The sequence below is a fragment of the Corynebacterium sp. 5QC2CO genome (genome assembly GCF_024580435.1).
In the GTDB taxonomy this organism is placed as follows: domain Bacteria; phylum Actinomycetota; class Actinomycetes; order Mycobacteriales; family Mycobacteriaceae; genus Corynebacterium; species Corynebacterium jeikeium_D.
Genome location: NZ_JANIKI010000002.1, coordinates 1 through 57,671, shown reverse-complemented (window position 1 = coordinate 57,671; position 57,671 = coordinate 1). Strand labels below are relative to the sequence as shown.

The 57,671-nt window shown below is 59.5% G+C and carries 48 protein-coding genes, 1 tRNA gene, 1 rRNA gene and 2 pseudogenes (1 of these 52 running past the window's edge); 15 read left to right on the top strand and 37 right to left on the bottom strand.

Going from position 1 to position 57,671, the window contains the following annotated elements; all coding sequences use genetic code 11:
* From NQ014_RS02245 to NQ014_RS02225, 5 genes are all read left to right on the top strand, one after another.
* Window positions 1-1,330 carry the 3' portion of a DEAD/DEAH box helicase gene (locus NQ014_RS02245; protein WP_257073461.1) on the top strand. 5 nt of this gene lie to the left of the window's left edge, so only the last 1,330 of its 1,335 coding nucleotides appear in the window; its start codon lies off the left edge, out of view; the stop codon is at window positions 1,328-1,330.
* A gap of 3 nt (window positions 1,331-1,333) precedes the next feature.
* A complete protein-coding gene (locus NQ014_RS02240; RefSeq protein ID WP_257073459.1) occupies window positions 1,334-2,719 on the top strand; it encodes a hemolysin family protein in 1,386 nt (461 codons plus the stop codon).
* Entirely contained in the window at window positions 2,716-3,930 is a 1,215-nt protein-coding gene (locus NQ014_RS02235) for a hemolysin family protein (RefSeq protein WP_257073457.1), read from the top strand. Before NQ014_RS02240 ends, NQ014_RS02235 begins: the two co-directional genes overlap by 4 nt.
* Window positions 3,931-3,935: 5 nt before the next feature.
* A complete protein-coding gene (locus NQ014_RS02230) occupies window positions 3,936-4,844 on the top strand; it encodes a 3-methyladenine DNA glycosylase (protein WP_257073455.1) in 909 nt (302 codons plus the stop codon).
* 97 nt (window positions 4,845-4,941) lie between these two features.
* Window positions 4,942-6,540, top strand: coding sequence for a hypothetical protein (locus NQ014_RS02225; RefSeq protein ID WP_257073453.1), 1,599 nt, complete (start codon window positions 4,942-4,944; stop codon window positions 6,538-6,540).
* 164 nt (window positions 6,541-6,704) lie between these two features.
* Here the strand turns inward: NQ014_RS02225 and NQ014_RS02220 are convergent, their stop codons facing one another.
* The 5 genes from NQ014_RS02220 to secA2 form a co-directional block, all read right to left on the bottom strand.
* Window positions 6,705-7,208: a MerR family transcriptional regulator gene (locus tag NQ014_RS02220; RefSeq protein ID WP_172620271.1), complete on the bottom strand. Its 504-nt coding sequence runs from the start codon at window positions 7,206-7,208 to the stop codon at window positions 6,705-6,707.
* A 388-nt stretch (window positions 7,209-7,596) separates the two neighbouring features.
* Window positions 7,597-8,196 (bottom strand): bifunctional nuclease family protein, encoded by a 600-nt coding sequence (locus NQ014_RS02215; RefSeq protein WP_257073450.1) that lies wholly within the window; start codon window positions 8,194-8,196, stop codon window positions 7,597-7,599.
* A 45-nt stretch (window positions 8,197-8,241) separates the two neighbouring features.
* The gene (locus tag NQ014_RS02210) at window positions 8,242-9,000 is read right to left on the bottom strand and encodes a MerR family transcriptional regulator (protein WP_257073446.1); all 759 of its coding nucleotides are present in this window, start codon (window positions 8,998-9,000) and stop codon (window positions 8,242-8,244) included.
* A gap of 70 nt (window positions 9,001-9,070) precedes the next feature.
* On the bottom strand, window positions 9,071-9,496 hold the full coding sequence (gene odhI, locus NQ014_RS02205; protein ID WP_005511304.1) for an oxoglutarate dehydrogenase inhibitor Odhl: 426 nt from the start codon (window positions 9,494-9,496) through the stop codon (window positions 9,071-9,073).
* A 239-nt stretch (window positions 9,497-9,735) separates the two neighbouring features.
* Window positions 9,736-12,015 (bottom strand): accessory Sec system translocase SecA2, encoded by a 2,280-nt coding sequence (secA2, locus tag NQ014_RS02200; RefSeq protein ID WP_257073441.1) that lies wholly within the window; start codon window positions 12,013-12,015, stop codon window positions 9,736-9,738.
* A 191-nt stretch (window positions 12,016-12,206) separates the two neighbouring features.
* On the opposite strand from secA2, the gene rraA reads away from it, so the two are divergent.
* Window positions 12,207-12,680, top strand: a complete 474-nt coding sequence (gene rraA / locus NQ014_RS02195; protein ID WP_016422839.1) for a ribonuclease E activity regulator RraA — start codon at window positions 12,207-12,209, stop codon at window positions 12,678-12,680.
* A gap of 96 nt (window positions 12,681-12,776) precedes the next feature.
* On the opposite strand, the gene NQ014_RS02190 is transcribed toward rraA, so the two are convergent.
* From NQ014_RS02190 to NQ014_RS02130, 13 genes are all read right to left on the bottom strand, one after another.
* A tRNA-Pro gene (locus NQ014_RS02190) sits at window positions 12,777-12,850 on the bottom strand.
* Window positions 12,851-12,936: 86 nt separating this feature from the next.
* Window positions 12,937-13,947: a PASTA domain-containing protein gene (locus tag NQ014_RS02185; RefSeq protein WP_257073435.1), complete on the bottom strand. Its 1,011-nt coding sequence runs from the start codon at window positions 13,945-13,947 to the stop codon at window positions 12,937-12,939.
* 133 nt (window positions 13,948-14,080) lie between these two features.
* The gene (gene der / locus NQ014_RS02180) at window positions 14,081-16,393 is read right to left on the bottom strand and encodes a bifunctional cytidylate kinase/GTPase Der (RefSeq protein WP_257073432.1); all 2,313 of its coding nucleotides are present in this window, start codon (window positions 16,391-16,393) and stop codon (window positions 14,081-14,083) included.
* Window positions 16,394-16,444: 51 nt separating this feature from the next.
* Window positions 16,445-17,296, bottom strand: a complete 852-nt coding sequence (locus tag NQ014_RS02175) for a pseudouridine synthase (RefSeq protein ID WP_257073767.1) — start codon at window positions 17,294-17,296, stop codon at window positions 16,445-16,447.
* A 341-nt stretch (window positions 17,297-17,637) separates the two neighbouring features.
* Window positions 17,638-18,327, bottom strand: a complete 690-nt coding sequence (gene bioD, locus NQ014_RS02170; protein WP_306438411.1) for a dethiobiotin synthase — start codon at window positions 18,325-18,327, stop codon at window positions 17,638-17,640.
* 26 nt (window positions 18,328-18,353) lie between these two features.
* On the bottom strand, window positions 18,354-19,700 hold the full coding sequence (locus tag NQ014_RS02165) for an adenosylmethionine--8-amino-7-oxononanoate transaminase (RefSeq protein ID WP_257073429.1): 1,347 nt from the start codon (window positions 19,698-19,700) through the stop codon (window positions 18,354-18,356).
* A 262-nt stretch (window positions 19,701-19,962) separates the two neighbouring features.
* Entirely contained in the window at window positions 19,963-21,123 is a 1,161-nt protein-coding gene (locus tag NQ014_RS02160) for an endonuclease domain-containing protein (protein WP_257073427.1), read from the bottom strand.
* Between the two features lie 385 nt (window positions 21,124-21,508).
* Window positions 21,509-22,123 (bottom strand): SMC-Scp complex subunit ScpB, encoded by a 615-nt coding sequence (gene scpB, locus NQ014_RS02155; RefSeq protein ID WP_005511298.1) that lies wholly within the window; start codon window positions 22,121-22,123, stop codon window positions 21,509-21,511.
* Window positions 22,124-22,197: 74 nt separating this feature from the next.
* On the bottom strand, window positions 22,198-23,040 hold the full coding sequence (locus NQ014_RS02150) for a ScpA family protein (RefSeq protein WP_257073424.1): 843 nt from the start codon (window positions 23,038-23,040) through the stop codon (window positions 22,198-22,200).
* Between the two features lie 3 nt (window positions 23,041-23,043).
* On the bottom strand, window positions 23,044-23,919 hold the full coding sequence (locus tag NQ014_RS02145) for a ParA family protein (protein WP_224433469.1): 876 nt from the start codon (window positions 23,917-23,919) through the stop codon (window positions 23,044-23,046).
* Window positions 23,920-23,983: 64 nt separating this feature from the next.
* The gene (locus tag NQ014_RS02140) at window positions 23,984-24,922 is read right to left on the bottom strand and encodes a site-specific tyrosine recombinase XerD (RefSeq protein WP_257073417.1); all 939 of its coding nucleotides are present in this window, start codon (window positions 24,920-24,922) and stop codon (window positions 23,984-23,986) included.
* Window positions 24,919-25,572 (bottom strand): NUDIX hydrolase, encoded by a 654-nt coding sequence (locus NQ014_RS02135; protein WP_257073414.1) that lies wholly within the window; start codon window positions 25,570-25,572, stop codon window positions 24,919-24,921. Before NQ014_RS02135 ends, NQ014_RS02140 begins: the two co-directional genes overlap by 4 nt.
* Window positions 25,573-25,620: 48 nt before the next feature.
* Window positions 25,621-27,252 (bottom strand): CTP synthase, encoded by a 1,632-nt coding sequence (locus tag NQ014_RS02130; RefSeq protein ID WP_257073411.1) that lies wholly within the window; start codon window positions 27,250-27,252, stop codon window positions 25,621-25,623.
* 203 nt (window positions 27,253-27,455) lie between these two features.
* Here NQ014_RS02130 and NQ014_RS02125 point away from each other — a divergent pair, with 203 nt between their 5' ends.
* A complete protein-coding gene (locus NQ014_RS02125) occupies window positions 27,456-27,974 on the top strand; it encodes a type 1 glutamine amidotransferase domain-containing protein (protein ID WP_257073410.1) in 519 nt (172 codons plus the stop codon).
* 39 nt (window positions 27,975-28,013) lie between these two features.
* Window positions 28,014-28,790 carry an LURP-one-related/scramblase family protein gene (locus tag NQ014_RS02120; protein ID WP_257073407.1) on the top strand — a complete coding sequence of 259 codons (777 nt, stop codon included), beginning with the start codon at window positions 28,014-28,016 and terminating at the stop codon, window positions 28,788-28,790.
* Window positions 28,791-28,860: 70 nt separating this feature from the next.
* On the opposite strand, the gene NQ014_RS02115 is transcribed toward NQ014_RS02120, so the two are convergent.
* Both NQ014_RS02115 and NQ014_RS02110 read right to left on the bottom strand, forming a co-directional pair.
* Window positions 28,861-29,982: a triacylglycerol lipase gene (locus tag NQ014_RS02115; protein WP_257073405.1), complete on the bottom strand. Its 1,122-nt coding sequence runs from the start codon at window positions 29,980-29,982 to the stop codon at window positions 28,861-28,863.
* Between the two features lie 1,018 nt (window positions 29,983-31,000).
* Complete coding sequence (locus NQ014_RS02110) at window positions 31,001-31,423, bottom strand: GntR family transcriptional regulator (RefSeq protein WP_373467694.1); 423 nt, start codon at window positions 31,421-31,423, stop codon at window positions 31,001-31,003.
* On the opposite strand from NQ014_RS02110, the pseudogene NQ014_RS02105 reads away from it, so the two are divergent.
* The 5 genes and pseudogenes from NQ014_RS02105 to NQ014_RS02090 form a co-directional block, all read left to right on the top strand.
* Window positions 31,389-31,628, top strand: a pseudogene (locus NQ014_RS02105) (PhnE/PtxC family ABC transporter permease); the annotation flags it as partial. The gene NQ014_RS02110 and the pseudogene NQ014_RS02105 sit on opposite strands and share 35 nt — an antisense overlap.
* 46 nt (window positions 31,629-31,674) lie before the next feature.
* Window positions 31,675-32,343 carry an HAD hydrolase-like protein gene (locus NQ014_RS02100; protein ID WP_257073399.1) on the top strand — a complete coding sequence of 223 codons (669 nt, stop codon included), beginning with the start codon at window positions 31,675-31,677 and terminating at the stop codon, window positions 32,341-32,343.
* A 41-nt stretch (window positions 32,344-32,384) separates the two neighbouring features.
* Complete coding sequence (locus NQ014_RS10880) at window positions 32,385-32,777, top strand: alcohol dehydrogenase catalytic domain-containing protein (protein ID WP_306438410.1); 393 nt, start codon at window positions 32,385-32,387, stop codon at window positions 32,775-32,777.
* Between the two features lie 76 nt (window positions 32,778-32,853).
* Complete coding sequence (locus NQ014_RS10875; RefSeq protein WP_306438409.1) at window positions 32,854-33,183, top strand: hypothetical protein; 330 nt, start codon at window positions 32,854-32,856, stop codon at window positions 33,181-33,183.
* Between the two features lie 438 nt (window positions 33,184-33,621).
* Window positions 33,622-35,676, top strand: a complete 2,055-nt coding sequence (locus tag NQ014_RS02090) for a DUF262 domain-containing protein (RefSeq protein ID WP_257073396.1) — start codon at window positions 33,622-33,624, stop codon at window positions 35,674-35,676.
* A gap of 191 nt (window positions 35,677-35,867) precedes the next feature.
* On the opposite strand, the gene NQ014_RS02085 is transcribed toward NQ014_RS02090, so the two are convergent.
* The gene (locus tag NQ014_RS02085) at window positions 35,868-40,202 is read right to left on the bottom strand and encodes a type ISP restriction/modification enzyme (RefSeq protein WP_373467702.1); all 4,335 of its coding nucleotides are present in this window, start codon (window positions 40,200-40,202) and stop codon (window positions 35,868-35,870) included.
* A gap of 217 nt (window positions 40,203-40,419) precedes the next feature.
* Here NQ014_RS02085 and NQ014_RS02080 point away from each other — a divergent pair, with 217 nt between their 5' ends.
* On the top strand, window positions 40,420-41,631 hold the full coding sequence (locus NQ014_RS02080; RefSeq protein ID WP_011273191.1) for an IS110 family transposase: 1,212 nt from the start codon (window positions 40,420-40,422) through the stop codon (window positions 41,629-41,631).
* 69 nt (window positions 41,632-41,700) lie between these two features.
* Here the strand turns inward: NQ014_RS02080 and NQ014_RS02075 are convergent.
* From NQ014_RS02075 to NQ014_RS02005, 15 genes and pseudogenes are all read right to left on the bottom strand, one after another.
* Window positions 41,701-42,423, bottom strand: a pseudogene (locus tag NQ014_RS02075) (DEAD/DEAH box helicase family protein); the annotation flags it as partial.
* 126 nt (window positions 42,424-42,549) lie between these two features.
* Window positions 42,550-42,747, bottom strand: coding sequence for a hypothetical protein (locus NQ014_RS02070; RefSeq protein ID WP_256890782.1), 198 nt, complete (start codon window positions 42,745-42,747; stop codon window positions 42,550-42,552).
* Window positions 42,748-42,757: 10 nt separating this feature from the next.
* Complete coding sequence (locus NQ014_RS02065; RefSeq protein ID WP_257073395.1) at window positions 42,758-43,666, bottom strand: copper transporter; 909 nt, start codon at window positions 43,664-43,666, stop codon at window positions 42,758-42,760.
* Window positions 43,667-43,755: 89 nt separating this feature from the next.
* Window positions 43,756-44,940: a putative cytokinetic ring protein SteA gene (steA, locus tag NQ014_RS02060; RefSeq protein ID WP_257073393.1), complete on the bottom strand. Its 1,185-nt coding sequence runs from the start codon at window positions 44,938-44,940 to the stop codon at window positions 43,756-43,758.
* Window positions 44,941-44,965: 25 nt separating this feature from the next.
* Window positions 44,966-46,705 carry a DNA repair protein RecN gene (recN, locus tag NQ014_RS02055; RefSeq protein ID WP_257073391.1) on the bottom strand — a complete coding sequence of 580 codons (1,740 nt, stop codon included), beginning with the start codon at window positions 46,703-46,705 and terminating at the stop codon, window positions 44,966-44,968.
* Between the two features lie 58 nt (window positions 46,706-46,763).
* Window positions 46,764-47,750 (bottom strand): NAD kinase, encoded by a 987-nt coding sequence (locus tag NQ014_RS02050; RefSeq protein ID WP_257073388.1) that lies wholly within the window; start codon window positions 47,748-47,750, stop codon window positions 46,764-46,766.
* A complete protein-coding gene (locus NQ014_RS02045; RefSeq protein WP_070601574.1) occupies window positions 47,743-48,582 on the bottom strand; it encodes a TlyA family RNA methyltransferase in 840 nt (279 codons plus the stop codon). The genes NQ014_RS02050 and NQ014_RS02045 overlap by 8 nt, the downstream gene beginning before the upstream one ends.
* Before the next feature lie 5 nt (window positions 48,583-48,587).
* On the bottom strand, window positions 48,588-48,839 hold the full coding sequence (locus tag NQ014_RS02040) for a hypothetical protein (RefSeq protein WP_042388740.1): 252 nt from the start codon (window positions 48,837-48,839) through the stop codon (window positions 48,588-48,590).
* A 6-nt stretch (window positions 48,840-48,845) separates the two neighbouring features.
* Window positions 48,846-49,886 carry an HAD-IIA family hydrolase gene (locus NQ014_RS02035; protein WP_257073386.1) on the bottom strand — a complete coding sequence of 347 codons (1,041 nt, stop codon included), beginning with the start codon at window positions 49,884-49,886 and terminating at the stop codon, window positions 48,846-48,848.
* A gap of 118 nt (window positions 49,887-50,004) precedes the next feature.
* Window positions 50,005-51,237 (bottom strand): tetratricopeptide repeat protein, encoded by a 1,233-nt coding sequence (locus tag NQ014_RS02030; protein WP_257073383.1) that lies wholly within the window; start codon window positions 51,235-51,237, stop codon window positions 50,005-50,007.
* Between the two features lie 112 nt (window positions 51,238-51,349).
* Complete coding sequence (locus tag NQ014_RS02025) at window positions 51,350-52,243, bottom strand: RNase H family protein (protein WP_257073381.1); 894 nt, start codon at window positions 52,241-52,243, stop codon at window positions 51,350-51,352.
* Window positions 52,244-52,287: 44 nt separating this feature from the next.
* On the bottom strand, window positions 52,288-53,046 hold the full coding sequence (locus NQ014_RS02020) for an ABC transporter ATP-binding protein (RefSeq protein ID WP_257073379.1): 759 nt from the start codon (window positions 53,044-53,046) through the stop codon (window positions 52,288-52,290).
* Window positions 53,043-54,086: an iron chelate uptake ABC transporter family permease subunit gene (locus NQ014_RS02015; RefSeq protein ID WP_257073377.1), complete on the bottom strand. Its 1,044-nt coding sequence runs from the start codon at window positions 54,084-54,086 to the stop codon at window positions 53,043-53,045. The genes NQ014_RS02020 and NQ014_RS02015 overlap by 4 nt, the downstream gene beginning before the upstream one ends.
* On the bottom strand, window positions 54,079-55,026 hold the full coding sequence (locus NQ014_RS02010; protein ID WP_257073376.1) for an ABC transporter permease: 948 nt from the start codon (window positions 55,024-55,026) through the stop codon (window positions 54,079-54,081). The genes NQ014_RS02015 and NQ014_RS02010 overlap by 8 nt, the downstream gene beginning before the upstream one ends.
* 39 nt (window positions 55,027-55,065) lie before the next feature.
* Window positions 55,066-56,073 carry an ABC transporter substrate-binding protein gene (locus NQ014_RS02005; RefSeq protein ID WP_257073375.1) on the bottom strand — a complete coding sequence of 336 codons (1,008 nt, stop codon included), beginning with the start codon at window positions 56,071-56,073 and terminating at the stop codon, window positions 55,066-55,068.
* Between the two features lie 471 nt (window positions 56,074-56,544).
* Between NQ014_RS02005 and NQ014_RS02000 the strand changes: the two genes are divergently transcribed.
* A complete protein-coding gene (locus tag NQ014_RS02000; RefSeq protein ID WP_257073373.1) occupies window positions 56,545-57,426 on the top strand; it encodes a tyrosine-protein phosphatase in 882 nt (293 codons plus the stop codon).
* A gap of 124 nt (window positions 57,427-57,550) precedes the next feature.
* On the opposite strand, the gene rrf is transcribed toward NQ014_RS02000, so the two are convergent.
* Window positions 57,551-57,667, bottom strand: a 5S ribosomal RNA gene (gene rrf, locus NQ014_RS01995).
* Between the last annotated feature and the right edge of the window lie 4 nt (window positions 57,668-57,671).

Genomic DNA, 57,671 nt, shown 5'->3' with positions numbered 1-57,671 from the left:
CCCTCCTGCTGAGTCCAGTGATTTCAGACAGTTGGGCACGCCTGAAGCGATTGTGAGTATTCTGCGTGCCCAGCACATAACTTCGCCTACCGCCGTGCAGGTGGCAACTTTGCCAGATGCTTTCGCTGGCAAGGACGTTCTTGCACAGGCCCCCACAGGCTCGGGCAAAACGCTCGCATTCGGCATTCCGCTGGTCGCGTTACTCAATAACGCCTCTCCAGCGCTTCCCGGTTACCCGCGCGCGCTCATTATTTCGCCGACGCGCGAACTCGCAGATCAGATTGCTGATGTCCTCGCTGACATCGGTGCCGCTGCAGGTCTGCGTGTCTTGAGCTTGGTCGGCGGTGACTCCGTGGCCAAGCAACAGACGCTGCTCGCTGCGCCAGTCGATATCGCTGTAGTCACACCGGGTCGCGCACACGATTTGCGCCGCCGCGGCGTACTCAGCCTTGAGCACGTTCTCGCCGTCGTCGTAGACGAAGCGGACATGCTCGCTGACATGGGCTTTCTGCCCGATGTTCTGGGCCTGGTCCGTGCGTGTCCGAAGTCGGCACAGCGCATGGTTTTTTCCGCCACGATTAACGACGACGCCGCGGGGCTTATCCGCGACCGTCGCGCAAGTAGCACCGAAGTTGCGAAGCACAAGGTCACTGCCTCCCGGTTGACCATGCGCAACATGCGGCATCTGTTACTTCGGGTGGAGGACAACAACGAAGCCGACGAGGTTGTCGCGTGGATCGCCTCCCGCAAGGAACAGTGCGTCATCTTCGCCAACTCTAAAGCGCGTGTCGTGCAGCTGGCTAAGTTTCTACAGTTCTACGACATCAAGTTAGGTTTCCTCCACGGCGATCGCGGCCAGGCAACTCGTCGCGCAGTCCTCAAGGCCTTTGCCGACGGTGAAATCAATGTCCTCGTCACCACGGATGTGGCCGCTCGTGGCATTGATATCGATGCTCTTGACTTGGTTGTGCACGCGGATCCGCCAAGGGATTCCGCGACGTATATTCACCGCTCGGGTCGGACGGCTCGTGCAGGTGCTTCCGGCACGGTAGCGATGATTGTGCGTGACCGCCAGGTTGATCAGGCCCGTGAGCTGCTGGCAGGGGCCGGCGTTGAAGCTGAAGAGCTCCGCGCCGCTCCGGGGCTGCCGCGATTTGTCAAGGAACTGGGCGCACGGCGTCCGCGCCGGACTCGTCAAGATCAGAGCCAATCTGCAGGCAGTGCTGGTGGTGCCGGTTACCGCGGTCGCGGTGGCCCGTCGGCAAGCGGAAAGAATCGTGCTGGCGGTCGCGTACACCGCCCCAAGCGAGGGAAAAAGAAGAAGAGATAATCAGTGGATATTGTTCTCAATATTGTCGCGGTTGTCGGCTTTATCGCGCTAACCGCTGGCACCGGCCTCTTTGTGGCGTTTGAATTCGCGCTGACGGGACTGGAGCGGTCTACGATTGACGCCGACCGCGCCCGTTCGGCGGATGCACCTGCTGAGGCCGTTTACAAGGCACATAATCGACTGTCCTTCCACCTCTCCGGTGCGCAGCTGGGCATTACGTTGACGACACTGGCAACTGGTTTCCTCGCGGAACCGGTGCTGGCGCAGTACTTCACGCCGATGTTGCATTGGATGGGGCTCAACGAGTCTGCAGCGGGACCGACCGCACTGATTCTTGCGCTCATTGTGGCCACGATGTTGTCAATGGTCTACGGCGAATTGGTGCCGAAGAACGTCGCGATTACAGAGCCGCTGGCGGCTGCGCGCGTTACGGCTCGTCCTGTGATGGCGTTTAACTGGGTGTTCCACTACTTCATTCAGTCGCTGAATGCCTCGGCGAACTGGCTGGTGCGCAAGCTCGGTATTGAACCGGCGGATGAGCTGGCGTCGGCGCGTTCCCCGCAGGAGCTGGAAGCACTGGTGCGCAATTCTGCAGAGCAGGGTGCATTGGATGAGTCGAAGGCTGCTGTGCTCGAGTCGTCGTTACGCTTTGGCGAAACTACTGCGGAGGACCTGATGACGCCGCGGTCGACGATTACCTCCCTCGATGTCGATGACACGGCGCTGGATCTGCTGGCTGTCGCCATCGAATCGGGACATTCCCGCTTCCCCATTACTGACGGGGACCTCGATGCCACTGTCGGTGTTGTCCACGTCAAGGACGCATTCGCGGTGCCTGCGGCGAAGCGCTCAACTACCACCATGCGGGAGGTTGCACGGCCAGTGCCGACGCTGCCGCAGTCGCTGGACGGCGATGCCGTACTGGAGGCCGTGCGTTCGGCTGGTTCGCAGATTGCGCTGGTCGCAGACGAGTATGGCGGCATCGCCGGCATTGTCACCATCGAGGACGTCGTCGAGGAAATTCTTGGCGAGGTCTGGGATGAGTACGACGACAAAGAGTCCGAGCAGGAAGTCAAGCGCGCAATTGAAGGCTGGAATTGCTCCGGCCTTGTGCGTACCGACGAGCTGCCGACCAAGGTCGGATACTTCGCCCCGGAGGGCAGCTTCGAAACCCTCGGTGGCCTGATTATGTTTGCGCTCGGTCGCATCCCGGAGGTCGGTGACGTCGTCCTGCTGCCAGAGACCGAACGCGACTTCATGGACGAGTTCGAATCGGGTATCGCCGGACGCTGGTACGCACGCATTCTGGCGATGGATGACCGCCGCGTGGATCGTGCCATTTTGATTCCTGTGACCAACGAGCGCGCTAAGGAGATGTTCAACCTATGAGTGACTGGTTTGGAATCCTCCTGACCTTCTTCTTGTTGTTGGTCAACGCATTTTTCGTGGGCGCGGAGTTCTCGCTTATTGCTGCTCGCCGCGATCGCTTGGAGGCGCTGCTGGCTCAGGGAAAGAAGCGCGCTCGCACAGTTATCAATGCTTCTGAACACCTGTCGATGATGCTCGCCGCCGCACAGCTGGGCATCACTATTGCCTCGCTACTGCTGGGTAAGGTCTCCGAGCCGGCGCTGGCACATCTGCTGGAAGCTCCCTTCCAGCAGATGGGTATTCCGGAGTCGCTGCTGCATCCGCTGAGCTTTGCCATCGCATTGATGCTGGTGTCAGTGCTGCACATCATGCTCGGTGAGATGGTCCCGAAGAACATCTCGCTGGCAGGCCCGGAAACGATGGCTATGCTGCTTATTCCGGTTCATATGGTCTTCTACCGCCTGACCAAGCCACTGTTGCTGCTGTTTAACTGGATGGCTCGCCATACGCTGAGGCTGTTCGGCATTGAGCAGCGCGATGAGCTCGACACCACTGTCGATTCGACTGAGTTGGCATCGATGATTGCGGAGTCTCGTCAAGAGGGGCTCCTTGACAGCGAGGAGCACGTCCGACTTCGTCGCACGCTGGCTTCGGCCACGCGCACCATTGAGGAGGTGCTAATTCCGCACGAGCAGATTCGGCGCCTCCCCACCGCACCGACTGTGGGCGACCTAGAGACGGCGGTCACCGAAACTGGCTTCTCCCGGTTCCCCGTCGCTGCGGCCAACAATGAACCCAACGAGTACCGTGGCTATGTTCACGTCAAGGATGTCCTAGACCGCGTCATGGACCCTGCCTCCGGACCGGAGACAGCCATCCCCGATGACGAGATTCGCCCGATGATCGAGATTCCCATCGATGCCACGCTGGATGAGGGATTGCGCATCATGCGCCGCTACAGCGCCCACATGGCAGTGGCTGTACGCGCTCGCATGCCAAAGCCGCACCTGCGCGCAAACGCCCCGGCAAGTATCGCCCCGAAGACTGGTGCTTTCTCCGGCGCGGAGCAGATCGGCATCGTGGCTCTGGAGGACCTCATCGAGGAGCAGGTCGGTGTCGTGCGCGACTGGACCCACGAGGTCTCCCCGCGTCGCAGCGGTGCGCCAAAGCAGCACTCGACCGTGAACCAGCCCCGGACCCGACCGGGCACCACGCAGGGACGCCAGCAGTGACACCTATGCCCGAGTCGTCTTTCGATTGGCGTGAAGCCAAGGCAAGGCATATCGCCCGCGTCGATGTCCTGACCCGCGACCACCTGTCCCGTCGCAGTCGCGGCCAGCGCCACCCGGTCTGGGACTTCATCTTCGAGTACTACCCCGTTAAACCCGGCCAACTCCGCCGCTGGTCACCGGGCATCGGCGTAGATCTTCCCGGTGCGACGGCCAAGGACATCAGTCACCTGAAGTTCTTTACCCTCGACACGGGCAGCGCTACCGACAGTCCTGCCAGCAAGGACCCCACCGATACCGCCTCTGGGACGGCGCGCATGGATGTTTCGGCGTACGTCGATAAGCGAGGTACGACGGTGGCGTACATCGGCAATCTGCTGCGTTCGACGCGCGCGAATCCGGCGCACTTTGACTGCTTTGGTCTGCATGAATGGGCGATGGTGTATCGCCAGCCCGAGCATCGTCATCCGGAGCCACTGCGGCTAGGTCAGGCAGGCACGGACGAGGTCGTCGAGGCCCACACGGTTCGATGTACGCACTTCGATGCCTTCCGTTTCTTCACGCCCGACGCCGTGCCGCTCAACGAGTTTGCACCGACGCGCGAGACGCAGCCGCACTGTGAGCAGATGGGGTGTCTGCACGCCAACATGGACTTGTATAAATGGGCGACCAAGCTCGGCGAGGCGGTCCCCGGCGACCTGTGGCTGGATACTTTCGAGCTCGCGTGCAGTGCTCGTGAGTTGGATATGCGCGCCGCTCCCTACGATCTGCGGGATTGGGGTTTTTCACCTATTCGCATCGAAACGCCCGAAGGCAAGGCCGAGTACGTCCGCCGCCAGCGTGAGCTCAGCGCGCGTGCCGATGTTCTGCGCGGCCGTCTTCTCGAAGTGGTAGATGTCGCATTGTCCACGCAGTAAAGTTGGCAGCAGTTACGTGCGCGTTTGTGCTTTACGATGAGGTCTGCTGCGAGTCGACAGTGCCGAGCACACTCAGCATAGAAAGGGCTAGAACGACATGGGACGACACGCCTCGGGTGAGAACAACTATCGAGTAGCTAAGGGGCCTTTTATTGCCGTCTTGGTCGTAATTGTTCTGGTGGCTGCGGTTTTTGCCTGGGTTAATCTGCGCAAGAGCAACGATTCGTCGATTGATGCTGACCGTGCACGGTGTACGAAGGGTGACCTGACACTGGTGGTGACCGCTGATCCTGCTGCGGTGGGCTCGGCACAGAAACTCGTGCAGGACTATGGCGAGTCGAATCCCGTGGTGAGGGACTTCTGTGTGCGGCCACAGATTACGGTGGCGGGCTCGCAGGAGGTTGTGAACGCCCTGACTGAGGCTGGCGGTGCTGAAGCTGGTGAGGGAGCTCCGGAGGATCCCGCTGCGGGTGAAGCCGACACCGGAATTATGACTCCGGGAGTCTGGATTCCCGCCGATGTCTCTTTCGTGGACCAGGCGAAGAACTCGAACAAGGTCAAGGTCAACGCCCCCAAGACGTGGTTGCCGCCGATTGCCAGCGGCGTGGCCTTCACAACCAATCGTGCTGACCAGCTGAACAACGCCACCTGGGAAGAGCTTGCGGGATTGCGCGTGGCCGCCCCCGGTGGCTCCGATGCGGCACTGTCGGCCGTGATCAGTGCTCGGCTTGGCGGTGGCCCGGATGTCGCTCGCGAACGCGCTGACTTGGGTGAGATCTACACCTCCAATACTCTGCTGACCATGCTCAGCCAGAACGTCGCCGACTTCGACGGCGTGGCCGCGACCCAGCCCATGCTGCAGATGGCCGGAGAGGGGCTGAAGCTGGTCTCCCCTGCGGATGCACCCCAGTTACACGCGCCAGTTGTCACCTTTGGCTCCGGTGGCAAGATCGACGAGAACACGGCTCGCGCGGCCGAGGACTTCCGCAACTTCGCAGCAGATCACGGCGCCGACGGCGAAGCTGCTGAGAGCACTTTCAGCCCTGAAGTAGCGGAGAACTTTGGAGTGCTCTCGCAGATTCAGACGGATTCTTTTGCGCTGCCGCCAGCACTGGAGCAGCCGGACGCGCAACAGCCCGCAACTGCGGTGGGTTCGGCGCTCCTGCTCGCTGACACCTCCGAGGGCGTCGATGTCGGAGCGCTGTCTGCGGCACTGACCGGCGCTATCGATGCGGCACCTGGCGGCCGCTACGGCCTGTGGACATTCGCACCTGAAGTAAACCGCCTCGCGGAACTTCCCGCCCCCGATGACCAGGCCAACAATGGCGCGGACGCCGTAAAGGGTTCGCTGGCCGAACTTCCGGCCGGTGGTGAGCCACAGTTCTGGCCAGCGCTTATCGATGCCTACCAGGCCGCCCGCGACACCTACTCCCCTGACAAGCCCAACCGTCTCGTCGTGCTCACCTCGGGGCGCGATGCCTCGGGTGCCGATGCCGTCGAGTCTGTCGAGAGGATCAAGGAACTCATTAGCCCGGACCGCCCGGTAACGATTGAGGTCATCGTGCTTCCCGACGGCGACAGTTCCAGCCCCGAGCTGCAGGGAGTGGCAAATATGACCACCGGCTCTCTGCGCATTGCGGCTGACTACGGCGATGGCCTGGCCTCTCAGTTGGCTGCGGCTATCGGTACGGAGTAAGTAGCAAAAAACCGCCTCCATCTGGTCCAACCTCGGGAGAGGTAAGACGGAACCAGTTGTGGAAGGCGGTTTTCGTTTAGTTTGTTTCGCTTCTTTGAGCGGCGGCCATAGCAGCGACGCCGCTATTCAGCCATACAGTTGGCGGTTACCGTATCTGTTGGCGGTTAGGAGATGCGGCGGCGACGACGCTCAGCCAGCTCATCGATGCCAGTACCTGGGTTCTCCTGAGTACCGTCGATACGCTCGGACGGGAAGGAGGCGATGGTGCCAGTCAGTTCCTTCATAATGCCCGGGACAGCAATGCCGAACACTCCCTGGCCACCGTTGAGCAGGTCGATGACCTCTTCATTGGAGCGGCACTGGTAGACGGTGCGACCGTCGGAAACCAGCGTGATGGTAGCCAGGTCATCGACGCCGAGGTCGCGCAGGCGATCGACAGCCAGACGGATATTCTGCAGGGAAATACCGGTGTCCAGCAGACCGCGAACAATCTTCAAAACGAGGATGTCGCGGAAGGAGTACAGACGCTGGGTACCCGAGCCCTTAGCGGTACGGATAGAAGGCTCCACCAGCTTGGTGCGTGCCCAGTAGTCCAGCTGGCGGTAAGAAATGCCCGCTACCTGACATGCGATAGGAACGCGGTAGCCAACCTGCTCGTCCGGTCCCATGTCGAACAGGGATTCCTGAACCGCGCGCGGCTCTTGCGAGTCCGACGCACGGAGCTCATTGTCGCCAAAGAGCGAACCGCTGCTGTCGTCGACCATATAAATTCTCCCGAGGTAGTTTCACTGCCGTTATTTATCTTTCGCCAAGGTTAATCGGCTGTCAATACATCACAGCACGACACGCCGAATCTCTAAACCTAAAGTTAAGGTTTAGAGTTTGGAGTCACAGTTTCCCCAGCTCAAGCACGACCCGGGAGCAAAACCGCAGGACGGGATGAAACTATAACTTACGAAAAGTTACCCCTTTTATGGGGGCATTCAGCGACACGCCGGAGGAAATAAGCGTCACAACTACCTCAAAAGCAACCGGTTATTCACTCCAGTCACACGTTTAACGGTCGCCATCGGAAGCTGAATCGGTGCCACCGTCGGCTTCACCATCAGACTTCTTGTCCTCCGCATCACCATGCGGCTCGGCGAAGTAGTCAGCATCAATGCTGTCGAGGAATTCCGCAAACTCCGACACCGATGCCTCGACGGAGTCGGTCTCCGACTCGTCGGCAAGCGAACCGCCATTGGTTGCGACGAGACGCGCCGCTACCGACGTGGCGTCGAGCACATCACGCGCGACATACAGCGGAACCTCAAGCTCGCTAGCGATAAGGATGAGGTCGGAGGGCCGCATATCAATCTCTGCGCCACCTTCGAGCACCAGGCTGGCGATGAAAACGCCCTCGTGCACGCCCGTAATCTGGCCGCGTAGGGCGCTCTGCCCCACCATGTCCAGCGTATCGACGAAGACCTCATGCATGCCTGGGCGACGCTGCGTAGCGCCGGTCTCACGGGCGGAGTACTCCGTCGCTGTCGCCAAATCAATCCAAATCGGGATAATCCGATTGGTCTCTTCGGCATGCAGGAGTAGCACTGGATCGTCCTCAGGAGGATGCGCCATCCAGTCTAGAAACTTGACTTCTACGAGTTTTTCGTCCATAACAGCGATAATTGTAGCGAGCCACTATTTACGCGGGACTACCGACTACTTCCCCAGGTCCTTGTTGACCTGGCGCTTGACCAAAGTGCCGTGCAGCGTGACCATCAGCGCAGTCATCTCACGGCCCATCTCCACAGCCTTCTGCTTGCCGCTAGCCGCACGCGACTTACTCAGCGGACTAGCAGCGAGTGACACCAAATCTGCCTCACGAGCCGCAGCGGTACGCACAGTTTTGAGGTGCCGGGCATCCAGGCCAAACTCAGCCAGCTTGACCGCCGTCTCAGTGATAAGCAGGTCATCGCCATCGAACATGTTCAGCGTGTCCGGAGTAATCAGGCCCACTCGAACCAGTTCAGTGATGAACTTCTCGCTAGCGCCGGTGCGCTCTGCCAGCTCCGCCTGCGTCAGCGAAACCACTGCGGCTTCGCGGAACTGATCCGCCGTCACCAGTGGAGTGACCGATGCCAGACCATCGCCGCCAGCGTTGCCCGCATCAATTTCGTCGAGCTGCTCTTTAATAACCTTCAGCGGCAAGTAGTTATCACGCTGAACAGTGAGAATGTAGCGCAGGCGGTCAATGTCCGCCTGGCTGTAGCGACGATAACCCGAGGAGCTACGCGACGGGCACAGCAGCCCCTCCGACTCGAGAAAACGAATTTTGGACAGCGTTACATCAGGGAACTCAACCTTGACTTCCTTCAGCACAGCACCGATGGTCTTCTTCTTGCCCACCGAGCGTGCTTGCTTCGCAGTGCCTTCCGACGAAGTCGGCTGCGAAACTGCTGATTTGCGTACTGCTGCCACTGGTCTTTTCCGAGCCTTTACAAAAATAAGGGGTTAATGCCGATAGGTGCCGACATTAACCGATGTCGAATTAGTTACCGATCAGGAAGACGAGGCGGAACTTACCGACCTGAACCTCGTCACCATTAGCCAGAACCGCGGAGTTCTTCGGCTCGCGGTTAACGTAGGTACCGTTCAGCGATCCCACGTCGACAACCTCGTAGGAGTCACCGTTCTTGCGGAACTCTGCGTGACGACGGGAAACAGTCACATCATCGAGGAAGATGTCGCTGTCCGGGTGACGACCAGCGGTGGTGACTGCCTGATCGAGCAGGAAACGCGAACCCGCGTTTGGCCCCCGCTTGACAACCAAGAGTGCCGAGCCCGCCGGAAGTCCTTCAACACCGGAGACCGTGGAGTCCGTGTTAGAGCTGGACTCCATTTCCTTCAGCAAATCTGCACGGAAGACCGAGGTGGTCTCGACCGATGCCTCTGGCTGGCCGCTATTGCTAGTCATATCTTTCCCTCCGGGATAACCTTGGGCGATTTACTCGTTACTTTTTAGATAATAGCGCCCCAACCGCTTTCGTGTTGTTACCTAATCCCAACCATGTTGTGACACAGCTCACCGACAGGGTATGTACAACATGATTGATATGCGTAAATACCGACATCGGAGAGCTCTCTCTGTGGGGGCACCTAGGCCGGCCACCTGAGAAAATATTTTCAAATTGTTACCAAACGCGTGGTTACGGCTTACCTAAACATCGCTGCAATTGAGCCGACGACCGAGCCGCCACCATTGCTCAATGGGTTGTCGTTGACCATGTAAGTCCACGTCGAGCTCGGGCGAGCAAGACCCGTGTCCTCCAGATGTGCACCATCGCTGTCGATTTCGACCTCCTGGAAGGTCTGCACCGACTCGGTGACGGCATTGTTCACCAGGTTCTTAAAGGCTCCGATGGCGGCGCGGTGGAACTCATCAATGGGGCTTTCCTTAGCCAGCGCACGCAGGTGAATCGACTCCCGCAGGTCATCCAGATCCGCCAGGTGGTCCGACCACCCGCGATCCAGGTGGCTCAACATGATTTCCCGGGCAGCGTCCTCGGCGACATCGCGCCCAACTGCGGCTTCGACTTCCTTCGCCCGCGCCGATGCCAGCTTGGACAGTTCTTCCCAGGCAGCATTAGTAGTCAGCAATTTCTCCCGGCGCTCATCCAGAATCTCGCGCTGGTCACCGATGAGCTTGTTGTACTTCCACGTCGTCGCATGAATCGACAGCATGGTCGCCTCTGTCACTCGCTGTGCGCGGTCGATGAACTGGTAGGCCCTCTTATCGCGAACGCGGCCATCGTCCTCGGGCAGCACGCTCAGCGTCTCGCCAGCAGCGCCTTCGGAAATCACCGGGTCATCCAGGGAGACAAAGAACACCGATGAACCCGGATCGCCCTGGCGCCCGGCGCGGCCACGCAGCTGGTTGTCCAGTCGGTCAGTGCGGTGCTTGCCCAGACCAATGACGCATAGTCCACCGCGTTCGACAACGGCATCGCGGTTGGATTCGTCTGCTCCGCCGAGGCGAATATCGGTTCCTCGTCCGGCCATCTGAGTGGACACCGTGACGCGACCAATATCGCCAGCATTGGCGATGACTTGGGCCTCCAGCTCGTCATTTTTCGCGTTCAGCACCGAGGATTCGATGCCGCGCAGGACCAGCGCATCGGCCAGGCGTTCCGATTCGGCCACGTCACGGGTGCCTACGAGTATTGGTCGACCAGTGCCGTTGAGTTCCACGACCTCGTCGACAAGCGCGTTAAACGCGTCGTCGGTGGTGGCGTAGATGCGGTCGGGCTCGTCGTCGCGGATGCATGGCACGTTGGGTTCGATGACGGAGACGTGGAGTCCGTAGAACTCGCGGAACTGGTCGCCCGCGGAGGTGGCGGTGCCGGTCATGCCGCAGGTGATGTCGTAGCGGCCGACGAGTTGTTGGATGGTCATGGAGTCCAGGATGCGGCCTCCCTCAGAGACTTGCAGGCCCTCCTTGGCCTCTACTGCCGCTTGCAGACCGTCCGGCCAGCGCTGCAGTTCCGCCACGCGCCCCTTCGAGGCGTCGATGAGCTGTACCTTGCCGTCGCGCACGATGTAGTCGACATCGCGCTGCAGCAGCTCGTGGGCGTGCAGTGCGACGTTGACCTGAACCAGAGTGGTGCCGACGTGCTCGGCGTCGTACAGCGAGCCGATGCCAAGCAGCCGTTCGACGCGCGCAGCGCCGGTATCGGTGAGGAAGACATTGCGACGGCCTTCGTCGACGGTGTAGTCATCGCCGAGCTGCAGTCGGCGCACCACGTCGGTAATCTGTCCGGTCGGTGCGGTGCCAGGCTCAGTGCCGGCGAGCACGAGGGGGACCAGCGCTTCATCGACCAGTACGGAGTCGGCCTCGTCGATGATCGCGACATCAGCGGGCGACTGCACGCGGTCCTCGATGGTCGGCGCGCAGCGGTCGCGTAGTAGGTCAAAGCCGAGTTCGTTGACGGCGGCGTAGACGATGTCTGCCGCATATGCTTTACGACGCTCCCCCGGACCATCCTGCGGCGAAATAGCCGCCACCGAGAGTCCAAGGAACCCGAACAGCGGTTGCATCCATTGCGCGTCGCGGCCTGCGAGGTAGTCGTTGACAGTCACGGAATGCACGCGGTGGCCACGCAGCGCGAACCCGGCTGCGGCCAGGGCGCCGGAGAGAGTCTTGCCCTCACCGGTGGCCATCTGGATAACGTCTCCCTCCATGAGCGCCAGCGCGCCTTGCAGCTGCACATCGAAGGGGCGCATGGACAGGGTGCGCTGGGAGACTTCGCGGAGCGCGGCTAAAAGCTCCGGTGCATCGGTGGCGTGTTGGCGGGCGAAGTCGGCGAGGTCGGCGTCGGAAAGCGCCTGTACCTGTGGCTCGAGCTCAGCGGCGCGCGCCACCAGCCCTACGCTGCGTTTTTGGTTGCGCCCCTGCTTGCCGCCGAGAGCCTTCCAAAACCAATTAAACCCAGCCATCTTTTACCCTTTCCTGCGCACGTGTGGTTGTCGGCGCGTTCTGACTCACCAGAGTAATCAATCTGGACCAGCCTTCGGAGTATCAATCGCTGCCAGCGAATTTGCACCATATGTCTTTAGTCACATCTTGAGTTTGAAACAATGGGTTTAACACTTGATGCGAGCAATTTTCGGAAGGACTTGAATCCCCTATGGCAATCGAATTCATCCCCACCGCTGACCTGGTTGACGAGATCGGCCCGGACGTGCGTTCCTGCGATACTCAGATGCGTAACCTCGGCGGTCGCGTGGAGTTCTGCGGCAAGATCTCCACGGTCAAGTGCTTCCAGGACAACGCGCTGCTGAAGAAGGTCCTCTCCGAGCCGTCTGAGGGCGGCGTGCTTGTCATCGACGGTGACGCTTCTGTTCACACGGCGCTGGTCGGTGACGTTATTGCGGGGCTCGGCAAGGACAATGGCTGGGCTGGTGTGGTCGTCAATGGCGCGATCCGTGACTCCAAGCTGATTGGCGAGATGGACTTCGGCTGCAAGGCGCTTGGCACCAACCCGCGCAAGTCCACCAAGACCGGCGAGGGCGAGCGCGACGTCGTTGTCTCCTTCGGCGGCATCGACTTCGTTCCGGGCGAGACGCTCTACGCTGACTCCGACGGTATTGTCGTGCGCTAGTGCGCTTGTGAGCTATGGGCAAACAAAAGCCTTAAGCAATAGCCGTAAACAAAACCGCCGCCTCCCGGAATCTTCCAGAAGACGGCGGTTATTTTGTCGGGCTGACCGGATTTGAACCGACGACCCCCTCACCCCCAGTGAGGTGCGCTACCAAACTGCGCTACAGCCCGCGTGCACGAAAGTGCAACGAGCTATAGGTTACATCATTGGAGTTTGAAGGCGAAAATCGCCCCTGGCACCTTCCCTGGCCACCGCATTACTGCAGGTAGATGGTCACAGGCGTGGATGTCTCCGCCATCTGTCCCTCCGGCGGATCGATCGAGGCAACCTTACCCATGATCGCGGCCACAGAGTTGGTCGGATTGCCCGCGGCGTCGACGACAGTCACATTCTGGTAGCCGTTGGTACGCAATTCCACCTCAACCGATGCCGGACTCTTGCCCACCACGCCCTGCGGGATGGTGCCCCAACCGCTGCTGCGCTCACCGGGGCCGGGGATAGCTGGCGGCGACTCGCGAAGTTGGTCGAGCTCCTGCTCGAGGCGCTCACGGGTGTCGTTAATCGTACCCGACGGGTCCAAGCGATCGGTGGGACTTGTCGTGGTTTCTTCCGGCGAGGTTGTCGTCGGCGTCGGGCTTGACGACGTCTCCTGCGTCGGCTCCGCCGCATTGTCGTTGGTGTCCTCGGTTCCGGAAGTAAAGGACAAGACTAGGGCTACCAGCGCGACTACGGCCACCATGGCGGCGATGGCCACAATGGCGACAGGCTTACCCCACCCCTTCTTGGAGTCATCATTGCCACTGTTGCCACGGTTATTACCGCGGTTGTTGCCGTTGTTCATGTCACCGTAACCGCCTGCGCCACCTGCGGCGTACTGCTGGGTTGCGCCTGCCTGCTGGCCCGCCTGACCATAGCCGCGTTCTTCTTCAGAAAGCGGAGCCCAGTACTGGCCGCTCCCCTGCGCGCCACCGCCTTGCGCTCCGGCACCAGCGCCGGCACCGGCTCCTGCACCGGCACCTCGCGAGTTCTCAAAACGTGTTTCATCGCCGCGCTGCAGGAATTGTGTCTCAGAGGAGTCGCCACCGAAGTATTCGGTCGGCTGCTCACCCGCGAAGTCGGCATCTGGGTTATATCCGCGGTATCCCTCGTCCCGCGGAATGTAGCGAGTCGCGGAGTCATCGCCGTATGAGCTTGAGGAATCGCGTCCGTAGCTGTTGTCTCGGCCATCGTGCTGAGAGCCGTCACGGTTATTGCCGCGCCTGACCATTGTCAGTTCTCCTTATCGCTAATTTACTGAAACTCTAAAATGCCAACGAAAAGCCCAAAATGCAATTGCCTAAATCACATTTTGGGCTTTTCTCGGCTCGCCTCGCGCAACTGGCGGAGCTTAACAGCAGGTCCTAGCGGCGCTTCTTCTTCTCGCGGACACGCACCGCGATGCGCACCGGCGAGCCCTCAAAACCGAATTCTTCACGCAGCTTGCGCTCCAGGAAGCGACGGTAGCCGTGCTCCAGGAACCCAGTTGTGAACAGCACAATCACCGGCGGGCGCGAGGATGCCTGGGTGGCAAACAGCACGCGCGGCTGGCGGCCACCACGCAGCGGTGGCGGGTTCTGCTGCATGATCGCACGCAACCAAGTGTTCAGGCGACCAGTGGAGATGCGCTTATCCCACGACTCCACGGCCTCCAGCATGGCCGGTTCCAGCTTCTGCACAGCGCGACCGGTCTTGGCGGAGATGTTCACCCGACGAGCCCACGGCACGTGTGCTAGCTGCTCTTCAATTTCGCGCTCGAGCAGATCGCGGCGGTCCTCATCCATGAGGTCCCACTTGTTGTAGGCCACCACGAGTGCACGACCGGAGTCGAGAATCATGCGCAGCACGCGCTGATCCTGCTCTGTAATCTGCTCGGAGGCATCGACCAGGAAGATCACGACCTCGGCGTTGTCAATCGTCGAACGAGTACGCAGCGAAGCGTAGAACTCGTGGCCCTTGGCGGTCTTGGTCTTCTTGCGGATACCAGCGGTATCCACGAAGCGCCACAGCGCCTCGTCCATCTGCACCAGCGAGTCCACCGGGTCAACCGTGGTACCAGCCACGTCGCTGACCACAGCGCGATCTTCACCGGAGAGCTTGTTCAACAGCGAGGACTTGCCCACGTTCGGCTTGCCCACCAGCGCCACGCGACGCGGCCCGGTCGGCAGCGACTTCGCACGCGGCACCTCCGGGAAGGAGGACACCACTTCGTCCATTACGTCGGCATTGCCACGACCGTGGAGGGCCGAGGTTGGGTGCGGCTCGCCGAGTCCGAGGGCCCAGAACTCCGCGACGTCGCCAAGCTGCGAATCCGACTCAAACTTGTTGGCGGCGAGAATAACCGGCTGCTCCGCGCGCTGCAGGCGGCGGGCCATGACCTCTTCCGTGGCGGTGATGCCGACGGTGGTGTCGACGACCATGACAATCACATCGGCGGTCTCCATGGCGGTCTCCGCCTGACGAGCAATCGCCGCATGCATGCCCTTCGCATCCGGATCCCAGCCGCCAGTGTCCTGCACCCAGAAGCGACGACCGCCCCATTCACCCAGGTAGGAGATGCGGTCACGGGTCACGCCTGGGAAGTCTTCGACAACTGCTTCACGACGGCCAATGAATCTGTTAACCATGGTGGACTTACCAACATTCGGTCGTCCCACTATGGCCACGGTCGGAAGAGCTTCTTCCTCCTCGTCGCTCACACCAAGCGCTGCGAAAGCATTTTCCAGTTCTTCCCAGTCGGCATCGTCGTCGATCTGGCCGGTCTCGGCGCGCTCGATGGCTTCGGAGATGATCGTCTCGTGGTCAGCGATCGTGCGGTCGATGAACTCATCTGCGCTGGTGTGGCTGCCTGCGGTGCCCGGCGCGTTTTCGCTCTCCACATTTGCGACCAGGTGTCCGGCGGTGTCGTCCTCGGAGTCCTCGTAGGAGTCCTCGTAAGAGCCCTCGAACTCCTCGTTGTCGACATCGTCCCAGTCCATGGTGGACCCCGGGTAGCCGGTCTCAACGACATCGAGGACGTTTTCCACGACCTCTTCGATATCCATCTCAGAGGTGTCCAGAATGAACGCATCCTCGGCTGGCTTCAGCGGAGAGGTCGCACGGTTGCTGTCGAGTTCATCGCGGCGGATGACGTCGGCAAGCACGGTGTCGAAGTCAGCCTCACGACCAGCAGCGATGTCCTGGTCGTAGCGGCGGCGAGCGCGTACCTCGGCGGAGGCGGTCATGAAGATCTTCGCCGGAACGTCCGGGAGCACGACCGTGCCGATGTCACGGCCTTCCACCACACAGCGCACAGCCGATGCGGCCAGCGAACGCTGGAGTGCGACCAGGTTGGTGCGCACGGCCGGAATCGCGGAGACCGCCGACACGTTGCGGGTGACCTCCGGGCCGCGAATCTCGCCGGAAACATCCTCGCCGTCGAGGAGGACGGCGGTGGAGTTCGGGTCATCGGAGACTTCCAGCGGCAGGGCGGCCGTCGCCTTGGCCACGGCTTCCTCGTCGGTCGGGTCGATGCCCTGGCGCAGCACCCACAGGGTGGCCACGCGGTACATTGCGCCGGTGTCCAAGTACTTTGCACCCAGCTCGGTTGCGACCATCCGGGAGACAGTCGACTTGCCAGTGCCGGAAGGGCCGTCAATGGCAACCAACAGCATGTCGTCAGTGTTCTGCTCGCTCATGTGGGCTCCTTCAGCTCCTTGGTTTTCTTCGTTCTTTTTCACTAGTGCCATTTACAGCCCCACCGCGTTGTAGAGGGAGGTCAGCTCAGCGCGGTTGAGTGCGCGGAGAGCGCCCGGGGTCTGCTCGCCCAACTGGACAGTGTGAATCTTAGTGCGCACCAGACGCTCGACCGGGAAGCCCGCAGTCTCGAGCATCCGGCGGACGATGTGCTTGCGGCCCTCGTGCAGCTCGATGCGGACGATAGAGCGACCCTGCCAGACGTCGATGATCTGCGCCATGTCCGCCTTAGCGATGCCGTCATCGAGTTCAATGCCCTTTTCCAGCTCACGCATGACCTTGGCATCGACCTCGCCGACAACAGTGGCCATGTAGGTCTTGGTGACCTCGTAACTCGGGTGCATCAGACGGTTGGCCAGCTCACCATCGTTGGTAAGCAGCAGCAGCCCTTCGGTGGGCGCATCCAGGCGGCCCACGTGGAAGAGTCGCTGACCAGCGCTGATCTTCTCACCGATGATGTCGCCCACACACGGGCGGCCCATGTCATCGTGCATGGTCGACTGCACGCCACGTGGCTTGTTCAGGACGAAGTACTGCATGTCCTCATTGACGATGACGCGGGAACCATCGACGCGAATCACCGACGTGTTCGGGTCCACCCGCACGCCCTGTCGCGTCACGATCTTGCCATCGACCTCGACGCGGCCTTCGTCGATAAGCTTTTCCGCCATGCGACGCGACGCCACGCCTGCCTGCGCGAGCACCTTCTGCAGGCGCACACCCTCGCCTGCTTCGCTGTGAACGCGCTTGCCCGAGCCTCGGCGGTCGGAGTCCACGTGCTGGTGGCGCGCCGGGCGGGCGTTGGATACGTAGATGTCCTTCGCGTGGACGTTGGAGGTCTCCATCTTCGCGCCGCTGTCGCGACGGCTGCGGTTGCGCTGGGCGTTAGTGGAGCCGCGGTTGGAGTGATTCTTACGGTTCTTGTGTGCCGGTGTGCCTTCTCGGCGAGCGGGTTTAGCCACTTGACCTACATCCTTTTCAAGCGTTGGAGATTGTTCTGTTTGTTAGAACGTCAGCGCCAGGCGACGCTGTTCTCTCCCCCGTGGGCCCAAAATGGCCGGTGGAAGCAGGTTAATAAAGAGAATTACAGAGAAAGCCTCGCGCCTTGTCGTCTAGCCACCTTAGCACGTTTTTCGCAAAACGCCAGCTTAACGACGTCCCGCGCGGCCTCCACCTACAGCGTCTTTTACAGCGCTGCGGCCCACTCTCGCACGCCCGGCAGCCACTGCGTAGCTTTCGCCACAAACTCCTGCCGGTCCAGCCTGCCCGCTCCGGCCTGCACCGACCCCAGCAGCGGCACCCCGGTGATGCGCGGCAGTTCCTCCAGGTTCGTCTCAATGATCGGGTCGACCTCCGCCGGCAACGAACCGCCGACCAGCGCCGTGACATTGACCCCACGGCCCCGCGCCACCTCGACGGTAAGCTCCGCCTCGTTCAGGCAACCCAAATCCAACCGCGTCACGACCACCATCTGACTACCCGGCAGCAACCCCGCCAGCTCCGGCAGCGCCCAGTCCTCGCCGAGTCGCACCAGCAGCCCGCCCGCGCCCTCCACGAGGACAACGCGGTTCGGCCCGTCGATAAGCTTGATCTTCTCCGCGATCTCCATGGCCTCCGGCAGGCGCATTCCCGCGCGCTGCGCCGCCGCCACCGGCGCCATCGGCTCGGGGTAACGCTCGAAACCATGCAGGTTGTCGATCCCCGTCAGCTCCGCGACAGTGTCCAAATCACCGCCATTTGGGCCCGGAAAACCGGTCTGAATCGGCTTGACGACGTGCACCTCCTTGCCCTCCTCGCGAAGTGCCGCTGCCAGGGCTGCTGTGCCGACGGTCTTTCCAATATCGGTACCGGTGCCTGTGACAAGGACGATGCTCATGGTGGTTGATGCTCCTTTTGGTTGCGCTACTTGCGTTCTTTCTCGGCGGCGACGATGGCGGCGATGGCCTCGCAGATGCGGTCGACCTCGGCATTGGTGCTGATGTACGGCGGCATGGTGTAGACCAACTTGCCGAATGGCCGCAGCCACACCCCGGCATCGACAGCTGCTGCAGTGGCCAGACCCATGTCCACTGGGCGCTGCATCTCCACGGCACCGATTGCGCCAAGAACACGCACGTCGACCACGGCATCACTGTTGGATAGGGGCTGGAGCTGTTCGCGGAGCCGGGATTCGATGCGCGGGACATCCTCACGCCACTGCCCCTCTGCAATCAGGTCGAGCTGCGCGCAGGCCACCGCACAGGCCAAGGGGTTGCCCATGAAGGTCGGGCCGTGCATGATGCCTCCACCTGCGCCACTGGAAATGGTGCGAGCCACATCGGCGGTGGCGAGGGTGGCTGCGAAGCTCATAAAGCCGCCGGTCAGCGCCTTGCCGACACACATAATATCCGGCACAATCCCGGCCGCCTGCGTCGTGAACAGGTCACCGGCCCGGCCGAAGCCGGTGGCGATCTCATCCGCGATGAGAAGGATTCCGTGCTTGTCACACAGCTTCCGGAGCCCCACAAGCAGCTCGTGGTCATGAAACCGCATGCCACCCGCTCCTTGGACCACCGGTTCAATGATGATGCCGGCGACGGAGTCGTCGATAAGCGAATCGAAGTGCGCGAGATAGCGTGCGCGTTCCTCTTCGGTTGCGCCGCGGGCGGGTGGTTTGTCGGCGAAGACCTGCGGAGTCCACTGGCTCGTCCACAGCGAATGCATGCCGCCCTCGGGGTCGCAGACGGTCATGGGCGCGCGGGTGTCACCGTGATAGCCGCCGCGCCACGTGGCCAGGCGGGTGCGCTCGGGATGGCCTTTGGCCTGCTGATACTGCAACGCCATTTTGATCGCCACCTCGACGGAGACCGAACCCGAGTCCGAGTAAAAAATGGCATCGAAGCCGGGGCCTGCGAGCTTTAGGAGCTTCTCTGCCAGCTCAATGGCCGGACGGTGTGTGAGTCCGCCGAACATGACATGCGACATCGTGGTGGCCTGCTTCTTCGCGGCTGCGACCAGCTTCGGGTGCGAGTGGCCGTGACAGGCGGCCCACCAGCTGCTCATGCCATCAATGAGGGTGCGGCCGTCGGCGAGGTGGAGGTTCACGCCCTCGGCGGACTCAACCAGCTTGGGCGCGACCGGCGACGGGATGGGGCCGTATGGGTGCCAGATGTGGTCGGCGTCGAATTCGGCGAGGTTGGCGATGGCTGGCTGGGAGTGCTGCGGGGTGTGTGGTTGGGCGGGCGGCGGGGTGGTTTCCGAGGCTGTCATGATACTCAAGCATAATACCTGTACAGCGCCCGACTTGAACGCCGTTCGGGGTTGGTGGTGGAACTTCTCACAAGGATTACAGACAGTCTCAGCGACTTTACGACACCCATGTCACCTCGTGGCAGCTGTGGAGGTGGCATGAGGTGACACTCGTGTCGTGAAGTGGAGTTTGGGGTGGCGTTTGGGGCGCGACCGGAAGCGGCAGCGGGATCGGCTGCGGGAGCGGCAGCGGAACCGGGGCTAAATCCGATAAGCCAGCCAGCTAGTACAGCCGCCCCGCTTGGCTCCACACTCGTCGGCGACGCATGGCCAACTCGGCCGCCTTTCCTGTGATTGTGAGGGGCGGCCTCCCGAAGGCGTAGTTTCCGCGATAGCAACTGCCACCATTTGCCAGGTGACGCCGGATTTCCGCAGCCGCTTGCCGCAAGGTGGCTACGGCAGAGCCGTCGAAAAGCTGTGACCAGACGATCCGGATGACATTCAGTCCGAGATTCTTCAGGCGTTTCTCGCGCTCCAGCTCCTTTGCGATTGCCACCTGCGTGTCCGCGACCCCGCCATCAGTGTATTTCATACGGCCATCGAACTCGACGATCAGCCCAAGTTCGGGCAGGTAGAAGTCCACACGCGCGATGAAGCCACGATCATCCCGAAAGGAAACCTGCTGAAGCAACGGAGCCCGAGAATCGTCGACAGCAGCTAGCCCCGCCTGGACGATTGCTTCTTTAGTGAGCGATTCCCCAATGCTTTCCGACGACGCTGTCGCTTGCCTCAACAACCTCCTGGCCTGTGTATTTCCCGGAGCGCGAGGATATGCAGCCAACGTAGCCAACAGTTCCTCGGTGTCCGTGTGGCGCTGGAGGGCGGCGTCGGCAAGCACTAGTGCATTGTGCGGGGTGCGGGAACGGCAGACGTCGATGACGGACTTTGGGACATCGGTGACGAGGCGGCCATCGACTTCTACGATGTCCTCGGGGAGAATCCGGCCGGAGACGCGGATGAGGCGTTTGTGCGGCTGGTACGGGCCATTCGGTGTGCTTCGCGATTGCCCGCGCTTGCGGCCGGAGTTGGCGATTGCGATGGGAGCGTTGTGCGTGAGTAGAGGTAAACCGTGGAGAGCAGCGGCGGCATCGCGGGTGACTACGGTGGCGGTGCCGCGATGGATGAGCGCTTTAATTTCCAGGATGTAACGTTCGGTGCTGTTTAGGGCGAGCCACCTGTCGACAGGCACGTACGCGCCGTGTGCGAGCCACAGGAGGCTGCCGCTTTTGGCCCGCCGGAGGAGATCTCGGTCGGAGTGCTGGCCGATTCGGGAGATTGCGAATGTGCTGGGCCGGGCGCATTCGCGCTGCTGGCCGGTACGGATGATGTCGTCGACGTCGAAGATCCACTGCGGCATCGGATTGCGCTCCTGAGGTCCAGGCAACTGCTGGTGGGTGGTGTTGTGAGTGTTGGTGAGTGTTTGCGTGTTTGCGAGTGCTTGCGAGTGCTACGTTCTCATTTTTGGGCTCACACGGAGACTCAGGAGGCATCGATTTGGCGTCGACTGTGGATAGTTTGCAGTTTTCGGGAGTTATCCACAGTGTGTGTGGTGGGTGTGGTGTGCGGTGTGGGGGTGCAGTGGGGTGCAAAGGCTCGCGGTGAGCTGTAGCGAGCAGCAACCCAGCCCGAAATGCGACTTCACGACACCCATGTCACTTCGTGGCAGCTGTGGAGGTGGCATGAGGTGACACCCGTGTCGTGAAGTGGATCGATGACCGAGGAGCGAATCAATAGCCGTCAGGCGAATCTATTAACGGAGTGAGCCCCACCTAGTCCAGCGGCTCGTCGATCAAGTCGACCTCAGGCAACAGCGGAGCCAAATCAGGCAGCTGGTCCAGCGAATCAATCCCCAAAAGCTCCAGGAACAGCGTCGTCGTAACGTACAAATGCGCACCGGTTGCCGGGTCCTCTCCGGACTCCGCAATCAGACCGCGCGCGACCAGCGTGCGCATCACGCCATCAACATTGACACCGCGCACACCGGAGACCTGCGCACGCGTGGCCGGCTGTCGGTAAGCCACCACTGCCAGCGTCTCCATAGCTGCACGTGAGAGCTTCGACTGCGAGCCATCCAGCAAGAATCGCTCCACCGCGCTGGCGTGGGCGGGAGCTGTGTAAAACCGCCAGCCCTCATCCGTTTCACGCAGCTCAATGCCGCTGCGTCGTGCACGGTATTCGTACTCGATCTCGCGAAGCACGTCACGGACATCGCTTGCGGAAACATCCAGCGCCCGCGCCATATCCTCCGCCGCCACCGGCGTATCGACTACCAGCAGAATCGACTCCACGCCTGCTCGCAACGGGTCAATGGGCGGCAACTGCGCCGAAGAAGCAGACGCGGGCTCCACGGCCTGCTCGGATGGTGCGGAACTGGTTTCGCTCATGCGCGTCAGATTACGCAACCTTCCGCGCCGGGCGCTAATTGGCCGGGCGCTAATCAGCTGTTAGCACCAGCCGCCTACTCCCAGTTCGCCGCCGCCACGACGGCCGGGTCCACGTCGAGCCCTGTCCAGGCCACGTGGATTTCCTCCAGCGCCTCCTCCTGCTCCACACCAATCGCCTTGGCTCGGTAGAGCTCCAGCAGCGCCAGGAACCGCCCGACAACTTCCATGGACACGCGGCACTCCGATGTCAGCTGCGTAAACGTCAGCCAGGTCCCCTCGCCGGCCAGCCGCAGCGAGTCCAGAATCTTGCCCGCCTGCTCCGGCACGGACACGGGCACTCCGTGGATGTGCCCGACGCCGACTTCCTCCGGGGGCTTCGGCCGCATCACGACGGCCGCAAACTCGGCGAACTCCCCGAGCGTCATGCCCAGGCGCTCGGGCGGCAGCAGCTCCTCGAACTGCTTGTCCGGCCCCACAGCTCGCGGATAGCGTCGAGGCGCGGTCTTCTGCCACTCCTCGAACTGATCGGCTACCTTGCCATAGGCCTGGTATTGCAGCAGTCGGGCGAACAGCAGGTCGCGCGCTTCTAGCAGTTCGAGGTCTTCTTCGCTGTCGACGTCGCCACGCGGCAGAAGCCGTGCGGTCTTGAGGTCGAGCAGCGTCGCTGCCACGACGAGGAATTCGGTGATTTCGTCGAGGTCGCTAACCGCATCAAGGCTGCGCGTGTACGCGATGAACTCGTCGGTCACCGCCGCCAGCGCGACCTCCGTGACGTCCATCTTTTTGCTGCTGATGAGCTGCAGCAGCAGGTCGAAAGGTCCGTTGAAGTTCGCGAGCGCGACGCGGAAGCCGGTGATCTCTTCCTGCACGCCATCGCTTGACGACGGTTCGGGAGTGTAACTATCCGGGGAAGTCACCTATTATTTGCGGCCTTTGCGCTCGATGACCTCGCGGGCCAGGTTGCGGTACTGTGCCGCAGCTGGGGTGTTCGGTGCCCAGGTGGTGATGGGCTCGCCGGCGACGGAGGTTTCCGGGAAGCGGACGGTACGGGTGATGACCGTGTCGAAGACCTTGTCCCCGAAGACCTCGATGAGGCGTTCCATGACTTCCTTGGCGTGGCGGGTGCGGCGGTCAAACATGGTGACCAGGATGCCGGAGACTTCCAGGTTGAAGTTCAGGCGGTCGCGGACCTTGGCCACCGTGTCGGTGAGCAGTGCCAGACCGCGCAGGGAGAAGTACTCCGCCACCATTGGGATGATGACGCCCTCAGCGATGGTCAGCGCATTGACGGTCAGCAGGCCTAGCGACGGCTGGCAGTCAATGATGATGAAGTCGTAGTCATTCATCACTGGGCGCAGCGCGCGTCCGAGGGCCTGTTCGCGGCCGACTTCGTTGACAAGCTGGATTTCCGCAGCCGACAGGTCAATGTTGGCCGGGACCAGATCCAGGCCGGAAACCTTGGTGTGGTGGATGGCGTCGCGGACGTCGGTGGTGTCGTCGACGATGAGGTTGTAGACGGTCAGGTCGAGTTCCTCATGCGGGACACCGAGGCCGGCGGATAGTGCGCCTTGCGGGTCCAAGTCAACGAGCAGGACTTTACGGCCGAACTCAGCCAGCGCCGCGCCCAGATTAATGGTCGAGGTGGTCTTACCCACGCCGCCCTTCTGGTTACACATTGCCAGGATGACTGCGGGGCCATGACTGTTCAGGGGTGCGGGTTCCGGCAGCTCACGTGCCGGACGACCGGTGAGACCGAGTTCAACTCGATCGGCCTCAAACAACCCTTCTTCAGCCACAGTCAATCCCTCTTCCTTGAAGATTTCTCATCAATTCTACTGCGCGATATATTACCGCCACATATTACCGCGAGTATTCAGCCCGTGGGTGAGCCCCCGCCCAGACTCGGCGCATATTCTCCGCGGTAATCATGGTGTAAATCTGGGTCGTCGTCACCGAGGCGTGCCCCAGCAGCTCTTGGACAACGCGCACATCGGCACCGCCCTCAATCAGGTGTGTGCCGAAACTGTGGCGCAGGGTGTGCGGGGAAATTTTCACCTTCAGCCCGGCGCGCTCACCCAGCTCCGCCAGTGTATTTCCCGCCGACTGCCGAGACAGCCTGCGCCCCAGTGAGTTAATAAACAGCGCCGGCCCGGAGTTCGCCCGCACCCAGCTTGGCCGCCCGCGTGTCAGCCACGCATCCAGCGCCGCCATGGCCGGCGATCCCACGGGCACGATGCGCTCCTTGCCACCCTTGCCGCGCAGCAGCACGAGGTTGGTGTCGCGGTCCACGTCATCGATATCCAGGCCGGTGACCTCGGAAACGCGCGCACCAGTCGAGTACAGAAACTCCACCAGCGCGCGGTTGCGCAAATCCGTCACGTCAGCGGTGTCATCGTTGGGGATGGACTCGATAAGCCGGGTGACCTCATCAATGCTGAGCGCCTTCGGATACCGCGAGGGCTGCTTCGGCGGCGCCACCCGCTTGGCGACATCCACATCCAACGCGCCCTCACCCACCGCGAACTTGTGGAAGCTCCGCACGGCCGACAGTGACCGCGTCACCGAGGTCGGGGCCAGTGCCGGCCTGCCCGTCGACTTATCTCCCCGCGCGAGATACGCCAAGAACTCTGTCACATCTTGCTCGGTGACCTGCGCCAATTCCGCGCGCCCAATCTCCCGCAGATAGGTGCGGTACTTCTCCAAGTCGCGCTTATAACTGGCGAGCGTATTCGCCGACAAGCCCTTTTCCACCGCGAGGTAGGTGACGAAGGCATCGACAAGCGGATCGATCGAACTCATCGGATACGTTTCAAATCCGCGCCGGCGCCGAGCTGCTCCGTTCGACGCTGAGCCAGGGCCGTCGGCCGAATGTCGAACGGCTCCGCGACCGAGCGCGGCGTCGCACCCCTCAGCAGCACCTCCGCCGCCAGCAGAATGCCGGACAGCGCGATACCGTTGAGGATCTCTCCGCGCAGTGCCATCGCCACCGCATCCTCGACGCCGATCCACGACGCAGTCATGTCCGCTTCCTCATCGTGAGCTTCCGGCTTATCGACGGCACGGAGACCCCGGGCCAGATAGATTCGAACCGCTTCCTCTGCGAAGCCGGGCGAGCTGAACATATCGGTAAGCAGGGACCAGGACTCGGCCTCCAGCCCAGCTTCCTCCACCAGCTCCCGCTTGGCGGCCTCCAGCGGGTCTTCGTCTGCGACATCGAGAAGCCCGGCCGGCAGCTCCACTAGGCGCTTCCCTGCCGTCTGCCGCCACTGATTCAGCAAGTAGAGACGGTTATCCTCATCTGCGGCAACGACCGCGACAGCGCCGAAATGTTCCACAATCTCGCGGGCAGAAATATTCCCACCCGGCATTCGCACCTGGTCGCGACGGACCGCGAGAATAGGTGCCTCGAGAACAATCTCGGAATCAACAACGTCAAATTCGTGCGCCATGAGATTCACTCTAATAGGTAGGCCGGATTCACCCTCGCGGAGCCGAAGCTAGTTGTGCTTGAGGGCTGCGGCGATGAGGCCGTCGAAAAGCGGATGGGCGTGGGTGGGGCGTGACTTCAGCTCCGGGTGCGCCTGCGTGGCCACGAGGTACGGGTGTACGTCCGTGGGGTACTCGACGAATTCGACGAGCTTGCCGTCCGGCGAGGTGCCCGAGATGACCAGGCCCGCCTCTTCGAGCTGGGCGCGGTAGGCGTTGTTGACCTCGTAGCGGTGGCGGTGGCGCTCGGTGACTTCGGTGGTGCCGTAGAAGCGCGCGACGACGGAGTCTTCGGCGAGCTTCGCCGGGTAGGAGCCCAGGCGCATGGATCCGCCCAGGTCAGCCTCGCCGGAGACGGCCTGGAGCTGCTCCTCCATCGTGGCGATGACCGGCTCTGCCGCGTTCTCGTCGAACTCAGTGGAAGAAGCGCCTTCAACACCTGCGGTACGTGCTGCCTCGATGACAACACACTGCATACCCAGGCAGATTCCCAACAGTGGCGTGCCGGTTTCCTTGGCGTAGCGGATGGTCGCGATCTTGCCTTCAATGCCGCGCCCGCCGAAGCCACCGGGGATGACAATCGCGTCCACGCCGGCCATGTTCTTCTTCAGCCCCTCCGGGGTTTCGCAATCATCAGAGGCAATCCAGCGGATGTTCGCCTTCACGTGGTGGGCGAAACCGGCGGCACGCACGGCTTCCGCGACGGACAGGTAAGCGTCCGGCAGGTCAATGTACTTACCGACGAGCGCCACCGTGACCTCGCCCTTCGGGTTGTGGACGCGCTCAAGCAGGTCTCCCCACACGGCCCAATCCATGTCCCGGAACGGCAGGTTCAGGCGGCGAATGATGAAGGTGTCCAGGTGCTCTTCATAGAGGACCTTCGGGATGTCGTAGATGCTCGGTGCATCCGGGCAGGACACCACGCCCTCGCGGTCGATGTCGCACATCAGCGCAATCTTGTTCTTGAGGGAGTCGGGGACGTCGCGGTCGCATCGCAAAACGACGGCATCGGGAACCAGGCCAATCGAGCGAAGTTCGGCCACCGAGTGCTGGGTGGGCTTGGTCTTCAGTTCCTTGGAGGGGCCGAGGTACGGAACCAGTGACACGTGGAGGTAGAAGACGTTTTCGCGGCCGACGTCGTGACGCACTTGCCGCGCGGCTTCCAGGAAGGGCTGCGATTCGATATCGCCGACGGTGCCGCCGATTTCGGTGATGACCACGTCGGGCTTTTCGCCGTTCGCGTCGGCATTGCCCATAGCGACGATGCGGGATTTAATCTCGTCGGTGATGTGCGGGATGACCTGGACGGTCTGGCCGAGGAATTCGCCGCGGCGCTCCTTGGCGATGACCGAGGAATAGACCTTGCCGGTGGTGACATTGCCGCCGGCGGAGAGGTTGCGATCGAGGAAGCGCTCGTAGTGACCGAGGTCTAGGTCGGTTTCGGCGCCGTCTTCGGTGACGAAGACCTCGCCGTGCTGGAAGGGGTTCATGGTGCCCGGATCCACGTTGAGGTAGGGATCGAGCTTCTGCATAGTCACTTTGAGACCACGCGAGGTAAGCAGGCGGCCGAGCGACGCCGCGGTTAAGCCTTTTCCGAGGGAGGAGGCTACGCCTCCTGTAACGATGATGTATTTCGTAACCACGGGACTTCAGAATATCGCTTGCGCGGGTGTAAGCGCAAGCGACTTTTCATAATGGCGGATACTTATTTCATATTTGGGTAACTTTTGCGGAGCTGCACCCCATCCGCCGGTGGGGTCCAGGGGCAAGTGGCAGCTACGCGATATTCTCAAAAATCATGGTCTCCTGGATGCATAAACGCGATCTCGTCATTACCCTCGGGGCTATGACTGATTTAACGAATAAGACCATTGCAGTATTGGCCACTGACGGATTCGAGGACTCCGAGCTGACTAGCCCGGCTGAGGCCGTGAAGGATGCCGGTGCGACCGTGCACGTTATCTCCACGGAGGAAGGCTCCATCGAGGGCAAGAATGGCACGAAGGTGGACGTCGATAAGCTGACCAACAGCGTTTCTGCTGATGATTACGATGCCCTGATCCTGCCGGGCGGCACCGTGAATGCTGACCAGATTCGCATCGATAAGGATGCCGTGGCCCTGGTGAAGGGATTCGCCACAGCCGACAAGCCCATCGGCGTGATTTGCCACGGCGGTTGGATTCTCACCGACGCGGATGCACTGAAGGGTCGCACGATTACCTCCTACATCAGCGTCAAGACCGACTTGGTGAACGCTGGCGCTAACTGGGTCGACGAGGAAGTTGTCGTTGACGGCAACCTGATTTCCTCCCGTACCCCGGCTGACCTTGAGGCTTTCAACAAGGCGCTCGTAGAGAACTTCTAACTCGCCTGCCCCAAGACTCATCAAAGGAAGGCTGTTACCATGACTTCGTATTGGGATAATCCAAAGTCACTGTGGGATCAGATTCCACAAAATGATGCGGAAGATGCTTCCAAGCAGCAGCCCTCCGAGCAACAGCTTTCCGCGCAGCAGCCCTCCACTCCTGAGCAACCTCACGCACCTGAGCAGCTTCCGCCACAGCAAGGGCATTACCGGGGATTGCTCTCGCACAACAACATCGTTATCCAGCAGATTCGAAACTTCATAGCGGATGATTTCGACATCCTGGATACCGAGGGCAATTGCATCGGCAAGATTGAAACTACTGGCGGCACGCTGAGCCGCATGTTTATGGGCTCTCGTCGTCTGACAGTGTCCGAACCAGACGGCACTCCGGTGTTCGTTATTACCGATCCGACCGATTTCGCCCTTGACAGCTACGAGGTCTACTACCCCGACCCGCAGGCGACAAGCCCCGAGGGCAAGCAGCAGGTCGGAGCAGACTCGTCGCGCCTATTGGCAACTATTCAGCAAAAATTTGCGTTCTTTAAGCGGCGACTGGAGATCTCCATCCCCGGTTTTGCTCATTGCGAGGTCGACGGCGACGTTTGGCATTACGACGCAACCTACAAGATTAATGACATCGAAGTTGCACAGATGTCACGCAAGTGGTCGGGTTTTACAAATATGCTAACCGGCAATGAGCGCTATGTACTGCAGCTCAAGGATGATTTGCCGCCACAGCTACGCGCAGCCATTATTGGCGCGGCCATTGCCCTGGATTTGATGGCAAAAAAGGCGCGATCCGACAGCCAGTGACTGCTGCCGACAACGCGCCCTACCTCTTGTCTGGTTCTACCGCCGCTTATTGTCGCGGTTGCGACTATCGCTACCGCGATCCCGCAGCCTGAGCGATGCGTCCGTCGATTTCCGTGATGCCGGCAGAAACGGCATTGACATGTTCTGGGCGAACATTGGCATTGTCATTGATGCCGCCTTCCACAAAGCCGGTTACCGGCACGCACGGAACTTCTACGTTGCGCCCCAGCGCATTGGCTACCTGCGCGATTGCCCGCGGCGAGAAGGTCAGGCCCATATGACCCGACAGATCGGCAGAGCATCCCTCTTGGAGAAGAATGTTTGTGGAAGTCGGCGCCTGCCACTGGCTTGCAGCCATTGGAGTGACGGCTTCATCAACCTGGGTAGAGATTGCAACATAGTTGACACCCGGCTGCTCCAAGCCGCCCTCATTCATCTTGGCCATGAACTCGCTATGCTGCAGCAGATCCACCAGGCTCGGGCTGACAATGTACCCCGCAGCCTTATTGCCAGCATTGTCGAACTGGTCGAGCTGCTCCAAACCATAGGAGATACCGAGCAACGATGTGCCGTGCAGGACTCCCGCCAGGGACACTACCGTGCCTATACCCCGGCCCTGCTCCTGCTTGGCGTAAGCGGCAGCCAATGTGCCACCAGCAGAGTGACCAACAATATCGACGGCGGTAGCACCAGTTTCAGCCTTGAGAGCGTCAATCTTTGCAGTCAGCTCAGCCAAAGCGGTGTCTAGCGGGGTCATATTGCGCATGGTTGGAATAGAGCCAAGCACCGAAAACTCGTCAGGACCCAGCTTGCCGACGTTAAATGCGTACAGACACTTACCCATTGCCTTTAGCTCCGGCGCCATGCGCGCATAGGTCTGGTACGAGTTCGAGTTCATCCCGTGGATCATGACCACCGGATTCTCTCCAGGAGCAGGAACACAGTGCACATTTGTGCCCTCTGGACTGATGTTTTCCGTCATCCCCTGGTTAACCATGACGGTGGGGAAATCATTTGCCTTTGGGCCCCACTCACCCATTTCCGTCCAGGACAGGACTTGATTACCGCCAGCTTCTGCACCCGAAGCCGGTGCGGCAGCCGCGATAGGAGCCGCTGCCATAGCGACACCAGCTGCAGCTACCAGTGCCGTAGCTGACCGCGCCAGCTTCGAAAATGCTCGATGAGTACCCATGATTACTCCTTGCGTAGAACAGTGAATAGTAAAACGCTTCCAATAAGAACTACGGCATGGGCAAGAGCAAAAACAGGCTATGAATCACAATCGTACTTTGAAAGGCGACCAATCAAAGCCCCTAAATAGGGTTAATAAAATGTGAACTAAATATAACTATAATACTATCCACCTCCAGCTCCGCAGGCTTTTAAAGTGATATCGCCCATAGGCCAAAACAGGCCGCACTTTCGTTGCAATGCCACAGGATCACTGCCGATACCTAAATCGCCGGTGAGATTAAACACCTGTTCCATCATTACTTCGGGCAGCGAGCGATGCGGACGCTCGATACCTTCAGCAAGGAAACCGAGTCACCGATTGCAGAAATCAGCGAAAGCACCTTTCACCTGCCCGTACAGTAAGGTATTTCGCATGCACAAACGACACATATTCGCCCTCGCACTGACCATTCCAGCGCTGTGCCTTTCGGCGTGCTCCAACGGAGAACCGGAAAAAGCACCGGAGCCGACTACCGTTACAAAAACCGTCACCAACCCAGAAAGCAGCACAGAATCGACGACACTATCCACTACCAAGACTCCCAACCCGTCGACACCCCCGACCCGGACAACGGAAAGCTCCGGACCCACTGGTTACACTGGCGCCCCCCACTGGTGAGCCGACAGCTATAAACAAAACAATTTCGCATTGTGCGAAATCCTCGCAGGGACTCTACGAACAAGGCACCACCTGGTTTACCGACGGCACCTCCGGCTGGACACAGTATTGCGCCAACAATTTCTATGACGGCCCTTCCACGAACACCGCCCCGGAGCCTCAGAACAACGAGCCATCCCCGTGGGTTCAAGGCCAAATCGACTGGGCTGATTGCCTGAACTCTGGCCATTCCGAGGAAGAGTGTCGCGCGATGTTGAATTAAGAAGCCGCTGCCGCCTTCGCCGAAAAGCACTCGCAGCGGCAGCTTCGCCAATTCAATTCATAGCCACCACCGCCCCCGAAAAATCCCCACGATCCCCTACCGCACGCTCTCCCCAGCCTGCAGCGAGATTGGTGACGCATTGCCCCGCGCCGTCGTCACCGAGAAGTTTGCCTTACTTGCTAGGTAGCGGTCATCGGAGGCCTCAATCGGCACTCCGTCCAGCGTGAATGCACGGCGCCGGACTCGCAGCAAAGGCGCACCCACCTGGATCTTCAGCAGTGCAGCATCCTCTTCATTGGCCGGAACCGCATCAATGGTGCGCGTCGCATACGCAATGTCCACACCGCTATCCAACAGGTGGCGGTAAATGGACCCCGAATCAGTATCAAAGGTCAGAATGTGCTTGCCGACGTCCAGAGGGTAATTCAATCTCTCGACCATAGCTGGTTCCCCATCCATAAGCCGGAGCCGAAGTACGGAGGTAGCCGCCACCGTCCGCCAGGCAATCCCGTCTTTCATTGCCCACTGCCTCTACCTGTTGGACACCAACATCCGCTCGGCCACGCTACTCGGCGTCGTCGGCGCAGTCGGCATTGGCTTCCAGTTGCTCAATGCCTCTCGAGTCAACCAGTTCGACGTCGTCACCTACATCCTCATCCTCATGGTCGCTGTCGTCCTCGTCGTCGAGGCGCTGTCCATGTGGCTGCGGGCCGCCGTTCGTTAATTCACTCCCCAGTCCGCGTCCCCTTCTACCGAAAAAGGAAAAACTCATGACTTACCAGCTCGCTATCTTCGACATGGCTGGCACCACCATCGACGACCGTGATGAGGTCTACCGCATCCTCCGCGAAGCCACCGTACGCGAAGGTGCCCGCTACTCCGACGAGACTTTCCAACGTTACATGGGTACCGAAAAGTTCTGGGCGATCGGCAATCTGCTCCGTGAAGGCGGCATCGAACCGACGCCAGAGGTCCACAACCACGCCTGGGAGTTCTTCCGCGCCGAACTTGCTCGCACCTACAAGGACAACCCTCCAACCCCACTGCCAGGCGTCGAAGACATGCTGAAGGCACTGCACGAAAAGGGCATCAAAATTGGCTTGACGACGGGCTTTGCGCGCGAAATCGTCGATATCATTGTCTCCTCCATGGGCTGGGACAACGGAATTATCGACACAGTTGTCGCCGGCGACGAAGTCGAGCACGGCCGCCCAGAGCCCGACCAACTCCTGGCTGTCATGGAGAAGCTCGGCATCACTGACAAGGCGGCCGTTATTAGCTCTGGCGACACCGAGGCCAATGTCCGTTCCGCCGAGGACACCGGCGTCACCACCGTCGGTGTGCTCACCGGTCACCTGACTCGCGAACTGTTCGAGTCCCTCGGTGCTGATTACGTTCTGAATTCCTCCGCGAACCTACTGGACATCGTCGGAAAGTAGGCCCTGGACTGTAGATCTGACCAACTAAGTACCCAACGCTGATGACGACTCCGGATTCCTCAATGACTTCCGCTTCAACTACGCCGATGGAAATGGCCCAAGCGCTCGTTTGGCACGGCAGCAGCGACTTTCGCATGCAAGAAGTCCCTACCCCTGCTTTGCAAGAAGGCGAAACCTTGGTAGAAATCACCACTGCTACGATTTGTGGCTCCGACCGTCACACAGTGCTCGATCGCCGCAGCGCGCCTTGCCCTAGCGTTCTCGGCCACGAGGGAGCCGGAATCGTCCGCGCCACCCGCAACCCAAGTCTGCGGGTTGTCCAGCGAGTCGTGTTCTCGGTCACCGCACCGTGTATGCAGTGTGACCGCTGTGAACGCGGCATGACCGCCAAATGCCGGAACTTGAAAAAAGACTGGTCACGAGGCTTTCGATAGCGACTGGCCTCTTTCGGGTACCTATGCTTCCCACATTGTGCTGCGCAACCATCAGCCAGTGGTAGTAGTCCCCGACTTGCTTCCCGATTTCGCGGCCTCCATCGCCACCTGCGCCGGCGCCACTGTGATGGCTTGCATGGAGCAGGCTGGGCCCCTTGCAGGTAAACGGGTTCTAGTTATGGGCATCGGCATGCTTGGCCTTATCGCTGTTGAGGCAGCTATTCGTGGTTGCGCCACTGAGGTTGTGGCCGTTGACCGCAATCAAACTCGGCTTGGCTGGGCAAGGGAGCTGAGGGCGGTTGTACCCGACCCGTCAGGGTCTGGTGACGATTCCGAACCAGAGCCTTTCGATGTCACCCTCGAGTTCTCCGGCAGCGAGTTCGGCGTCGCTACCTGCATTGAATAACTCGACACCGGCGGCCGCGCGGTCCTGGCCGGAAGTGTTGCCACATCCCCTACTTATGCCCTCGATCCGGAGTGGCTTGTCCGTGGCTGGCGCACCATCACCGGAGTCCATAACTACGAGCCGCGGCACCTAGAGCGGGCAGTGGAGTTCCTGGCAGATTCCCAGATTGATTGGGACACCGTTGTGTCGGAGCCGATTGCACTGGAGAACGTGCCTGCGGAGGTGCAGGCTGCCGCAGCATCGGATGCGTTCTTACGGGCTGCAGTTCAACTCCGTAATCGCGAGCCGATATATGTAACACGCTCATCAGAGCTTGCGACAGCAGGTTGGAAGCCCCGTCCTAAAAGCAACTCGCGTAATGATCCAATACATTCCGTTCGATTCCAAAAGATACTATTGGAGTAGTTTCTCTCCGGTTAAAGATTAGGATGGGTGTACATGGTCGCTGCACAGGAAACCACACTGCAAGATGTATTAGAAGGAACAAAACAATATATTGTTCCGCTTTATCAACGGCCCTACCAGTGGGGTAAGGCGCAGCTTCAGGATTTGTGGAACGACATCATCGAACTCACTGAAGACCGACAAGGGGGCGACCGATCCAGCCACTTTATTGGCTCCCTGGTTTTAGCCCCTCCGCCGGTCTCGGTTGCGGGTGGTGTTGCTACCTTCTTGGTGGTCGATGGACAACAGCGACTCACCACCTTAACTCTCCTTCTCGCAGCGATTCGGGACTATCGAGATGAAAAAGAGCCCGAAGCTGAAGCCGGAATTGAGATTCACAACCGATTCTTAGTCAACCAGTACAAGAAGGGCAGGCAACATATTAAGCTTGTTCCAACTCAAGCTGATCGCGCCTCTTATGCAGCAGTCATAAGAAAACTTCCACACTTGGGGGGAACCGACCGCATTGGCGAAGCATATCGTTTCTTCCGGACGCAGTTGGAGAAAATTGATGATCCGGAGGATCCAAACGATATTGCTAATATACAGGACGCAATTGTTGAGGGCCTGTCACTAGTATCAATTAGCACTCACCCGCAGGATAACGTGCATCGCATTTTTCAGTCTCTCAATAACACTGGACTGAAACTTACACAGGGCGATCTTCTACGCAACTATATCTTCATGCGGCTGCCAGAAAATGGGGATGATGCATACGACCGCTATTGGAAGCCGCTACAGGAGCGCCTTTCCAACGATGAAATTGAATCACTTTTTTGGGTAGACATCGCTTCAGAGAACCCACGCGCGAAAATTAGTGACACATTTGTCCTCCAGCAAAAGCGTATGGATTCGATGCACACAGAATCGGAGATTCTCAATGAACTCAAACGGTTCGCTGAGCTTTCAAGGCTTTACCAAAAGATTCTTGCTCCCGAGAACGAAGAGAATTCGAGCGTTCGCTATCGACTTCAACGCTTGCGGGAATGGGATGCGACAACCACGCACCCTTTGATGCTCACCCTGCTTACTATGCGTGAAAATGGTGTAATTGATAGCCAAGACCTCGCCCAGACTTTGCTGGTAATAGAGAGCTATATTGTCCGTCGTTTCCTCTCGGGTCGCCCCACACAAGGCCTTAACCGAGTCTTCCGTGAAGCTGCCGGTATCTTTGAGACGAATGAACCTGCGGCAATACAGCTGCGGCGATGGTTTTCCACCGGTCGAAAGCATTTCTACCCAGACGATGCTCTTCGAGCCTCTATTAAGGAGCTTCCTTACTATCTGAATGGTCGACGAGCTCATCGCCCACTTTTCTTGCGCTGGTTAGAGCAAGAATTTGGATCTCGAGAACCAGTCGATACATCCGAATTATCGATTGAGCATGTCATGCCTCAGAATCTAAGTCCTGAATGGCGAGCAGATTTGTCGGCTTGGTATCCAGGGGTTGATATCGACGAAATGCACGACACTTGGAAACACACACTTGGAAACCTTACTTTGACGGGATATAACTCTCAGCTCAGCAACAAGGGGTTCGCGTGGAAGCGTGAAGAACTTGCGCGCTCCGGACTTAGGTTGAGCACGAGCCTTATCGACAGTGAGCGATGGGGACCAGATGAAATTGCAGCACGTGCAGATTCGCTTACGGACTTAATCATTAAGGCATGGCCAGGTCCGACTACCGGCGCTTCCTCAAGTGACTCGGAAAATCCTAAGTGGCGGAAACTCAAGGAAATTCTCGTTGCGATTCCTACTGGTCGGTGGACTAGCTACGGAGAAATAGCGGCAGCTATTGGTTCCGCGCCCCAGCCTGTAGGTACCTATATTGCAAACAACATATTGCCTAACGCCTATCGAGTAATGAGAGCCTCTGGCGAGATCCCTGAGGGATTTCGATGGTACGACGAGAGCGACACTCGCAATCCTCAGGAGCTTCTAGCATCTGAAGGTATTGAATTTTCAGCCTCGGGTCACGCGTCTAGGGCACAATTCCTTGATGCAGAAGACCTTTCTGAGTTGCTGGAAATTCCCGATGCCACAGTGTAAGGATGGTGACGAGCTCAGGGAAAGAGTCTGCCCCTGAGCTCTCATCTTCACTAGTTTCGTACGGATGCTTCTCGAAGGCGAATATAAAGAAACCTGTGTCACTTCAGGTATTTCATCCAGACCTTCATCACCTACCCGGCTAAACGAATAACGACGGCAAAGAAAGCCGGACTAAATCGAGACTCAATCACCTATAAATCCTTCACAATCCGCACCGTCTCCATAGCAACTCGCACCACGCGTCCAATGAGGGCCACGATGTAACGCGGGTTCCCCACCTCATCAGCCCAGTCGTTCGGGTCGTTAATGATACCGGAGGCTTTGTCCTTCTTGACCTGATAACGATCAATCAGCCATGCCACCGCTGAACGCGAGCCCAACATATACCCGTCGGCTTCCGCAGGAATACCCGAAATGGTCACGCGCTTGTTGTAAATCAACTTAGTCACGTCATTGACGTTCTTGCCTGTCTCCGGATCCTTGCGCTTGGCCCACCTCATCTTGAGCACACGCCAGGTCTCCCGGTTAGACTCATCCCCCTTAACCTGAATATCCAATGGCCACGGTTCCACAGACTCGTAGCCCACGTGCAGCTCCATCAGCTCTTGGCCCGCAGTAGCAAACTTATCGAACTCCGCACGCGAGCTTGGCGTCTCAATATGCGGCAGCATCTTCTTCAAGTCGGCCGCATACTTCGTGCGGTAAGCAGGGTCATGCAACTTGCCGTACACAAAGTGGAAAATATCATCGCCTGTAATGTCCGCACCCAGCGCATCACGGTAAATCTTCTTGATCTCGTCGGTGATATTGTCCACGCGCGCATAGCCATGAACGATTTCACCAATCTCGCCGTAGACACTGGTTTCGCCTTGCTTTACGACGCTGTTCTCACCAAACAGCGCACCGTCATCCTCCGTTACCGCAGCCCAAGTGAAGCGGGGGAAATACTGCCCGGATCCTGAACCACTAAGGCACAAGTCCGGCACTAACACGGTTGCAATAGCATTGAATCCACGGGCAGCACTACTGGCTGCTGGGATATAAAAACCGATATTCCGGTGCTGCGGAGTCGGGAACATCGATGGCAGTTGATATCGTCGATGATTCAGTTGACTGTCAAAATAAACGATTTGCCGACAGAATGGCCGGTAAAGCCCGAATGCAATGTAACCGAGGCAGTCTAGAGGTAATCGCCTATCCAACTGGTTCTCCAGACTTGATGACCATTTGCTACGTCTAGGATCAACAAACTGGGGATTTCGCTGAAGGAAATCTTTTGCTTTCTGCCCTTGCTGAATTGTTGCCAAAGCCTGAGTGTAAGTATCTTTCAACGTAGCAATTTGCATCTCAAGCTCTGACTTCGAAGTAGCATAAACCCACGCATCTCGATTCGTCTGGAGCCCAGCAGAAAACGTGGTGAAGAAAGTTGTTGAATCGCCTTTCTTTTCGCCAAGCACTGGCCAAGTGCCAAAGGCATCCGAGCGCTGGTTCACCCAGTCACCATAGGTATTAGGAGTGATGGACTCCCATTTAATGGACTCCACCGTTTCTGTATCCACAATCCGAAGCTTGTCCGCCGCAGTCAGGTAATCTCCAATATCCCGGTAGTGCAACTGAAAACCGGACTTTACGGGATTTTTAACTCCGAAAGTGATGGCTACCGTATTCCGCGAACCCGAACCAAAGACCTTTCCGCCTTCCTTGCGGGACTGTTCTCCTGCCGTTCGCTGATTGCCACGAAGGTTAAACACATACAGGTCAGTGAAGTCTTCGGCCATGGATAACCGCACACCGTCGCCAGTGTTGCCGTCAATCCAACCGCCATTTGAAACGAACGCCACTACGCCTTGGTCACCAATGCGATCGGTTGCCCATCGGAAGGCACGTAGGTAGGAGTCATACAGCGAGTTCTTGTTCGTAGCTGTAGATTTCGCGGCGTAAGTTTCAGCGATGCGTTTGTCCAGGCTCGGATACTTCAGATTCGCATTCAAGTCGTTAGCGGACTTCTGGCCTGCTGAATAAGGCGGGTTACCAATCACCACGTTGATTGGAGCGTTCTTCTGGCGCTCGATAGTGGCGTTGTTCTCGCGGAAGATGTTGAGGTCCGGAATGTCTCCTTCCTCATGAATCTGGAAAGTATCGGCCAGAGCAATGTTGGCGAAGGGCACATACTCCGGTGCGGGCTCACCATTGCGCAGCGCTGCTTCTTCGCGCAGTGCATTGTAAGTGGTCTCAATATTCACCGCAGAAACGTAGTAAGCCAGGAGCATGATTTCGGTCGCGAAAAGCTCGTTGGCGTACTTGCGGGCAAGGTCCTCTGGCTTGATGAGGCCGGACTGTAAGAGGCGAACCGTAAAGGTCGAGGTGCCGGCGAAAGGATCGAGGATACAGACGCCTTCGTCGGTAAGCCCCTTGCCGAAGTGCTTCTTGGACACGTCATCCGCAGCGCGCAGAATGAAGTCCACGATTTCGACTGGGGTATAGACGATGCCCAAAGACTCAGCCTGCTTCTTGAAGGCTTTTTGGAAGAAGCGCTCGTAAAGCTCCTTGATGACCTGCTGTTTACCGGAGGCGGAGTTCACTTCAGAGGCTCGAACACGGACGGACTCGTAGAACTTCTCGAGGGACTCGGTTTCGGTATCAAGATTGGCTTCGGAGAGGGCCCCGACCATCTTCTCCATAACCTGGGCCACGGGGTTATGGGTGATGAAGTCGTGGTTCTCGAAAAGAGCGTTGAAGACCGGAGCTGTAATGAGGTGCTGCGAGAGCATTGAAATGGCATCATCTTCGCTGATGCCGTCGTTGAGATTGTTTCGCAGACCCTCAACAAAGCTATCGAATTCTGTGCGGAGGGTGGCATCAGCACCGTCGACAAGCGCTTTGATGCGCGTGATTTGGTTTTCCGCGATGGTAGCGACGTCGTCCGCCCAATCCTCCCAGTATGTGCGGGTGCCCACTTTGTCGACGAGCTTGGTGTAAATGGCCTCCTGCCACTCTTCCAGAGAAAACAGTACGAGCTGTTGAGTTAGCTCATCATTATCGGCCAGCGGCTGCGGATTCTTCACCGAGTCGGCTTCAGCCTCGTTAATGGCATCGGTGGGAGAAGCGCTCTCGGAATCGGTGTCGGAGCCCGTTTTCTGGGAATCCTTTTTGCCGATGTGGTCGACTTCGATTGGCAACTCTTCAGCAGGATTCGTTTCGTTCAACGCGATGGAATTGACCTTGGCATTGAAGCGGTCATCATGCGCCCGCAACGCATTCAGGATCTGCCAGACAACCTTGAAACGTACGTTGTCATTGAGTGCCTGCGCCGGCGAAACGTCCGGAGCAACTGCAACCGGAAGAATAATGTAGCCGTAATCCTTTCCTTCGGACTTGCGCATGACGCGACCGACAGACTGCACCACGTCGACCATGGAATTACGCGGGTTGAAGAAGATCACAGCGTCCAACGCCGGGACGTCGACACCTTCGGACAAACAACGGGCGTTTGTGAGTACGCGGGTGTGCTGCTCGGCTGCTGGAGACTCCAGCCAAGAAAGCTTGGTTCCACGCTCAAGGGCGTTCATACTGCCGTCGACATGCTGCGCAGAGATAGAAACGTCCACGTTGTGCAGCGAGACATCATTGAGAACTGCCTTCTCTTCGAGCAGTTCTCGATGCATGTTCACCAGTTGCGGATAGGAATCAGCAATTGCCTGCGATGTCTTGATGTCACGAGCGAATGCCACAGCACGCTGCATAGGTGCGGCATCTTCATCGAAGCCGCCCTTCTTACCCTGCAGAGAACCGGAGCGCTTTGCTAGGCCATTCCATGCACCAATCATTGCCGAAGCCAGAGTGAGATTGATCTGGCTGTTCTGGCTGCGAGCCATGGCATCGGCGGCTACGGACTCGTCGACCGTCATGACGAGAACCTTGTAGTCGGTGAGCAGGCCTTTTTCTACGGCTTCGCCGAATCCGAGACGATAGAACTCTGGGCCGTAAATGGCTTCGTCATCCATGGAGGCAAGTTCGGCTGAGTGATCCAAGGCCTTGCCCTTGACGGAATCGTCGTACAGGCGCGGCGTGGCCGTCATATAGAGGCGCTTCGTGGCCTTGATGTAATCGGCATCGTGGATGCGAACGAAGTTACTTGCGTCCTCACCGGCGAGAGTAATGCCGGTGGTGCGATGCGCCTCATCACAGATAACCAGGTCGAAGTCATCGAGGCCTTGCTGCTGGGCGTCGTGAACTGCCGGCAGCGACTGGTAGGTTGAAAAGACGATGTGGAGCCCCTTTGCCCGCTTGCCGGATTCAAATCGCTGGGCAATTTCAGCGCCGTTGGTTGAGACTGGGACTTCTAGGTCGTAGGTCGCAATATCCTCGGCTTTACGGGAGACCTTCGAGTCAGAACACACAGCAAAAGTGCGCATGTCCAGGCGACCCTGTGCTGTCCATTCCTTGAGAGTTTGCGACAGGAGCGAAATGGATGGAACGAGGAAGAGAACTCGAGCCTTCCCCGTTACCTTGTGAGTGTCCCCGATAATGGGGATAGTCGCTGGTCCCGGTATGGCTTACCTGCCCTGTAGTTTCCATAATCCGGGGGGTGTTGCCGCCGGGTGCCAGGACTTTCGATGACAGCTGATAGGGACACGGCCAGTTTTAAACTAGGTCTCTTTGTAACGTGGGTGCTTGCAACGAAGGTCATGACACCAGCGACTGGAACAACGCCATACCCATCTCGTTTTCTAGGAGCTCATCATGTCTCCGGAGCATTCCATCGACATATTCCTTGGGTTAGACGTCGGCAAATCTGAACACCACGCCTGCGCCTTAGACCGTGATGGCAACAAGGTCTTCGACAAACCGTTGCCTCAACTCGAATCCGAACTAGCAGGCGTTTTTCACCAGCTTCAGAAGCTTGGCACCGTGCTCGTGATCGTCGACCAACCCAACACCATCGGCGCACTACCGATTGCTGTAGCCCGGGACTGCGGTTGCGAAGTCGGATACCTGCCAGGTCTTGCGATGCGCAAAGCTGCAGATCTCTATCCGGGACGTGCAAAAACAGACAAACGCGACGCATTCATCATCGCCGACACCGCCCGCACAATGCCCCACACGCTACGTGCCGTCGACCGCAATGATGAGGTACTCTCCGCCCTAAAGATGCTGTCCGGCTTCGATGATGACATCGCCCGCGATTGCACTCGCACTGTCAATCGGCTTCGCAGTGTCCTCACCCAGATCTACCCCAGCCTGGAACGAGTTTTTGCTGGTAGCACCCTGACTCGCACGCCGATCCTGGAATTATTGATCCATTACAAGGGACCGCAGGGGCTAAAAAGAGCCGGATACCAACGAGTGTTGAACTGGATGATCAAGCGCACACGTAAAGACCCCACCCCGCTGGTAGACGACATTTTTACAGCGCTGAAAGCTCAAACAGTCACCGTGCCTGGAAGCGATGCCGCCGAGTTAGTAATTCCTCAACTGGCTGCAAACATCCAGGCCCTCAAAGAGCAACGAAACACCATTGCTGAGCAGGTTGAAGAGATGCTCGCTGATTTCCCTCTTTGTGAGGTCTTGATGAGTATGCCCGGAGTCGGCATCAAGACCGCAGCGCAGATCCTTCTTGCGATCGGTGATGGCTCCGACTTCGCTAGTGCTGGCCACTTAGCTGCTTATGCTGGAATAGCACCCGTGACTAGACGATCCGGTTCGTCGATCAGAGGTGAATTCCCGGCACGGTCAGGCAATAAACGACTGAAAAACGCCTTGTTCTACTCCGCATTCGCAGTTATCCGCAGCCACGAACCGTCACGGCGGTATTACGAACGCAAACGCGCTGAAGGAAAACGCCACAACGCAGCAGTCATCTGCCTGGCACGACGCCGATGCAATGTCATCTACGCGATGCTGAAAAACAAGGAGTTCTTCCGCGAAATCCCGCCACGCCCCGTCGCCGCATAAAGCCCCAAAGACGAAGCCGACCAGCACACGCTGGCCGGCTCCTAGGCACGCCTAAGAAACTACTCCCAAGACTGTGCTCGTCAACATCGGTCTGGCACTTGACAAAAACATAGGGACACCCCCCCCATTTTCCTCAGCTACCCGCTCGGCGAGACGAAGAGCAGTGAAGGTTTTACCTGTACCGCAGGCCATAATGAGCTTGCCACGGTCGCGAGTAGCAAACCCCGCCATAGCGCTATCGATAGCTTCTTGCTGGTGAGGGCGGGGTTCAAAAGTCTCGCGCTGGGAGAGATTGATTTGGATCTCCGAGCCGGGGAAAGCGACATCCCAGTTAATCGGAGATTCAGCGATTGCTGCCGTGCCGATACGACTGGTGGGAATGAGCTGATTAGCGAGGGCTTCTTCTGCATGCGAGGACCAGTGGTCAGTTGTAGAGATAACGATACGGCTGCCGAAGTGTTCCGGGCCGGACTCAGTGTTGAAGGATCGCCCAGACGCTTCAAAGAATGAGTCCAGGTCCGCCTTGGCCAAGCGAGTCGTTGGCATATAGAACTTGCACTGGATGGCTACCCACGTGCCGTCGTCAATGCGACGTGCGACCAAGTCAATGCCGGTATCCGGCGCTCCCCCGTTGTATTTCCAGTCCGACCATCGATAGATCTCGTCAAACTGCGCTTTCAGAGTTGGGTCAGTGCGGAAATAGTTGACCATGAGCTTCTCGAAAGCGATGCCATACTTCGCCTTCGGCTGATTATTACGGAGCTGCTCAAGGACCTCTGAAAACTTGGACATGAAAGTATTATGCCCTAGGAAAGCTGTGTTTCCATCTACGACATGCGAGCACAGCTAGCTGTGCTCGCATGTTGCTGCTGCGGACACAAAGTAAGTGTTAAACCGTAGAAACAGCACCTAAAGCTACTACCGCCGACGATTTCCGTCCGCTCGGCCACCGCGGCTTGCGCGGACGGAACGCTCTCCGCCTTCGTTACCTAGGAAGTCATTACCCCAGGAATCTTCACCGATAATGGCGTAGTCGTCGCGCCATGACTTTCGCGTAGCCTGTCGCTCCATGCGACGCTCGAAACGCTTAATTGATTGTTCCCGCTTGCTTGACACTGTTCATTCCCTACTTCTTCAACTCCCCAACAACCCCAATCTGCCCCGCGGCGTCAGACACAGCGTCCACACGCTTCACGGCAGGGCCGGCGCCCCAGCGCTCGTCCGGCAGTGCACTAACACCTTCGCGGTTAAAGCCGTCAGTCCCCACCACAACGTGACCAGCCACGTCATCACCAGCGCCAAAGCCCTCAGCCAGCGCCACCGCTAGATCCGCAACCAGGCCAGCACCGAACTCCGGGTCCTCGCCCTTATCAATCGCAGCGCGCGACACCGTGCCGTGGTTACCAACAATCACAATGCCAGCAGCCGGACGCAGAGTCCCCTCCTCATACTCGACAAAACCGCCGCCCTTCAGAGCCTCCAGCAGGAGCTTTCGGTCCGCTGCGGAAGCCCGCTCTCCCCCATCCTTATCCAGCTCCAACACCGGAGCCAGCGCCTGGCCAGCCTGGCGGCCCGGCTCACGACGCTCCGGGTCCAGCTGCACATCAGCCGGCAGCGAGGTAGCGACAGTATCCTTCAGCTCATCCGCGCCAGCGGAAGAGAGGAACTTATCGGTCAGCTTCAGCACGCCCGCGTCCGGGGCACCAGCAGCACGCAGGGTCTCGGACACCCCTGCCAGCTGCTCATCCGTGGCATCGGGGGTCGCGATAACCAGGACGGGCACGTCCTTCAGCGAATCCTTAACGATCTCCCCGACGATGGGCTCGATGATGCGATTGGCTTCATCGGCACGCGCTTGCTGTGCATCGGCACGTGCGACAGCGGCATCGCGCTCAGAGGCGGCACCGGTGCCAAAATCAATGCCAGCACCAGCGGGGTTCAGCACATACGCACCCAGCGCAGCACCCGCCGCAACACCGAGGGCAGCACCTGTCACACCGGCTGTAAACTTCCCGCTCCTGCGCTTCTTCGCCATCGCCTGTCCCTTTTCCTTTCGCCGACGCCTCAATCAGCTCTGACAGCCGAAAACATTAGGCGCTCATAGTGCTCTAAATACCGCTAAAACTACTTAAACAGCCCCTGGAACCACAGTGCAATGGAGTTCCAGGTATCAATCAGATTCTCACTGACAGAACCATCGCCAGAGGTACCAGCAATAGCGAAAATCACCGCAACAGCGACAAAGATAGCCAGGATTGCCCAGGCCACACCGAAACCACGGCTATTGACCTGGTAGAGGTCGGCGACCATGCGACCGTCGACAAGCTTTTCCCCGACCTTCAAACGCGACAGCAACGCCGACGGCACGCCGCTCTGGTTCTCAGCGTGGTAGATGCTGTCGATGTTCTGCGGGGCGCCGACGGAGACGACCATGTCGGCGTCGTGATGCGCGGCGAACACCAGCGCCAGGTCAGTGGCGGAATCGGACAGCGCCGGGAACGTCATGGCGCCAATGCCGAGGTCCTGAATGCGCTCAAGGCCTACCGCGTGACCGTCCGGGTCGGCAGGAAGAATCACGCAACCGGCAGACCGCAGCGCCTCAGAGTTGATGTTCTCCGGATCACCGATGATGTAGTCCGGCTGGTACTTCAGGTCGAAGAGCGTGTCGGCACCGGTGTCGACGCCGATGAGCAGCGGCTCGTACTCGCGGATGAAGTTCTTTAAGTCTTCCAGCGTCTTGCGGTGTCCCTCACCAGGGCTGACCACAACGACCTTGCGGCCACGCAGTGGCTCTGTCTCGTCCGGAATGCCCAGGCCATCGATGTACAGCGGGGACTCGGTCTTGGCGAACTCCACCAAGTTGCCGGAGAGCGCCTCCAGACGGTCGACCATGCTGGTGCGGCCCTCGTCGAAGGCGCGCTCGAGCTCATCCTGGTCGACTGCGTCGCCCTGCCCAATCAGGCGGTCACCGTGGTAGAGCTTGCCGTCGTCAAGCCTGCCGTTCTTGCCGTCCTTGAGCTTCTCAAAGACCTTGTCGCCGACGTTCTGCACCATCGCAATGTCGGCGTCGCGCATCATCTGCGGGCCGTAATTCGGCACAAAACCCGTGGTGAACGCGCCAGTGTTCACCACTGCGGCGACCTTGGCATCAATCAACTGCTGTGCCAGTGAACGCGAGATATCAGGCGCATCGATCACCACGATGTCGCCTTCGCCCATGCGCTTCAGCGCACGGTCCAGGCGGGAACCATCCCGCACAGTCCCCGAAATGCCAGGAAGATCTTTTTCGTTCCGAGAGAACAGACTCATGGCACTTAGTGAAACATAAGTGCAGCTACTTGGCCGCGAAGGCGCGCCGAGCTTGGTCCAGAAGATCTTGCGCGTGCGCACGTCCGGAGTCCGAATCATCCAAGCCCGCCATCATCCGCGCGAGCTCGTCAATCCGCTCCTCATCCCCCAGGCTCGTCACCTTCGACGACACCGCACCCGAGCGCGCATCCTTACTGACCACCAAGTGGGTATCCGCAAACGCCGCCACCTGAGGCAAGTGCGTGACGACGATCACCTGGTTATTCACCGCCAACTGCTTCAGGCGCTTGCCAATTTCCACAGCCGCGCGCCCACCAACACCGGCATCGACCTCATCGAAAACCATCGTGTGCCCGGCCTGTCCTTCGGCGAGGACAACTTCCAATGCCAGCATGATGCGGGAAAGCTCACCGCCGGATGCGGATGAGGCCAGCGGGCGCGGCTCGGCACCTTCGTGGGCACGGAGCTTGAACTCGATGTTGTCCACGCCAGCGGGGCCAAAGGTGTCGGCCTTGGTGATCTCCACCACCAGCGAGGTGTGTGGCATGGCCAGGCCCTTGAGTTCCTTGGTCACGGCCTGTTCCAGGTGCTTCGCGGCCTTTGCACGGACCTTGGAGAGCTTCCGCGCGGTGGTGCCAAGCTTCTTCTCCGCGGTCTTGATCTCCGCGGTGAGCTTGTCCAGGGCTTCGCCGGAAACATCCAGCGTGGCAAGCTTGCGTTCAGCCTTATCCCGCCAGGCCAGGACACCTGCGATATCCGGGGCGTACTTGCGGGTGAGGTTCTTGATCTCCACCTGGCGCTGCATGAGCTTGTCCAGGGACTCGGTTTCCTCCGGCAGGCCGGAGAGAAACGCACCGAGGCCTGCGGAAATCTCGGAGAGCTGGCTGGTCAGCTCATTGAGCTGGTTGGAAAACTCGGTGAGCTCCTCATCGTCTGCGGCGGCGAGCTCGTTTGCGGCAGCGCCGAGGAGTTCGGCGGCTCCAGCGTCCTCGGTGGCAGCATCCATGCCGGTCGTGCCCACGGCGGCCGCACCGTCGATGGCGGCAAGCGCCACGGCTGCAGCGTCGCGCAGACCGTCCAGGTCCTGCATGCGGCGGATCTGCGAGGCCAGGTCCTGGTCTTCGTCCGGCTCGGGTGAGACCGCGTCGATTTCTTCGATGGCGAAGCTGAGCTGATCGGCACGCATGGCCAGCTCGCGGCGCTTAGAGGTCTTCTCTTCCAGTTCTTTGACCAGGGTGCGCCAGTGTGAGCGCTGCTGGCGATAAGTTTCTAGGGTTGGCGCGATGGTGTCGGCATCCATGCGGTCGATGGCCGCACGCTGCTCATCGGCGCTTTGCAGGCGCAGCTGATCATTTTGGCCATGAATTGCAATCAGGCGTGTGGAGACATCCGCCAGCGCCGCAGCCGACGCACTGCGGCCGCCAACCCACGCACGGGAGCGGCCTTTCGCGGAGACCTGACGAGCAAGCAGGTACTCATCATTTTCATCGCGCTCGCCGCCGAGCTCGGCGACCACAGCATCGATGGTGGTTGACTCTTCCTCCGAGAGGTGTTCGGTGGAAACGCGGCCTTCCACCAGAGCCTTGTCGGCGCCGGTGCGCACGCGGCCGGCGTCGGCACGCGCGCCACAGAGCAACTTGAGGCTGGTGACCACCATGGTTTTACCCGCACCGGTTTCACCTGTGAGAACGGTCAGGCCTGGGCTGAATTCAAGCGTCGCGTCGGGGATAACGCCGAGGTCGCGGATGGAAATCTCAGTCAGCATGGCGCCTGCAATCAGTCCTTCCCTTGAAGTTGGGGTCTTGTCTGCCGTGGGTAAAAGGCTATTGGGCTTCGGCGGGGCCGCGCCACCCGGACGTCGGCAAGCGGAACTTGTGCACCAGACGATCGGCGAACGGCTGATCGTCAAGGCGCACCCAGCGCACCGGTTGCGCGCCGCGCTCAATTTCAATGCGACTACCTGCGGGCATAGTAATCGGACGGAAGCCATCGAGCACCGCGACAGCCTCCGCGGTGTCGTGGTTGGTCTCAATCGCGATGGTCGAGTGCGGGGAGATCACCAGCGGGCGGGAGAACAGCGCGTGGGCATTATTGGGCACGACCAGCATCGCGTCGAGCTCCGGCCAGAGCACTGGACCGCCTGCGGAAAAGGCGTACGCGGTGGAGCCGGTCGGCGTGGAAATCAGCACGCCATCGCAGCCGTAGGAACTCACCGGGCGGCCATCGACTTCCAAGATGACGTCCAGCACACCACGTCGGTTGACGTTTTCGATGCTGACTTCGTTCAGCGCCCAGCCGGAGCCGATCACGCGGCCGGTGGTGTCACGGACGGTGGCGCGGATGGTCATGCGATCTTCGATACGCCAGGAACGCTTGATAACGCGGCTGATCGCCTCCGTCATGGACTCCTGCTCCCACTCGGCGAGGAAGCCCACGTGGCCCATGTTGATACCGAGCACCGGCAAATCAGCGGAGTGTGCGATGTCAGCGGCGCGCAGGAAGGTGCCGTCGCCGCCGAGGACGAGGACGAGTTCGCATCCCGACGCCGCCTGCGGGGAGTGCCAGTAGCGCGGGTACTTACCGAGCATTGGGTGCGCGGCCAGCGCCTCCGGGTTTTTACCGGCCAGCACGCGGATATCGATACCCGCGGCCTCAAGCAGCTCGGCAGCCTCGGCGGCCATTTCCAGGTTGGCGCTGCGGCCAGTGTGCGGGACCAGCAGGATCTCGCGCTTGCCGGCGCTGGTCTTGGGCTTGCTTTCCCGTGAGTGAGTCTTCGCGCTGGTCGGTGAGCCGGTCCGTGAGCTAGTCATTGTGCGGCCCCTCCTCAACGGCCTTAGCGATGGCCGCAGCCATAGCCTCATCACCAATATCGCTGGCGCCGCCGTCTTTCACCAGCCACAGGAAAAACTCCACGTTGCCGCTCGGGCCCGGCAGTGGGCTGGCCACAGCCGCGCGGAAGGACAGTCCCAGAGTGCGGGCGTACTCAGCGACTTCCTGGACAACTTCCTGACGCAGCGCATCGCTGCGCACGACACCTCCGGAGCCAAGGCGCTCCTTACCCACCTCGAACTGCGGCTTGACCATCGGCAGCAGGTCAGCGCCCTCATCGAGGCAGGAGACAATCGCTGGCAGCACCAGCTTCAAAGAAATAAAGGACAGGTCGCCGACCATGACATCAGCTGTGCCACCGAGAATCTCGGGGGTCAGCGTGCGGACATTAGTCCGGTCGAGCACAACCACCCGCGGATCATCCTGCAAGCGCCAAATCAGCTGACCGTAGCCGACATCGACGGCGTAGACGGTGTCGACATCGCGGCGCAGACACACATCGGTAAAACCTCCCGTGGAGGCACCGGCATCCAGCACCTTTCGGCCCTTCAAGTCCAGGCCCTGCGGCTCAAAAGCTTCCAGCGCCCCGAGCAGCTTGTGCGCGCCGCGCGAAGCCCAGTTCTCGTCTTCTTCCAGGCCACTGACGCGAATGGACACGTCCCCTGTCACCGCAGTCGCGGGCTTGGAGGCAACGAAGCCACCGACCTCCACTCGGCCGGCCTTAATCATGTCTACTGCTGCCTCACGGGAGCGAGCAATCTTCCTTCGCACCAGCTCCGCGTCGAGCCTGCGCTTAGGAGCTTTCTTTGCCACCGCGTTCACTTTCCTTCCCTGCGTGACGAGCCCAGGGCCTCATACAAAATCTCATGCGCCCGCTCGAACTGCGCGACCCTCTCCTGCGGAGTCGGCGCAGGTGCGGATAGTGCAGCCGCAACCTGCTCCCGGACGGCCTCCGGAGTTACCTCGCGCGCACCGGGCATTGCCGCCGGGCTAGGTACAGGGCCGGGTTTCGGCCCCGGCACGGGACCAGACTCCTGCCCCTGCCCTGGCTTCGGTGCGACCTCACTCATCGGCTATCACTTCCGCCAGGCAGCAAGCGCCGCCGCAGCAGCAGGGCCCTCTGCGCAGACCTGCGCGACCTCGACCGCGCCAGCACGACCAGCCTCAGAGTTCCACACCACATCCACGACCGTCAGCAGAGCCGCCACCGCGGCCTCCGCCGGGTTCGCCAACCGAGGATCTTCCGAGTCACCGCCAGAAAGAACGATGACACCGGCCTCCGCGCCGTCGTAACGCGCGGTGAAACCAGCCTGCGGAGCCGGACGTGCCTGATCCAGCTCACAATTCAGCGCCGTCATGTCAGCACCGATGAGCGTCGGACGGTGCTCGGGCGGCGCTGCGATGACATCCATATGCGTGGAAACACCCGTGACCACCATAAACGTGTCCATCTTCGCAGCGTTTCCACCCGCGATGTCGGTATCCAGACGGTCCCCAATCGCCAGCGGATTCTTCGCGCCCACACGCTCCGCCGCCTTAATGAACATCGGCGGCTTCGGCTTACCCGCCGACAGCGGCGCCACGCCCGTCGTTGTCGAAATCGCGGCAGCAACCGAACCATTGCCGACCAGGAAACCGCGCTCCGACGGCAGCGTCGTATCCAAATTCGACACCAGGTAACGCGCACCTCGCGACACCGCCAGCGCCGCCTCCGACATCTGCTTCCACGTCATCTCACGGTTGAGCCCCTGGAACACCGCCGCAGGGTTGTCATCAGCGGAATCCACGAGGTTGTACCCCGCCTCACGGGCCAACTGCTTAAACGACTCCGCACCCAACACAAAAACGTTCGAGCCCGGCTCAATGACCTCCGCCGCCATCTCAATGGCCGCCTGCGCCGACGTCATCACATCGTCCGCGTGAACGTCATAGCCCAGCCCGTTGAGCTGATCCGCCACCGTCTGCGGCGCGCGCGAGGCGTTGTTCGTAATGAACACCATCGGCAGCGCTGCCTCGGTCAGCCCCTCCAACGCGTTCGGAATCGCCGCGCCACCTTCGTAAATCGTGCCATCCAGATCCAGCAGAGCGGCATCATAGGAAGAAGCGACAGAAGCCATGAGGTGCATTTCTCCTTTTACGAAATAGGAACGCTTTACGACGAATTGTAGATGCGCAGCCGGATTGCGTCAGCGGTGCGTTGGCGATAGCTGGTTTTGTGGGCCGGGCGGTGGCTGATTACTTGTTCAGCTCTTCGATGCGCTCGCGAGCATCGAGCATCTCGTCGACATCAATCTTGGCGCAGCGGGTAAACCACACCTTGGCATCGTCTTTACGGCCGGCCTCCACCAGCGCATCAGCGTAGGCGTAGAACAGACGAGCTGCTTCGAAATCCTCACGGTCCGGGTTCAGATCCTGGGTCTCCAGCTCAACCAGAGCCTCATCAATCTGGCCCATATCGCGGCGAGCACCGGCGGCGACGATAGCCAGCTCAGTCTTGGACTCGTTATCCAGCTGCTTGGCCTCCTCGGAGCGAGCCAGCTCGATGGCCTTCTCTGGACGGCCGAGGCCGCGCTCACAGTCCGCCATCACCGCGATCATGCCCGGGCCACCAGAGATGCGACGAGCAGCACGCAACTCAGCCAGGGCTTCCTTCCACTCACCTGCGTGGTAAGCGGCGACACCAGCTGTCTCACGAACGACACCGACGCGACCTGCGCGGTCCTTCGCTGCGCGGGCATGCTCCAGGGCACGCTGCGGGTCTTCAGCCATCAGGACTGCGGCCATAATCATGTGCCGAGCGACCTTGTCGGCGTTGTCCTTAGCCAGGCTCTTCAGATCCTGACGCACGCTCGGGTCGAGCTCGTCTGCACGAATGTCATCAGGCAGCTTCGGCTCGTTCTTGCGGGCCTCAATGCGCTCCTCGCGGAAACCTGGGCGCTGCGGGCCGGTGCGGTGCGTACGCTTCTCATCCTGGAAGCGGCCACCACGGTTAGAGCGACGTGGCTTGCCACCACGACGGTCGAAGTTGCGGCCTCCCTGGCCACCGCGTCCGCCCGGACCGCGACGATCATTGCGGTCGCCCCGGTCGTTACGATCATCCCGGTCGAACCCACGTCCACCGCGACCACCACGGTCATCGCGGTTAAAACGCTCATTACGATCATCACGATTGTTGCGGTTGTAACCACGACCACCACGACCACCTCGCTCATTGCGGTCGCCGCGGTTAAAGTCACGATCGTCGCGATCATCACGACGGAAGCCCCGCGAACCACGGGAATCGCGGTTACCGCCATGACCACCGTGACCACCACGGCCACGACCACCTGGGCCACCGCCCTGTCCACGACGATCGTTGCGGTTGCGCCCGTTAAAGCCGCCCTCGCCACGACCATGGGAACGGTTAGACCCGCGGTTTCCGCGATTTCCTCGGCCTTCGCCGGAACGAGGACCTTCGTGCTCAGCCATGAAGTCGGAGCTCCTTATATGTAATGAGTAAAAGAATTTATGTGTTTTCAGGCTACCAGTAACCCCGGATTGCCTGGTGGTCTACCTAAAAGACCAAACTTTCATACTACTGCTAAGACCTACCCACATTCCAGCCCAGCAAACGCGCGGAACCTGTGGCCTTCCCCACTGCCTGGGACAAATCCCAGACAGCCAGGCCAACCCAGTCGTCGGTGGTGAACTGCGCGGTAGCGGTGGTTCCCTCTACGCGGAGCTCATGCTCAGCATCCGAAAGTCCGTCTGGCACGGCGAGGTTGGCGCCCAGGGCGTCGTTAAGCAATGCCTTGAGTGCGCGGGCATTTCCCTGCTCAGCTCGATGTGCGGCGCGGCGGAAAACGGTGAGCGCTTCCTTAGCGGCATCCTCGGGTGTCACGGTGGCGTCGACTGCGAGGTCAAAGAGGCCTTCCTGCTCCAAGGTTGCGGCCTTGGGCGCCTTGGGCTCGGAACTAGGCGCGGACGTGGTTTTTGTCGGCGCCACATTCGTCTGCGTGCGACTACCCGCACCAGCGAAACCTGGCCCCTCCGGCACGGCGGTGCCCTTCTGATACGCAGTGGCGGCGGCGCGGGCGCGCTGATCAGCGGCCTCGTTCATGTCGTGGCCGGAATGTCCCTTAACCCACTCAAGGTGGATATTGCGGCCGACGAGGAGCTGGTCGATGTCCTGCAAAATATCGACGTTGAGGACGGGCTTGCCGTCGCGCTTCTTCCACCCCTTGCGCTTCCACCCCGGCATCCACTTGGTGACGGAGTTAATCACGTACTGCGAATCGCACAGTACGAAAAGCGGCTCATCGGGGATGTGAGCTGTGGCGCGGAGCAGCTCAGCAAGCGCAGTGAGCTCCCCGCGGTTATTGGTTCCCTCTTTCCATCCGCCGGCGGCCCAGCAGCTGTCGTCGATATACCAGCACCACCCGGCAGGTCCGGGATTGTGCAGGGCGGAACCGTCAACGGCAGCAGTAATAGTCATGAGGCTAGATTGTATCGGCTGCGTGGGGCAGGCCAGGAATTGCCTTAAGAGCCGTAGCAGGCGACCGGGCCATGCGGGCCCTCGACGATGTCAATCTGGGTATTGAAGATTGGACTCAGAACCTCCGAACGCATCAGCTGCGAGGTTGGGCCGTGCTCAACAATCTGGCCGTCCTTGACCGCACAGATGTAATCGGCGTAGCGAGCCGCGAAATTGATGTCGTGCAACACCACCACCATGGTGCGCCCCAACTCGCGCACTGCAGTGCGCAGGTACGACATGATGTCGACCGAATGAGAAATATCCAGGTTGTTCAACGGCTCGTCGAGAAGCACGTAATCCGTCTCCTGACAGAGAACCATTGCAACATACGCGCGCTGACGCTGACCACCGGAAAGCTCGTCGAGGTAGCGACCCTGGAGCGCCTCGAGATTGAGGAACTCGATGTACTGGGAGATGATGCGCTCATCCTCGGCGGTCAGTCGCCCCTGGCTGTACGGGAAGCGGCCGAAGCTGACGAGCTGGCGCACGGTTAGGCGAGTGACGAAGTGGTTGTCCTGGCGCAAAATCGACAGCACCTTGGCCAGGTCCTTCGACTTAGTCTTGCCCACATTGTACGGGCCGACGTTGATGTCGCCGGAGTCCACGGCCAGGAGGCGGCCGATCATAGTCAAGAGAGTGGACTTGCCCGCACCGTTCGGACCAATCAGCGCCGTGATGGAGTTGGTCGGAATTTCCAGGTCAACGGGGCCAATTGACACCTCGCTGGTATAGCTCTTGCTTACACTGTCGAGGAGAATCATAGCCGTCCCTTCTTCAAAACGACGTAGAGGAAGATCGAACCGCCAACCAGCTCGATAATGATGGACACCACGCCCTGAGCGTAGAAAACGTGATTGAGAATGAAATACGCGCCGGCCAACGTGACGTAGCCGATCAGCCCCGCCATCGGCAGCACAAAGCGGTGGTCATAGGTATCAGCAGCCTGGTACGCAATGGTCGCGACCAGGAAGCCGAGGAATGTCATCGGGCCAACCATCGCCGTCGACACTGCCATCAGCACCGACACCGCGACCAGCACAGTGATGGACCGAACCTGGTAATTCACGCCCAGATTCGTCGCGACTTCACGTCCCAGCGACATGACATTGAGGGCCCGCGAATGCAGCGCAATCACCACGACTGCCACTATCACTAGCGGAATCGCCACCGGGAAAAACTCCGGATCAGCGTTGTTGACAGAACCGAACAACCGAGCCGTCAGCAGATCAAAGTCCGAGGGCGTCAGCATACGCTGCATAAATGTCGATAACGAGCCCAGCCCGCCACCGATAACAATGCCCACCAGCAGCATGCTGTGCATATCCGCGCCCTGCCCAGTCAGCAGCCACGCGTACAGCACAAGCGACAGCCCCACCATCAGCACGAGCTGCAGCACAAACGCCCCAACCGAGCCGGCGTTCATCAGACCCGTCGCCCCGAAGAAGTACACCGCAGCAGTACTGATAGCCACGTACAGCGCTTCAAACCCCATAATCGACGGCGTAATAATTCGATTATTCGCAATCGACTGGAACGCCACCGTCGCGACGGCATGGCAGCAGGCAACCACGATCATGGCAATTACGGCATCAAGACGCCGGCGCGCAATCAGCCAAAAACCATCCGTACCGAACGGCAACGGGTTGTCCCACGCAAGCAGGCCCGCCGTAAACAACGCCGCCAAGCCCGCCAGCACAGCAATGACGATCCAGTACCTGCGCGCCGCGGCACCCGTGCTAAACGACGTCGTTTGCGGTCCAGCCTGGTTGGCCACCGTGTGATTTGAACTGAGATTAAGCACGACGCCGCTCCACAATCAGATAGACGAAAATGGCAGCTCCCAGGATGCCGAGAATCACCGATACCGGAATCTCGAACGGGGCAATAATGACGCGGCCAATCAGATCCGCAATCGTCACGGTGCCAATTCCTACCAGGCACACCCACGGCAGGTTGGAGCGCAGATCATCGCCACGGAACATGGAGACGATATTCGGGACGATGAGCCCCAGGAAAGGCAGGTTGCCCACCACGACGGTAACCAAACCTGTTGCGATTGCAATCAGCCCCGTTCCGAGGAACACGATTCGCTTGTAGTTCAGACCGACGTTGGTGGCGATATCCTCACCAAGCCCCGCAACCGTTAACCGATCACTAAATACGAAAACGATCGCAACCACAATGACGACCAGCCACAGGAATTCGTACTGACCTTTATAAATGGCAGTGAAAGAGCCTGCGAACCACACGCCTAGCGATTGCAGCATGTCTGTCTGCAACGCAAAGAAAGTCGAAATCGAACTGACTACCGCACCCAACATGATGCCCACGATGGGCACAACCAAACTTGACTTCAAAGCGACACGGCGCAAGAACAGGAAGAACACTGCCGTGCCGATGAAGGCGAAGATGATTGCCCCGCCCATCCGTCCAAGCATCGAGGCCGAAGGAAAGAAATACATTACGAAAATCAGGCCGAGACCAGCCCATTCCGTGGTTCCCGTGGTGGTGGGTTCGACGAACTTGTTGCGCGTAAGTAGCTGCATGACCAAGCCACACATCGCCATCGCGGCACCCGAGAGCACTAGTGCAATGGTGCGCGGAATACGCGTAGTGGCGAACATCTCCCAGCCGTCGTCGGCGCCCAGGATGTCGTATTGGCCTACAAACAGCGACATAGCCACCAGGACTGCCACAACGGCAATCCCAATGGCTAATCGGGGTTCCAGTAACTTCTGCATAGAGTTGGTGAGGTACTCCTTTGACTGGTCAGAGAACTATTAGGCCTGCTCAAAGGCGTCGGCAAGCTCGTTCAGAATCTCCGTGTACGTGATGATGGACTCGTTGGTGTAAGTGTCCTCTGGGGCGTAGTAGATCTTGCCCTCCTTGACGGCCGTCACGTTCTTCAGCGGAGCAGCTTCCTCGACCACAGACTGTGCCGAACGGTACTCATCGGTACCGCGCACCGAGGTGCCAGCATCGCGGTCGAGAACCATGATGAAGTCCGGGTTCGCCTTAGCGATGGACTCGGCGGAAATCTCATCACCCTGGTGATCATCGCTGGCCTTGTCGACCTCCAGTGCCGACTTCATGCCAATCAGATCAAACAGCGGGCCGAAGGTACGACCAACAGTGGGGGCAATGTAACCGAGCGTGCCGCCCGACGAGTTCAGCGCCATAACCTTCACGTCCGGGTTGTAAGCCTTGCGAGCGCGCTCCAGAGCCTTATCGAAGTCCGCGATAAGCTGGTCGGCTTCCTTCTCCTTACCGAAGACGGTGCCCATGCCCTTGGTGTGGCGCTTGAGCTCCTCATCCAGCGGCTTGCCCTCGCGCGGCTCGAAGTCCACGATTGCGGAGTTTGGAGCGAGCTTCTTCAGGTCGTCGTAGTACTTGTCGAAACGCTGACCGGTGACAATCAGGTCCGGGTCGGCGGCTGCAACAATCTCGAGGTTCGGCTCGCGGTGATTACCGATGTCCTGAACGTCAGGATTGTCCTTGTAGTCGGAAACCGTAAACGGGATAATCGCCTTCGGAGCCGCAGCCAGCTTAATGCCCCACTGATCGAGCATCTCGAAGGAACGGTTGTCCGTGGCCACAACAGTGTCAATTTCGGCCGGCACGGTCTGCTCACCGTGATTGTCGGTAACGGTAACAGTTGCCTCGTTACCTGCAGCTGCAGACTTATCCTCGTTGTCGGCATCGGCAGAACATGCGCCAAGAACAAGTCCAAGGCTGGCAACAGATGCGGCTACGATATTGCGAATACGGCCGGAGTTTGAACGCGCCACTGAAAGGCATCCCTTCGGTCACAGTAGGATTGTTGAGCAAACGTCACTTAGACGCCATTACCCAATCACTTACTTAGGTAATCATTACCTGCGCAACCTTAGCTTAGGATTCCCTATTTAACAAGTAAATACGTTATGAAATTGCGAAGCATTTAGGTCATGCTTCAGATGGTGATTAGCGTTGGCTAATTTACGCTGGTAGAAGAGCCTTTTCTGGGTAATACAGTCAGGTACCCCCGCTACGTTCTTACCGCGTTTCAACCCGGCCTGTTGTGCGGGCATGTCCATGCGCGAAAGAGCTTTTCTTATAAGTTGCCGAAAACCTGAGGCACACTAACCTCAATACCCGTGAATACAACTAACCTGAGCCGCGCGAACTATCGCGCTAAAGCCGCTGCCCTAACCGCGGCCCTTCTTCTACCACTCGGCACTATTTCCCCATCGCCCGCATCGGCTAGCCCTGACGCCTCCTTGTTTAATGCAGTCACAACAGGGATTAGTGCGACCGAGACACAGATCAACGGTCAGGCTACAACCGCCACGGCACCAACCAAATCTCCAGCTCCGATCGAGTCCGGCTCCCTTTCCTCGCTCAGTAACTTCCGCGATGTAGCGGGCAGTAGCGCCAACCCAATCATGACCGAGGACGGTCGCCACATCCACCGCGGCCTGGGATACAGGTCAAACGCCTTACGAGAACCTAGTGACGAAGACCTTGCCCGGATGACGCAGGCAGGTGTGACACGCGTCGTCGATTTGCGAAACATTAAAGAGCGCAACGAAGCCCCAGACATATTGCCCGACAGCGTGACTTACCAAGTAGCGGACATCATCGATGTTCGCAATGGCTTGGGCTTCGTGAAAAGTCCTGTCGCAACAACTGGCGAGCAGCTTTACGGCCATGGACCGGAGTTCTACGAAGCGGCGGGAGAAAGCATCAAAGCGCACGATGCAGAGATTTTCGACGATGAAGTGAAGTACTTCGGCCAACTGCTCGGCTATGAGTTGATGATTACCGGAGAAGCACCGCGAACCGCTTGGAAAGATCTCCTCCAAGCCCTCGCTTACGAAGACGGTGCCGTTGTATTCCACTGCAGTGCGGGCAAAGATCGAACCGGCCTCGGTGCCGCGTTCTTCTTGGCTATCCTAGGAGTTAGTTACGAAGTAATCGAGCAGGACTTCCTTGCCAGCAACACCTACCTCAATCGCGAAGACTCGGTAGACAAAGAGTGGCTCAAGATGTCGTGGGACGCTATCGAAGAGAACTACGGTACTTTCGACAACTTTGTACGAGACGGCATCGGGCTTTCCGACGCCGACATCAACCAATTGCGCCAGAAGTACTTGGTATAGCACCACGCCTTAACCAATAATTGAATTCCGTTTACTTGTGGGTAAAACAAAAGTGGGCCGCAGCAGCCCCCGCCCCACACAAGGGGGCAAGGCAACCACGACCCACCAACAAAACAATTATTTATGCCGGCGGCGACCTACTCTCCCACACCCTCCCGAGTGCAGTACCATCGGCGCTGGTGGACTTAGCTTCCGGGTTCGGAATGGGACCGGGCGTGACCCCACCGCTAACACCACCGACAAAA

Coding starts and splice junctions, on each gene's coding strand:
- NQ014_RS02050 (WP_257073388.1), bottom strand. CDS start 47,750: ATGACTAGCTCACGGACCGGCTCACCGACCAGCGCGAAGACTCACTCA.
- NQ014_RS02135 (WP_257073414.1), bottom strand. CDS start 25,572: ATGGCGCACGAATTTGACGTTGTTGATTCCGAGATTGTTCTCGAGGCA.
- NQ014_RS02100 (WP_257073399.1), top strand. CDS start 31,675: ATGACTTACCAGCTCGCTATCTTCGACATGGCTGGCACCACCATCGAC.
- NQ014_RS02115 (WP_257073405.1), bottom strand. CDS start 29,982: ATGGGTACTCATCGAGCATTTTCGAAGCTGGCGCGGTCAGCTACGGCA.
- NQ014_RS02010 (WP_257073376.1), bottom strand. CDS start 55,026: ATGCAGAAGTTACTGGAACCCCGATTAGCCATTGGGATTGCCGTTGTG.
- NQ014_RS02065 (WP_257073395.1), bottom strand. CDS start 43,666: ATGGCGAAGAAGCGCAGGAGCGGGAAGTTTACAGCCGGTGTGACAGGT.
- NQ014_RS02165 (WP_257073429.1), bottom strand. CDS start 19,700: ATGACAGCCTCGGAAACCACCCCGCCGCCCGCCCAACCACACACCCCG.
- NQ014_RS02120 (WP_257073407.1), top strand. CDS start 28,014: ATGACTTCGTATTGGGATAATCCAAAGTCACTGTGGGATCAGATTCCA.
- der (WP_257073432.1), bottom strand. CDS start 16,393: ATGAGCGAGCAGAACACTGACGACATGCTGTTGGTTGCCATTGACGGC.
- NQ014_RS02230 (WP_257073455.1), top strand. CDS start 3,936: ATGCCCGAGTCGTCTTTCGATTGGCGTGAAGCCAAGGCAAGGCATATC.
- NQ014_RS02025 (WP_257073381.1), bottom strand. CDS start 52,243: ATGACTATTACTGCTGCCGTTGACGGTTCCGCCCTGCACAATCCCGGA.
- NQ014_RS02035 (WP_257073386.1), bottom strand. CDS start 49,886: ATGGCTTCTGTCGCTTCTTCCTATGATGCCGCTCTGCTGGATCTGGAT.
- NQ014_RS02215 (WP_257073450.1), bottom strand. CDS start 8,196: ATGGACGAAAAACTCGTAGAAGTCAAGTTTCTAGACTGGATGGCGCAT.
- NQ014_RS02220 (WP_172620271.1), bottom strand. CDS start 7,208: ATGGGACCGGACGAGCAGGTTGGCTACCGCGTTCCTATCGCATGTCAG.
- NQ014_RS02175 (WP_257073767.1), bottom strand. CDS start 17,296: ATGGAGACCTCCAACGTCCACGCGAAGGACATCTACGTATCCAACGCC.
- NQ014_RS02090 (WP_257073396.1), top strand. CDS start 33,622: ATGGTCGCTGCACAGGAAACCACACTGCAAGATGTATTAGAAGGAACA.
- NQ014_RS02030 (WP_257073383.1), bottom strand. CDS start 51,237: ATGGCTGAGCACGAAGGTCCTCGTTCCGGCGAAGGCCGAGGAAATCGC.
- NQ014_RS02110 (WP_373467694.1), bottom strand. CDS start 31,423: ATGAAAGACGGGATTGCCTGGCGGACGGTGGCGGCTACCTCCGTACTT.
- NQ014_RS02185 (WP_257073435.1), bottom strand. CDS start 13,947: ATGGTCAGGCGCGGCAATAACCGTGACGGCTCTCAGCACGATGGCCGA.
- NQ014_RS10880 (WP_306438410.1), top strand. CDS start 32,385: ATGACGACTCCGGATTCCTCAATGACTTCCGCTTCAACTACGCCGATG.
- NQ014_RS02225 (WP_257073453.1), top strand. CDS start 4,942: ATGGGACGACACGCCTCGGGTGAGAACAACTATCGAGTAGCTAAGGGG.
- NQ014_RS02125 (WP_257073410.1), top strand. CDS start 27,456: ATGACTGATTTAACGAATAAGACCATTGCAGTATTGGCCACTGACGGA.
- NQ014_RS02020 (WP_257073379.1), bottom strand. CDS start 53,046: ATGATTCTCCTCGACAGTGTAAGCAAGAGCTATACCAGCGAGGTGTCA.
- NQ014_RS02080 (WP_011273191.1), top strand. CDS start 40,420: ATGTCTCCGGAGCATTCCATCGACATATTCCTTGGGTTAGACGTCGGC.
- scpB (WP_005511298.1), bottom strand. CDS start 22,123: ATGAGCGAAACCAGTTCCGCACCATCCGAGCAGGCCGTGGAGCCCGCG.
- rraA (WP_016422839.1), top strand. CDS start 12,207: ATGGCAATCGAATTCATCCCCACCGCTGACCTGGTTGACGAGATCGGC.
- steA (WP_257073393.1), bottom strand. CDS start 44,940: ATGAGTCTGTTCTCTCGGAACGAAAAAGATCTTCCTGGCATTTCGGGG.
- odhI (WP_005511304.1), bottom strand. CDS start 9,496: ATGACTAGCAATAGCGGCCAGCCAGAGGCATCGGTCGAGACCACCTCG.
- bioD (WP_306438411.1), bottom strand. CDS start 18,327: ATGAGCATCGTCCTTGTCACAGGCACCGGTACCGATATTGGAAAGACC.
- recN (WP_257073391.1), bottom strand. CDS start 46,705: ATGCTGACTGAGATTTCCATCCGCGACCTCGGCGTTATCCCCGACGCG.
- NQ014_RS02235 (WP_257073457.1), top strand. CDS start 2,716: ATGAGTGACTGGTTTGGAATCCTCCTGACCTTCTTCTTGTTGTTGGTC.
- secA2 (WP_257073441.1), bottom strand. CDS start 12,015: ATGGCTGGGTTTAATTGGTTTTGGAAGGCTCTCGGCGGCAAGCAGGGG.
- NQ014_RS02040 (WP_042388740.1), bottom strand. CDS start 48,839: ATGAGTGAGGTCGCACCGAAGCCAGGGCAGGGGCAGGAGTCTGGTCCC.
- NQ014_RS02140 (WP_257073417.1), bottom strand. CDS start 24,922: ATGAGTTCGATCGATCCGCTTGTCGATGCCTTCGTCACCTACCTCGCG.